This is a genomic window from Allgaiera indica (genome assembly GCF_900106675.1).
GTDB lineage: Bacteria > Pseudomonadota > Alphaproteobacteria > Rhodobacterales > Rhodobacteraceae > Acidimangrovimonas > Acidimangrovimonas indica.
Genome location: NZ_FNOB01000002.1, coordinates 224,032 through 278,354, shown reverse-complemented (window position 1 = coordinate 278,354; position 54,323 = coordinate 224,032). Strand labels below are relative to the sequence as shown.

At 66.9% G+C, this 54,323-nt stretch carries 58 protein-coding genes (2 of these 58 only partly in view); 29 read left to right on the top strand and 29 right to left on the bottom strand.

Annotated elements, in window-relative coordinates; all coding sequences use genetic code 11:
• The 4 genes in view from fliP to fliF are tightly spaced (at most 5 nt apart) and all read right to left on the bottom strand, a layout consistent with a single transcriptional unit that may run on beyond the window.
• Positions 1-622: the 5' portion of a flagellar type III secretion system pore protein FliP gene (gene fliP / locus BLV97_RS03025; RefSeq protein ID WP_244520950.1), read on the bottom strand. The gene continues 251 nt to the left of window position 1, outside the view; 622 of the gene's 873 nt are visible here — the first part of the coding sequence; its start codon is at positions 620-622; the stop codon falls past the left edge of the window.
• Positions 623-627: 5 nt separating this feature from the next.
• A complete protein-coding gene (gene fliN / locus BLV97_RS03020; RefSeq protein WP_035841741.1) occupies positions 628-1,023 on the bottom strand; it encodes a flagellar motor switch protein FliN in 396 nt (131 codons plus the stop codon).
• Positions 1,023-1,724, bottom strand: coding sequence for a FliH/SctL family protein (locus BLV97_RS03015; RefSeq protein ID WP_035841739.1), 702 nt, complete (start codon positions 1,722-1,724; stop codon positions 1,023-1,025). Before BLV97_RS03015 ends, fliN begins: the two co-directional genes overlap by 1 nt.
• Entirely contained in the window at positions 1,721-3,475 is a 1,755-nt protein-coding gene (fliF, locus tag BLV97_RS03010; RefSeq protein ID WP_244520949.1) for a flagellar basal-body MS-ring/collar protein FliF, read from the bottom strand. Before fliF ends, BLV97_RS03015 begins: the two co-directional genes overlap by 4 nt.
• Positions 3,476-3,602: 127 nt before the next feature.
• On the opposite strand from fliF, the gene BLV97_RS03005 reads away from it, so the two are divergent.
• Genes BLV97_RS03005 through BLV97_RS02990 form a run of 4 tightly spaced genes read left to right on the top strand, consistent with a single transcriptional unit; the run spans position 3,603 to position 6,154 of the window.
• Positions 3,603-4,163 carry a flagellar basal body-associated FliL family protein gene (locus BLV97_RS03005; RefSeq protein ID WP_051646024.1) on the top strand — a complete coding sequence of 187 codons (561 nt, stop codon included), beginning with the start codon at positions 3,603-3,605 and terminating at the stop codon, positions 4,161-4,163.
• Positions 4,160-5,104, top strand: coding sequence for a flagellar motor switch protein FliM (locus BLV97_RS03000; protein ID WP_092163940.1), 945 nt, complete (start codon positions 4,160-4,162; stop codon positions 5,102-5,104). The genes BLV97_RS03005 and BLV97_RS03000 overlap by 4 nt, the downstream gene beginning before the upstream one ends.
• Complete coding sequence (locus BLV97_RS02995; protein ID WP_092163939.1) at positions 5,085-5,474, top strand: hypothetical protein; 390 nt, start codon at positions 5,085-5,087, stop codon at positions 5,472-5,474. Before BLV97_RS03000 ends, BLV97_RS02995 begins: the two co-directional genes overlap by 20 nt.
• On the top strand, positions 5,468-6,154 hold the full coding sequence (locus BLV97_RS02990) for a MotE family protein (RefSeq protein ID WP_051646021.1): 687 nt from the start codon (positions 5,468-5,470) through the stop codon (positions 6,152-6,154). Before BLV97_RS02995 ends, BLV97_RS02990 begins: the two co-directional genes overlap by 7 nt.
• Before the next feature lie 46 nt (positions 6,155-6,200).
• Here BLV97_RS02990 and BLV97_RS02985 read toward each other — a convergent pair whose 3' ends face one another.
• The 8 genes from BLV97_RS02985 to BLV97_RS02950 are packed head-to-tail and all read right to left on the bottom strand — an operon-like array spanning position 6,201 to position 12,513.
• Positions 6,201-7,328: an EscU/YscU/HrcU family type III secretion system export apparatus switch protein gene (locus BLV97_RS02985; RefSeq protein ID WP_035841705.1), complete on the bottom strand. Its 1,128-nt coding sequence runs from the start codon at positions 7,326-7,328 to the stop codon at positions 6,201-6,203.
• Between the two features lie 12 nt (positions 7,329-7,340).
• Positions 7,341-8,108 (bottom strand): flagellar biosynthetic protein FliR, encoded by a 768-nt coding sequence (locus BLV97_RS02980; RefSeq protein ID WP_035841704.1) that lies wholly within the window; start codon positions 8,106-8,108, stop codon positions 7,341-7,343.
• 4 nt (positions 8,109-8,112) lie between these two features.
• Complete coding sequence (flhA, locus tag BLV97_RS02975; RefSeq protein WP_035841702.1) at positions 8,113-10,200, bottom strand: flagellar biosynthesis protein FlhA; 2,088 nt, start codon at positions 10,198-10,200, stop codon at positions 8,113-8,115.
• Between the two features lie 4 nt (positions 10,201-10,204).
• Positions 10,205-11,056 (bottom strand): lytic transglycosylase domain-containing protein, encoded by an 852-nt coding sequence (locus BLV97_RS02970; RefSeq protein WP_035841701.1) that lies wholly within the window; start codon positions 11,054-11,056, stop codon positions 10,205-10,207.
• The gene (locus tag BLV97_RS02965; RefSeq protein WP_035841700.1) at positions 11,053-11,322 is read right to left on the bottom strand and encodes a flagellar biosynthetic protein FliQ; all 270 of its coding nucleotides are present in this window, start codon (positions 11,320-11,322) and stop codon (positions 11,053-11,055) included. The genes BLV97_RS02970 and BLV97_RS02965 overlap by 4 nt, the downstream gene beginning before the upstream one ends.
• Positions 11,323-11,331: 9 nt before the next feature.
• Positions 11,332-11,661: a flagellar hook-basal body complex protein FliE gene (gene fliE, locus BLV97_RS02960; RefSeq protein ID WP_035841698.1), complete on the bottom strand. Its 330-nt coding sequence runs from the start codon at positions 11,659-11,661 to the stop codon at positions 11,332-11,334.
• Positions 11,662-11,668: 7 nt separating this feature from the next.
• Positions 11,669-12,082, bottom strand: coding sequence for a flagellar basal body rod protein FlgC (gene flgC / locus BLV97_RS02955; protein ID WP_035841697.1), 414 nt, complete (start codon positions 12,080-12,082; stop codon positions 11,669-11,671).
• A 44-nt stretch (positions 12,083-12,126) separates the two neighbouring features.
• Positions 12,127-12,513 carry a flagellar basal body protein gene (locus tag BLV97_RS02950; RefSeq protein WP_035841696.1) on the bottom strand — a complete coding sequence of 129 codons (387 nt, stop codon included), beginning with the start codon at positions 12,511-12,513 and terminating at the stop codon, positions 12,127-12,129.
• Positions 12,514-12,580: 67 nt separating this feature from the next.
• Here BLV97_RS02950 and fliI point away from each other — a divergent pair, with 67 nt between their 5' ends.
• Positions 12,581-13,978, top strand: a complete 1,398-nt coding sequence (gene fliI / locus BLV97_RS02945) for a flagellar protein export ATPase FliI (protein WP_081825032.1) — start codon at positions 12,581-12,583, stop codon at positions 13,976-13,978.
• Between the two features lie 12 nt (positions 13,979-13,990).
• On the opposite strand, the gene BLV97_RS02940 is transcribed toward fliI, so the two are convergent.
• The 9 genes from BLV97_RS02940 to mazG all read right to left on the bottom strand — a co-directional run bounded on the left by BLV97_RS02940 (position 13,991) and on the right by mazG (position 21,712).
• Positions 13,991-14,386, bottom strand: coding sequence for a VOC family protein (locus BLV97_RS02940; protein WP_035841694.1), 396 nt, complete (start codon positions 14,384-14,386; stop codon positions 13,991-13,993).
• 20 nt (positions 14,387-14,406) lie between these two features.
• Positions 14,407-14,664 (bottom strand): cell division topological specificity factor MinE, encoded by a 258-nt coding sequence (gene minE / locus BLV97_RS02935; RefSeq protein ID WP_035841693.1) that lies wholly within the window; start codon positions 14,662-14,664, stop codon positions 14,407-14,409.
• Positions 14,661-15,509, bottom strand: coding sequence for a septum site-determining protein MinD (gene minD / locus BLV97_RS02930; RefSeq protein ID WP_035841691.1), 849 nt, complete (start codon positions 15,507-15,509; stop codon positions 14,661-14,663). The genes minE and minD overlap by 4 nt, the downstream gene beginning before the upstream one ends.
• Entirely contained in the window at positions 15,506-16,252 is a 747-nt protein-coding gene (gene minC / locus BLV97_RS02925; RefSeq protein WP_035841690.1) for a septum site-determining protein MinC, read from the bottom strand. Before minC ends, minD begins: the two co-directional genes overlap by 4 nt.
• 328 nt (positions 16,253-16,580) lie before the next feature.
• A complete protein-coding gene (locus BLV97_RS02920) occupies positions 16,581-17,342 on the bottom strand; it encodes an SDR family NAD(P)-dependent oxidoreductase (protein WP_035841689.1) in 762 nt (253 codons plus the stop codon).
• 124 nt (positions 17,343-17,466) lie between these two features.
• Positions 17,467-18,186, bottom strand: a complete 720-nt coding sequence (locus BLV97_RS02915; protein WP_035841688.1) for an endonuclease/exonuclease/phosphatase family protein — start codon at positions 18,184-18,186, stop codon at positions 17,467-17,469.
• 3 nt (positions 18,187-18,189) lie between these two features.
• Positions 18,190-19,626: a protein adenylyltransferase SelO gene (locus BLV97_RS02910; RefSeq protein WP_425285083.1), complete on the bottom strand. Its 1,437-nt coding sequence runs from the start codon at positions 19,624-19,626 to the stop codon at positions 18,190-18,192.
• A gap of 194 nt (positions 19,627-19,820) precedes the next feature.
• Positions 19,821-20,759: a nucleoside hydrolase gene (locus BLV97_RS02905; protein WP_035841684.1), complete on the bottom strand. Its 939-nt coding sequence runs from the start codon at positions 20,757-20,759 to the stop codon at positions 19,821-19,823.
• Between the two features lie 125 nt (positions 20,760-20,884).
• On the bottom strand, positions 20,885-21,712 hold the full coding sequence (mazG, locus tag BLV97_RS02900) for a nucleoside triphosphate pyrophosphohydrolase (protein ID WP_092163938.1): 828 nt from the start codon (positions 21,710-21,712) through the stop codon (positions 20,885-20,887).
• Positions 21,713-21,773: 61 nt separating this feature from the next.
• Between mazG and BLV97_RS02895 the strand changes: the two genes are divergently transcribed.
• From BLV97_RS02895 to clpX, 17 genes are all read left to right on the top strand, one after another.
• Complete coding sequence (locus tag BLV97_RS02895) at positions 21,774-22,928, top strand: M20 aminoacylase family protein (protein WP_035841617.1); 1,155 nt, start codon at positions 21,774-21,776, stop codon at positions 22,926-22,928.
• A 313-nt stretch (positions 22,929-23,241) separates the two neighbouring features.
• Entirely contained in the window at positions 23,242-24,438 is a 1,197-nt protein-coding gene (locus BLV97_RS02890; RefSeq protein WP_081825028.1) for an ABC transporter ATP-binding protein, read from the top strand.
• A gap of 55 nt (positions 24,439-24,493) precedes the next feature.
• Positions 24,494-25,750 carry a polyamine ABC transporter substrate-binding protein gene (locus BLV97_RS02885; protein ID WP_051646019.1) on the top strand — a complete coding sequence of 419 codons (1,257 nt, stop codon included), beginning with the start codon at positions 24,494-24,496 and terminating at the stop codon, positions 25,748-25,750.
• Between the two features lie 6 nt (positions 25,751-25,756).
• The gene (locus BLV97_RS02880) at positions 25,757-26,647 is read left to right on the top strand and encodes an ABC transporter permease (RefSeq protein WP_051646018.1); all 891 of its coding nucleotides are present in this window, start codon (positions 25,757-25,759) and stop codon (positions 26,645-26,647) included.
• The gene (locus BLV97_RS02875) at positions 26,644-27,474 is read left to right on the top strand and encodes an ABC transporter permease (protein WP_035841613.1); all 831 of its coding nucleotides are present in this window, start codon (positions 26,644-26,646) and stop codon (positions 27,472-27,474) included. Before BLV97_RS02880 ends, BLV97_RS02875 begins: the two co-directional genes overlap by 4 nt.
• Positions 27,475-27,593: 119 nt before the next feature.
• Positions 27,594-28,172 carry a cache domain-containing protein gene (locus BLV97_RS02870; protein ID WP_035841611.1) on the top strand — a complete coding sequence of 193 codons (579 nt, stop codon included), beginning with the start codon at positions 27,594-27,596 and terminating at the stop codon, positions 28,170-28,172.
• 40 nt (positions 28,173-28,212) lie between these two features.
• The gene (locus BLV97_RS02865; RefSeq protein WP_051646017.1) at positions 28,213-30,846 is read left to right on the top strand and encodes a methyl-accepting chemotaxis protein; all 2,634 of its coding nucleotides are present in this window, start codon (positions 28,213-28,215) and stop codon (positions 30,844-30,846) included.
• 88 nt (positions 30,847-30,934) lie between these two features.
• A complete protein-coding gene (locus tag BLV97_RS02860; protein WP_051646016.1) occupies positions 30,935-31,474 on the top strand; it encodes a chemotaxis protein CheD in 540 nt (179 codons plus the stop codon).
• Between the two features lie 55 nt (positions 31,475-31,529).
• Entirely contained in the window at positions 31,530-31,841 is a 312-nt protein-coding gene (locus tag BLV97_RS02855; protein ID WP_051646015.1) for an STAS domain-containing protein, read from the top strand.
• Positions 31,838-32,218: a response regulator gene (locus BLV97_RS02850; RefSeq protein WP_035841609.1), complete on the top strand. Its 381-nt coding sequence runs from the start codon at positions 31,838-31,840 to the stop codon at positions 32,216-32,218. Before BLV97_RS02855 ends, BLV97_RS02850 begins: the two co-directional genes overlap by 4 nt.
• Positions 32,215-34,440 carry a chemotaxis protein CheA gene (locus BLV97_RS02845; RefSeq protein WP_051646014.1) on the top strand — a complete coding sequence of 742 codons (2,226 nt, stop codon included), beginning with the start codon at positions 32,215-32,217 and terminating at the stop codon, positions 34,438-34,440. Before BLV97_RS02850 ends, BLV97_RS02845 begins: the two co-directional genes overlap by 4 nt.
• Positions 34,441-34,443: 3 nt before the next feature.
• The gene (locus tag BLV97_RS02840; RefSeq protein ID WP_308430842.1) at positions 34,444-34,977 is read left to right on the top strand and encodes a chemotaxis protein CheW; all 534 of its coding nucleotides are present in this window, start codon (positions 34,444-34,446) and stop codon (positions 34,975-34,977) included.
• Complete coding sequence (locus tag BLV97_RS02835) at positions 34,974-35,870, top strand: protein-glutamate O-methyltransferase (RefSeq protein WP_051646013.1); 897 nt, start codon at positions 34,974-34,976, stop codon at positions 35,868-35,870. Before BLV97_RS02840 ends, BLV97_RS02835 begins: the two co-directional genes overlap by 4 nt.
• Positions 35,870-36,256 (top strand): response regulator, encoded by a 387-nt coding sequence (locus tag BLV97_RS02830; protein ID WP_035841607.1) that lies wholly within the window; start codon positions 35,870-35,872, stop codon positions 36,254-36,256. The genes BLV97_RS02835 and BLV97_RS02830 overlap by 1 nt, the downstream gene beginning before the upstream one ends.
• Positions 36,256-36,684, top strand: coding sequence for a hypothetical protein (locus tag BLV97_RS02825; RefSeq protein ID WP_035841606.1), 429 nt, complete (start codon positions 36,256-36,258; stop codon positions 36,682-36,684). Before BLV97_RS02830 ends, BLV97_RS02825 begins: the two co-directional genes overlap by 1 nt.
• A gap of 147 nt (positions 36,685-36,831) precedes the next feature.
• Positions 36,832-37,470: an ATP-dependent Clp protease proteolytic subunit gene (locus tag BLV97_RS02820; RefSeq protein ID WP_035841604.1), complete on the top strand. Its 639-nt coding sequence runs from the start codon at positions 36,832-36,834 to the stop codon at positions 37,468-37,470.
• Positions 37,471-37,647: 177 nt separating this feature from the next.
• On the top strand, positions 37,648-38,919 hold the full coding sequence (gene clpX / locus BLV97_RS02815; protein ID WP_035841602.1) for an ATP-dependent Clp protease ATP-binding subunit ClpX: 1,272 nt from the start codon (positions 37,648-37,650) through the stop codon (positions 38,917-38,919).
• Between the two features lie 187 nt (positions 38,920-39,106).
• Here clpX and purD read toward each other — a convergent pair whose 3' ends face one another.
• Positions 39,107-40,369 carry a phosphoribosylamine--glycine ligase gene (gene purD / locus BLV97_RS02810; protein ID WP_035841600.1) on the bottom strand — a complete coding sequence of 421 codons (1,263 nt, stop codon included), beginning with the start codon at positions 40,367-40,369 and terminating at the stop codon, positions 39,107-39,109.
• Between the two features lie 71 nt (positions 40,370-40,440).
• Here purD and xseA point away from each other — a divergent pair, with 71 nt between their 5' ends.
• On the top strand, positions 40,441-41,928 hold the full coding sequence (gene xseA / locus BLV97_RS02805) for an exodeoxyribonuclease VII large subunit (protein WP_035841598.1): 1,488 nt from the start codon (positions 40,441-40,443) through the stop codon (positions 41,926-41,928).
• Positions 41,929-42,044: 116 nt separating this feature from the next.
• Here xseA and BLV97_RS02800 read toward each other — a convergent pair whose 3' ends face one another.
• The 4 genes from BLV97_RS02800 to ugpB form a co-directional block, all read right to left on the bottom strand.
• Positions 42,045-43,094, bottom strand: a complete 1,050-nt coding sequence (locus BLV97_RS02800) for a sn-glycerol-3-phosphate import ATP-binding protein UgpC (protein ID WP_051646012.1) — start codon at positions 43,092-43,094, stop codon at positions 42,045-42,047.
• A complete protein-coding gene (gene ugpE / locus BLV97_RS02795) occupies positions 43,095-43,943 on the bottom strand; it encodes a sn-glycerol-3-phosphate ABC transporter permease UgpE (protein ID WP_035841596.1) in 849 nt (282 codons plus the stop codon).
• A gap of 10 nt (positions 43,944-43,953) precedes the next feature.
• The gene (ugpA, locus tag BLV97_RS02790) at positions 43,954-44,832 is read right to left on the bottom strand and encodes a sn-glycerol-3-phosphate ABC transporter permease UgpA (RefSeq protein ID WP_035841594.1); all 879 of its coding nucleotides are present in this window, start codon (positions 44,830-44,832) and stop codon (positions 43,954-43,956) included.
• Between the two features lie 69 nt (positions 44,833-44,901).
• On the bottom strand, positions 44,902-46,227 hold the full coding sequence (gene ugpB, locus BLV97_RS02785) for a sn-glycerol-3-phosphate ABC transporter substrate-binding protein UgpB (RefSeq protein ID WP_035841592.1): 1,326 nt from the start codon (positions 46,225-46,227) through the stop codon (positions 44,902-44,904).
• A gap of 295 nt (positions 46,228-46,522) precedes the next feature.
• On the opposite strand from ugpB, the gene BLV97_RS02780 reads away from it, so the two are divergent.
• The 5 genes from BLV97_RS02780 to BLV97_RS02760 all read left to right on the top strand — a co-directional run bounded on the left by BLV97_RS02780 (position 46,523) and on the right by BLV97_RS02760 (position 52,458).
• Positions 46,523-47,284 (top strand): crotonase/enoyl-CoA hydratase family protein, encoded by a 762-nt coding sequence (locus BLV97_RS02780; RefSeq protein ID WP_035841590.1) that lies wholly within the window; start codon positions 46,523-46,525, stop codon positions 47,282-47,284.
• Entirely contained in the window at positions 47,284-47,766 is a 483-nt protein-coding gene (locus BLV97_RS02775) for a MarR family winged helix-turn-helix transcriptional regulator (RefSeq protein ID WP_081825026.1), read from the top strand. Before BLV97_RS02780 ends, BLV97_RS02775 begins: the two co-directional genes overlap by 1 nt.
• The gene (locus BLV97_RS02770; protein ID WP_035841588.1) at positions 47,741-49,534 is read left to right on the top strand and encodes a feruloyl-CoA synthase; all 1,794 of its coding nucleotides are present in this window, start codon (positions 47,741-47,743) and stop codon (positions 49,532-49,534) included. Before BLV97_RS02775 ends, BLV97_RS02770 begins: the two co-directional genes overlap by 26 nt.
• A gap of 12 nt (positions 49,535-49,546) precedes the next feature.
• Positions 49,547-50,419, top strand: a complete 873-nt coding sequence (locus BLV97_RS02765; RefSeq protein WP_035841586.1) for an amidohydrolase family protein — start codon at positions 49,547-49,549, stop codon at positions 50,417-50,419.
• Positions 50,420-50,541: 122 nt separating this feature from the next.
• Positions 50,542-52,458 (top strand): FAD-dependent monooxygenase, encoded by a 1,917-nt coding sequence (locus tag BLV97_RS02760; protein WP_035841584.1) that lies wholly within the window; start codon positions 50,542-50,544, stop codon positions 52,456-52,458.
• Between the two features lie 7 nt (positions 52,459-52,465).
• On the opposite strand, the gene BLV97_RS02755 is transcribed toward BLV97_RS02760, so the two are convergent.
• Positions 52,466-53,002, bottom strand: coding sequence for a flavin reductase family protein (locus tag BLV97_RS02755; RefSeq protein WP_051646011.1), 537 nt, complete (start codon positions 53,000-53,002; stop codon positions 52,466-52,468).
• 212 nt (positions 53,003-53,214) lie between these two features.
• Between BLV97_RS02755 and BLV97_RS02750 the strand changes: the two genes are divergently transcribed.
• Positions 53,215-53,574 carry a YigZ family protein gene (locus BLV97_RS02750; RefSeq protein WP_035841582.1) on the top strand — a complete coding sequence of 120 codons (360 nt, stop codon included), beginning with the start codon at positions 53,215-53,217 and terminating at the stop codon, positions 53,572-53,574.
• A 9-nt stretch (positions 53,575-53,583) separates the two neighbouring features.
• Here BLV97_RS02750 and BLV97_RS02745 read toward each other — a convergent pair whose 3' ends face one another.
• Both BLV97_RS02745 and BLV97_RS02740 read right to left on the bottom strand, forming a co-directional pair.
• Positions 53,584-54,000 carry a RidA family protein gene (locus tag BLV97_RS02745; RefSeq protein WP_035841579.1) on the bottom strand — a complete coding sequence of 139 codons (417 nt, stop codon included), beginning with the start codon at positions 53,998-54,000 and terminating at the stop codon, positions 53,584-53,586.
• Positions 54,001-54,002: 2 nt separating this feature from the next.
• Positions 54,003-54,323, bottom strand: the final stretch of a protein-coding gene (locus tag BLV97_RS02740; protein ID WP_051646010.1) for a flavin-containing monooxygenase. 987 nt of this gene lie beyond the right edge of the window; the window shows 321 of its 1,308 coding nt (coding positions 988-1,308); its start codon lies off the right edge, out of view; the stop codon is at positions 54,003-54,005.

Genomic DNA, 54,323 nt, shown 5'->3' with positions numbered 1-54,323 from the left:
GCCAGCTGGCCTGTTCGGGCGTGGCGGGCACCGGCGGCGCGGGCGCGGCCTTGGCGCCCTGGGCCGGTTGCGGCGCGGTCAGGTCCTGAAACAGTGCGATGTCCTTGGGGCGGGTGTTGACGAACATGAAGGCCTTGAACGGCGCACCGATCAGCGGAAAGGCCTGTTCCTCGGTGATCTTGTTCTGCATCAGGGGTTGCAGCCCCTGGTTCCAGGCGTCGTTGAAGACCGGCTGCATGACGAAGAAGGTCATGAACAGCGCCATCGCCGACAGCACCATGTTCGGTGGTGTCTGGTTCAGCCCCAGTGCCGAGCGTAGCATCGAAAAGACGATCACGAAGCGGGTGAAGGAGGTCATCACCACCAACAGCCCCGGCGCGATCGACAAGGCCGTCATCAGCGCGATCAACTGCAACAGCCGCCCGCTGAGCGAGGCCGTGTTCCCCGCCGTGGCCTGCGGCCCGTTCAGGCCCTGCGCCAGCCCCTTCAGCAGATCGCCCGCGCCGGCGGCAAAGCCCGCATCCCCACCCGCCTGCTGTGCCATGGCGGCGGCGCCCGCCAGCACCAGCGGCAGGGCCAGAAGCAGCGCGCGGCACAGCGCGGGGGAGGGACGGCGCGGCATCGCGATCAGCCGGCCCGCTTGCTGACGTAATCCTTGACGATCTCGGTCAGGGTCACGCCGATGCGGTTCTCGCCCACCTTGACCAGATCGCCGCGCGCCACCAGGCGGTCATTGATCATCACGTCCACCGGTTCGCCGATCTTCTTGTCCAGCTCGATCACCGAACCCCGCGACAGGCTGAGAAGCTGCGAGATCGGCATCCGTGCATGGCCCAGCACGATCTGCACGTTCAGGCCCACGTTCAGCATCGCGTTGATGTTGTGGCCGCCGGCCTCGGCGGTCTGGGCGTTGACCATGGTCTCGATCACCGTCTCGGCCGCGCCGTCGTGGGGCGCGGCGGCGGCAGCGGCGGCGGGATCAGCGCCCGGCGCGGCGGGTTGGGTCGGATCTGTTTCGGACATCAGGTGGCCTTCTTGGACATGGTGGTTTCGGGGGCCGAGGCCGAGGCCGCGCCGCCGACCGCCGGGGCCAGCAGCGCCGCCGCGTCCTTCAGCGCATCCAGGATCGCGTCGCAGACATCGGCGTAGCTGTATTCGGCAAAGCCGTCCTCCCACGAGACATGGGCATTGCCCGGCGCAAGCGAGGGATCGGCGACGATCTCGGTCTGGTCGGCGCCCAGGCGCCCGGCAGTCAGCGCTTCCAGTTCCGGCGCCATCAGGTCGCGGGTGACCGGCGAAAGCCGGATCCGCAGCCGCGGCCGGCCAAGCGCCAGGCCGATCAGGCGGCGGATCTCCTCGGCCGCGGCGGCGGCCGACCGCTGGGCGATGAATTCGGGAAACACGCGCTCGCAGACCGACAGCGCGAAATCCAGAAGCTGCCCTTCCAGCGCCGTGCGATGCGACAGCCGGTCGGCCAGCATCCGGTCGAGCTTGGGCGTCAGTGCCTCCAGCGCGGCGGCACGGCGGGCCTCGATCCGACCCAGCGCCTCGGCCTCGCCCGCGGCATGGCCTTCGGCTAGGCCGCGCTCATGCGCGATGCGGGCGGCGGATTCGGCGGCGGCGGACAGATCGTCCGAGGTGTAGATCGCGGCCCGGGCGCGGGCGGCGGCGCGGGCCTCTTCTTCCAGTTCCGCGTCGAAATCTCGGTGATAGACGGAATTCATTTCGCCGGGACCTCCTCTGCCAGCCAGCCGCGCAGGACCTTCATCGCCTCGGTCGGATCGTCATCGACGAAACGGCGGATTGCGTCGACGCGGCGCTTGAGCTTGTTGCCGTGCACCGCCAGCGCCCCCATGAATTCGTCTTCCTCGGGGTCGAGGCCGGCGAGGTTGGGCATATGCGGCGCGGGCAGGGTGCGCGCGGCGTCGACCGTGGCGTTGGGGGTTGCCGGCACGGGGTGTGCGGCGGCGCCCGCGCCGTCCTTGTGCTGCGCTGGCGCGGCGGCGACGCCGGGCAGGGCGGGGCGGGCATCGGGGGCCGACAAGGCCGCCGCCTGGGCCGGGTCGCCGGCATGGGCGGAGCGTTCCTTCAGTGCGGCCAGCATCGGGCGCACGCCGAAGATCAGCGCCAGCGCCACCACCGCCAGCCCCAGCAGCCAGCGCAGGATCGCCACCGAATTGTTCGAAAGCCGCTGCATCAGGGTCGGGCCGACCGGTTCCCCCACATCCATCGAGTAATCCATGAACCGCAGGCTTTCGACGGAAACGGAATCGCCGCGCTTGGCCTGGTACCCGATCGCCGATTCCACCAGCGTCTTGAGGCGCGCGATCTCTTCGGCCGATCGCGGCTTGTAGGTGACCTTGCCGTCCTTGCCCACGTCGTAGATGCCGTTCACCAGCACCGCGACCGAAACCCGCTGGACTGCCCCCGCCTCGGTCGTCGTCTCGGACCGGGTCGAGCCGATCTCGTAGGTCGTCGATTCGTTTGTCTTCGACGAGGCATTGGTATTGCCGGTGGCGCTTTGCGGTCCCTGCAGCGCCGGCGGCAGATTGGCGCCCACGCCGACCTGGCCGCCGGATTTGCTATCCTGCGCCTTGGCCTGGCTGGTGCTGGTCGAGCGCACCACCTGCTGATCGGGGTTGTAGCTTTGGCTGACCACGACATTGCGCGAATGGTCCAGGCTGACCGAAACCTGCACCCGCGCGTTGCCCGCGCCGACCCGGGCGGACAGGATCTGCTCGATATTGCGCGCCATCCGGTCCTCGATCGCGGATTTCGACCCCTCCAGCGAGGCGGCGTTGTCGCTGCCGCTGTCCTCGGCCAGGATCGTGTCGCCGCGCGCCGACAGCACGGTGACGCGGCCCGGGGACATCTCGGCCACCGCGGCGGCGATCAGGTTGCGGATCGCCAGCGCCTGACGCCGGCTGACGGTATGCCCCGCCGCCGCCCGCACGATCACCGAGGCGCTGGGCTCGGGCGCCGTACGCGCAAAGGCCTGGCGGTCGGGCAGCACCAGATGCACCCGCGCGCTCTGGATCCCGTCGAGCGTCTGGATCGAGCGGGCCAACTCTCCTTCCATCGCGCGCAAGCGGTTGATGTGCTGCATGAAACTGTTCATGCCCAGGCCCGAGGAATTGTCGAAGATCTCCCAGCCTGGCTCGCCGTCCGAGGGCAGCCCCTTTTCGGCCAGCGCCATGCGCGCGCGCGCCACGTCCGGGCGCGGCACCCGCACGCTGGCGCCGTCGGCGCTGACCTGGTTGGTGATCCCCGCCTTGTCGAGCGCATCGACCATCGAGGCCGCCGAGGCCGGCGACAACTGACTGTAAAGCGTGGTGTAATCCGGCGCCGTCAGCAGCGACAGGCCGAACAGCAACGATACCACCCCGGCTAACCCGGCGCCCCCCAGGATCATCAGCCGCCGAGGGCCGAGCGCGCGAAGATTGTCGATGATCTGCTTCACGGTGCCGCCATTCATTGGATCTTCTGCATGAATTCATCATAATCTATCCTTGTAAAGAAAGTAAAGATTAAGTTTATGCTTGCATCGAATTGGCTTTCGGGGGAAATATTGTGGTCAATTGGTAAGGACAGTAAGCAAAGCCATGGTTGATGCCGCCGCCAACGAAGATCAAGAGCCCCAGGGTCGAGACGGCTTTCTCGGCCGCCGCCGGGGGCTGATCCTGCTGGCGCTGGGGCTGAGCGTGGTGGCGCTTGCGGGGGGGGCCTGGCTGGGTCTTGCGGGGCGCGACGCTGCGGCGACGGACCAGGCCGGCCGACCCGGCGCGAAGGTCGCGGCCGATGCGGGCCACGGCGGCGCAGGTGCGGCCGCGGCGGATGAGGCGGTGTCGGGGACGCTGGATTTCAAGGATATCGTGGTGAATGTTTCCGGCAGTTCGGCCAGCGGCCAGCCGACCGAACGGCTGATGAAGATCCGCTTCGACATGACCTATGCCGACCCCAAGAAGAACAACTCGTTGATGGAGAAGAAGAAACCCTATCTGCGCGAGGCAATCCTGTCCTATCTGCGCCAGTTGCATGAGGCCGATCTGCGCGGGTCGGACGGGCTTTTCCTGCTCAAGGCCGAGCTTTTGAAACGCGCGCGCGCCGTGGTCGGCAACGACGCGCCGCAGGAATTCCTGATCGTCGATCTGGTGATGCAATGAGCGACACCGCCCCTTCCACCGCCGAGGCGCATCTTGAGGAAGAGCTGATCCGGCGCGCGACGCTGAACTATGAGTCGCTGCCGATGCTCGAGGTGATCGCCGAGCGGATGGTGCTGTCCTTGACCTCGTCCTTCAAGACGCTGACGGCCTCGGTGGCCGAGGCCAAGATGCGCGATTTCAGATATGCCTCCTACGGTGATGCGATGGCCGCGCTGCCACGGCACGGGATGCTGGCGGTCTGCCAGGCGACGCCCTGGGGCGGGCATGTCCTGGTGTCGATGGACGGCGATTTCGTCTTTTCGGCGCTGGAATTGATGCTGGGCGGGCGGGCCGAGCGCATCACCTCGCGCCCGGTCGAGCGCGGCTTCACCTCGATCGAGCGCCGCATGGGCCAGCGGCTTGCCGAAGTGGTGCTGAAGGATCTGGCCGAGGCGCTGCATCAGGTCGCCGAGGTCGAGCTGAAGGTAGAGCGGATGGAGGTGAACCCGCAATTCGCGATCATCGCCCAGCCCTCCAGCCCGGCGGTGCTGATGCAGATCGACGTGGTGTTCGAGGCCAGCCGCGGCAAGATCGCGCTGGTGCTGCCCTATGGCACGCTGGACCCGGTCAAGCGCAAGCTGACCAAGGTGTTCTATGGCGAGCGCCTGGGCGGCGATGACGCCTGGCGTAGCCATTTCACCGACCGGATCGAACATTCCACAATCAGCCTGACCGCGCAGTTGCACGAACGCAGCTTTCCGATGGCCGAGGTGCTGGGCTGGAAGGTCGGCGACACGATCGACCTGCGGCTGTCGGACGACCAGCCGGTGACGATGCTATGCGCCGGGATCGAGATGTTCCAGGGCGTCATGGGCAAGCGGCAGAACGGGTCGGCCGCGGTGCGGGTAACCGAAGATCTTCATGGACGGGAAGGATTGAACTATGATCTCCTTGGCGACTAACCTCTTGATCCTTGTCCTGCTGGCCGGTGTGATGGGCTATGCGATGCTGTTGTCGCGCCGGGTGGCACGGCTGATGGACGCGTTGCAGGAACTGGGGCCGATGGTGGCTGCGTTTTCCGCGGCGGTGGACAAGTCGGAACAATCGGTGGCCGAGTTGAAGGGCGCCACCGACGAGGCCCTGCGCGGCGCCGCCGAAGCCACCGTCGCCGAAGCCGCGGCGCTGCGTGACGCGGTGGCGCCGGTCTCGTTTTCATCCGTGCGCCGGCGTCCGGTCGCGGGGATGACCCGGCTGACCGGCAAATCCGACCTGGTCAAAAGCTTTTTCGAGCGCAGCCGCACCGCGCGCGGCGAGGCCGCAGGGCAATGGTGACGGTCACGCCCTTCAAGCTGATGATCGGCCTGTTGGCGGTGGCGGGGGCCGCGAAAGCCGCGACCAGCCTGCCCATCGCACGGCAAGACACGGCACCGGCGCGGCTGATCCTGGCCGCGGCCTCGGCCCCTGCTTCGGCCCCCGCCCCGGCTGCTGCGGCGGCCAAGGCGGGGGGGCAGCCAGCCAAGGCAGAGGCCGTGGTTCCCGCCGCGACGGCCGTGGCACCTTCGGCGCCGGCGAAGTGCCAGACGCCCGAGGAGATCTTGCAATCCTTTCAGCAAGAGCGCGCGCTGATCGACCGCCAGAAGGCAGCGCTGGCCGCCCGCGAGGCGAAGCTTTCTCTCGCGCGTCAGGGGGTTGATACCGAGACCCAGCGCCTGAAGGCGCTGAAGGCAGAGGTCGCGGGGCTGCTGAAGAAGGCAACCGCGGCGCATGACGCCGATCTGGAGCGGCTGGTGAAGCTATATCAGACGATGAAGCCGCAAGATGCCGCCGCGATTTTGAACAGTTCGGATCTTGAAGTGACCGTGATGGTCCTGTCGACGATGAACGAACGCAAGGCCGCGCCGATCATGGCCCAGATGGCGCCCGACCGGGTGCGCGCGGTGTCGAAGATCATTCTGGAACGCGCGAAACTGCCGGGAGACCAGAATGTCGTGCGGGTCAAGCTGAACGACTGATCGCACGGCCGCGCGCCGCGCCGGGCCCGTCGTTGACGGTGGGCGGCTATTCCGGCAGCCGCAGCTCCGATCCCTCGGGCGGCTTGCGGCGGATGTTGCGGCGCAGGTCCAGCACATAGCCGATGATCTCGGCCACCGCCTGCCAATGTTCGACCGGCACGGCCTCATCGATCTCGACCTTGGCGTGCAGCAGGCGCGCAAGCGGCTTGTTTTCGATCACCGGCACGTCGTGGGCCCGGGCCAGTTCGCGGATGTGGCGGGCCATCAGATCAGTGCCCTTGGCGACGCAGACAGGGGCCGTGTCGCGGCCCATCTCATAGCGCAATGCCACGGCGAAATGGGTCGGGTTGGTCAGGATCACGCTGGCCGTGGGCACCGCCTGCGCGGCGCGCTGGCGGGCCCGTTTGCGCTGGATCTGCTGGCGCTTTCCCTTGAGCAGCGGATCGCCCTCCTGTTCCTTGTGCTCGTCGCGCAACTCCTTCAGCGTCATGCGCTGCTTCTTCAGCCACGACAGCCGCTTCCAGATGATATCGGCCAGCGCAACGGGCAGCAGGAAGGCGCAGGCGGCGGCCAGCAGAAGTGCCGCGAAATGGCCGATATAGGCGGGCAGGGCCTCGGGCTGCAGGCCGGGGCCTTGCCAGATGTCGGTGACCGCGTCGCGGGTGAACCAGATCGCCAGCATGCCGATCACCAGCACCTTGGCCACGCTCTTGAGGAACTCGACGAAGGCCGTCGGGGCGAAGAGGCGCTTGAACCCGGCAAGGGGAGAGATCTTGTCGGGTTTCGGCTGGATGCGATCGACGGCCACGACCGTCTCGCCCTGGATCAGCACGCCAAACAGCGCCGCCAGCGCGATGCCGCCCAGGATCGGCAGCACCGGGCGCGCCAGCGACAGTGCCAGATCGTGCAGGATGTGGCCCACGTCCGACAGCCCCGCCTGGCCGGTGCCCACCTGCACCTGACCGGCGGCCGCGAAAGCCCCCGACAGCGCGCCGGCCAGCGGCCCCGCGATCTGCGGCAGCGCCAGCACGACGATCAGCAACAGCGCGAAGAACGCCATCAGTGCGCCCGGCTCGCGCGAGGACGGCACATCGCCCTGCTTGCGCGCATCGCGCAGCTTCTTCTCGGTCGGCTGCTCTGTCTTGGAACTCTTGTCGTCGTTTTCGTCGGCCATTCGCGCGCGCCCCTAGAAGACGAAGCTTCCGAACCACTGCGAGAAGCGGTCCATGAAGGTGTGCAGCATCGACGGCACGGCGACGGCAAGGATCAGAAAGCCCGCGCCGATCAGCACCGATCCGGCGACGAAGAACACCGGCAGGTTGGGCATCATCCGGTTCGCCAGCCCCAGGCCCAGGTTCAGGATCATCCCCATCACCAGAAACGGCGCCGCCAGCGTCAGCCCGATGTAAAAGCTCGCCTGCACGGCCTTCACCATCTGGCTGGCCATGTCGCCCAGGATCGGCTGGCCGAAGGGAAACACCTGGTAGGAATACAGCAGCGCCCGGATGATGACGTAATGAGTGTTGGTGGCGAACATCGCCGCCAGCCCGCCGACCAGCAGGAAGGTGGCCACCATCGTGGCGCCCTGGAAGCTGCCCAGGCTGGGCCCGAAGGCATTGGCCAGCCCCGACACCTGGCCGATCTGGGCGCCGGCGAATTCCAGCGCGGTAAAGATCGCCCGCGCCGCCAGCCCGATCCACAGCCCCACCGTCACCTCGGCCGCCATCAACCGCGCCACCATCGCCAGATCGCCCGCCGGGATCGGCGGCACCGGCGTCGCGGGATAAAGCGCCAGGCAGATCACCAGCGCCAGCGCCAGCCGGGCCCGCGCGAAGACATAGCTTTCGCCGAAGCCCGGCATGAAGACCAGCGCGCTGCCCAGCCGCGCGACGACCAGCAGGAAGCCCATCACCTGGCCGCTGACGAAGGCCTCCAGCCCGTAACCCGGCCCCATCGCGTCACTCCCCGATCGTGCCAAGGGTGCGCAGCGCGGCCTTGCGGTGGATCTCGTTGTGGGAAATCACCTGGGTCATCGGGCTGACACGTTCCAGCATCGAGCGCACGAAGTGGCGCACCTCGGGGCTGACCATGATCGCCGGCCATTCGTCGCGTGCCGCGAATTGCTGGATCAGCTTGCGCGCATCCATCACGAATTCCTGCACCCTTTGCGGCGACATCAGAAGGTTGCGCTCGCCGTTGTTGATCCGCACGGCCTCGGTGAATTCGTTTTCCCAGGCCGCCGACATCACCAGCACCGGCACGAAGCCTGCCGGATCCGTCAATGCCTTGCAGATCTGGTTGGCCAGCCGCGCGCGCACGTGATCGGCGATCATCGCCACGTTCTGGCTGCGCGCGCTGACCTCGGCCACCGCCTCGACGATCAGCGGCAGATTGCGGATCGACACGCGCTCGGCCAGAAGCGCCTGCAGCACCTGTTGCAGCAGCACCGCTGGCTGCGGCGTGGTGATTTCGCTGACCAGCTTCTGATAGTCGTGGTCGAGCTTCTTGATCAGATCCTGGGTGGCGCCATAGGTCAGAAGCTCGGGCATGTGCTCCTTGATGACCTCGGTCATATGGGTGGTGACCACGCTTTCGGGGTCGACGACGGTATAGCCCTGACGCTCGGCCTCGCCGGACCGGGCCGGATCGATCCACAGGGCGGACAGCCCGAAGGTGGGTTCCTTGGTTGCCTCGCCGGGGATCTCCAGCGGCTCTCCCGAGGGGTTCAGCACCATCATCGCGGTCGGGCGGACCTCGCCGCTGGCGACCTCGACGCCTTGCACGAGGATCGCGTAGCCGTTGGTCGGCAGGCCCGCGTTGTCCTTGATGCGCACGGCGGGCAGGACAAAGCCGAAATCCTTGATGAACAGGTTGCGCAGGCTTTTCACCTTGCCCGGCAGCGCCGAGTCGATGGACGAGATCAGCGGCACCAGCCCGGCGCCCAGTTCCAGCCGCAGATCGTCCAGATGCAAAAGGTCCTGGGTGGTTTCCTCGCCCTCGGCACTGGCGGCGCGGGCGTCGGCCTCGGCGCGGGCGTCGGCCTCTAAGCGGGCGCGCGCCTGGTTTTGCATCGTGTAGCCCAGACCCCCCATCAGCGCGGCCAGCATCAGGAAGACCAGCGTCGGAAAGCCCGGCAGAAGCCCGATGCCCAAGAGCAGCCCTGCCGCCATGTAAAGCGCCTTGGGAAAGTTCGACAGCTGCCCCAGTACGGCCTCGTTTGCCGCGCCCACGGTGCCGCCCTTGGTCACGATCAGGCCCGCGGCCAGCGACACCACCAGCGCCGGGATCTGGGTGACAAGCCCATCGCCGATGGTCAGCGTGGTGTAGTTGGTCATCGCCTGGCTGATGGTCAGCCCGTGCTGCACCACGCCGATCAGGATGCCGCCGACGATGTTGATGCCGGTAATGATCAGCCCGGCCACCGCATCGCCGCGCACGAATTTCGACGCACCGTCCATCGCGCCGAAGAACCCGCTTTCGTCCTCCAGCTCCTTGCGGCGGCGGCGGGCTTCGGTCTCGTCGATCAGTCCGGCGCCCAGGTCGGCGTCGATGGCCATCTGCTTGCCGGGCATCGCATCCAGCGAGAAGCGCGCCGAGACCTCGGCGATCCGGGTCGAGCCCTTGGTGATGACCACGAAGTTGATCACCACGAGGATCGCGAAGATCACGATCCCGATGACGAAATCGCCCGAGACGATGAAGCGTGAAAATCCCTCGATCACGCCGCCGGCGGCGTCCGGGCCGGTGTGGCCGCGCGACAGGATCAGCCGGGTCGAGGAGATGTTCAGCGACAGCCGCAGCATCGTCACCATCAGCAGGATGGTGGGGAAGGAGTTGAAATCCAAGGGCCGCGGGATCCACAGCGCGACCATCAGGATCAGCACCGACAGCGACAAAGAGATCGCCAGCCCGAAATCCAGCAGGATCGGCGGCAGCGGGACGAACAGCATCCCCAGCACCATGATCACGCCGAAGGCGAAGCCGATGTCGCGGTTCTGCAGGCCCCAGCGGGCCCAGAGGGGTGGGTTGGTGCTCTGGCTGCTCATGGGCTTAGAACTCCTGCCGGAAGTTGGGCAGCACGGGTTGCAGGGCGTGGGTGGAATAGATCGACACGCGTGGCGCGTCGGCGCCGCCGGACAGTGCGGCCCACCAGCCGATGCCGGGTTGGGGCTCGGGCGCGGCAGGTTGCGGCGCGGCGGCGGGCGGCGCGGCGGCCGAAGCGGTCAGGACCCGCGCGCCCAGCCGGTCGGCCAGGCCCGGGGCGCGGGCATTGGCGACCTCGATGTTGCGGCTCAGCGACGCAAGGTAGCGGTTGCGTGCCTTGTCGTTCAGCGAATGGTAGGAACCGGCGGCCTTCAGCCAGTTGCCGGTGCGCGCGTGAAGGTCGCGCAGGAAGCGCGCCGCGTAATCGACATTGGCCGCCGGGTCGAAGGCCTGATCGAGGCTGGTGAAGGCGTCGGGGTGCCAGCGCAGGTTCACCTGCATGCAGCCGACGTCGATCGATGTCACCCCCGCGGCCTGGCGCGCGCGCACCCAGGCCTTGGCGCGGTCCGCGGTGTCGAACATCCGCCCGTCGCCGGCCGCGTTCACCGTCCAGGGCCAGACCGTCAGCCTGCCGCCGCGCTTCAGCCCCGCTTCCTGCAGGCCCACTGCCAGCAGCAGGTTGCCGGGGATGTCATAGCGCGCCTGGGCCGACATGATCGCGGAAAGGCAGGCGTCGGCCGACACCACCGGCCGCGCCCGCCGCCCGGCCGGGGATCCGGGTGCGGCGGAAACCGCGGCGGGCGGGTCGGGCCGTTCGGTCGGCGTGTAGAAGCCGGCCCAGCCGTCGGCGCCCGCCGGCACCGCGGCAAGCGCCGTCAACAGGGATGCGGCAAGCAGCGGGCGAATGGGGCGCTTCATATTCCGCCCGCCGTGATGATGTCGAAGACATGCAGCGCCAGCTTGTCGAGCGTGGCAAAGATGAAGGGAAGCGTCAGGATCAGCCCCAGGAAGATCGCCGCGATCTTCGGCACGAAGGTCAGCGTCATCTCCTGGATCTGGGTCAGCGCCTGGAAGAAGGCGATGCCGAGGCCCACGATCAGCGCCAGCGCCAGGATCGGACCCGAGGCGATCAACACCGCCCAGATCGTCTGGGTCAGGATCGCGTAGACGTCGGTCTGATCCATCCCGCCCCCTCAGATCGGCATCTGCATGATCTGCTGATAGGCCTCGACCAGCTTGTTGCGCACCGCGACCCCCACCTTGACGGTGCTTTCCAGCGACATCGTCGCCTCGACGACGCTTTGCGTATCGACCTTGCCGGCCAGCCCCGCCTGCACCGTGGCCTCGGCCTGGCGGGTGGTCTGGATCGCATCGGTCGCGGCCTTGCCGACCATCTCGGCGAAGGTTTCGCCACCGGCCTTGCCGATCGGTTCCGCCGCGGCGGGTCCGCCTTGCAGGGCGCGTGCGCTGCCATAGGCGCCGCGCGCCAGGGAAGCCGAAAGGACCGGGCCTAAATCGCTCATCACGCACCTATTTCAGCAGATCGACGATCTGCTGTTCCATCTTTCGCCCGCTTTCGAGCATGTTGATATTCGCCTCGTAGCTGCGCGAGGCCTCGCGCATGTTCGACATCTCGAGGATCGGGTTGACGTTGGGCAGCTTGACATAGCCCTGGGCGTTCGCGGCCGGGTTGCCCGGATCGTAGCGGATGCGGAAATTGCCGGGGTCCTGGCCGATGTCTGTCACCTTCACCTCGGCCGCGCCGGTGGCCTGATCGACCATCGTCCCGAAAGAGATCGTCTTGCGCCGGTACGGGTCCGACCCCGGCGTGGTGCCCGTCGATTCCGCGTTGGCGACGTTCTCGGACACGATCTTCAAGCGCTCCGCCTGCGCCCGCAGGCCGCTGGCGGCGATGTTGGCGATGGATTTCAATGCGTCGTCCATGGCGTCCCCTTCCCCCTTAATCCGTCCTGCCCGACCCGACCGTGTCACTTGCCCGTCGCGGCCAGGGACAGAAGCTCATTGGCCTTGCGGTACAGATTGGCCGCCAGGCGGTATTGCACCGCGGTCTCGCCCGCCTTCACGGTCTGCTGTTCCAGCACCACCGTGTTGCCCGACAGATCGCCGCTCCAACTGTCGGGCGCGTCCACGGTGGCCACCGGCACCGCGCTGCCGAAGGGTTCCGCCGCGGCCGCACCGCTGTCGGTCGCCTGTGAAACCGCCTGGACATAGCTTTCGAACGGCGCCACGTCGCGGGCCCGGTAGCCCGGCGTGTCGCCATTGGCGATGTTCTCGGCGATCACCTTCTGGCGCGACGACAACCATTCGAGTCGGTCCGAAGCCAAGCGAAAAAAGGATATTTGGTCCAGATTCATCTTGTTTGGTCCTTGCGTTGCTGTCATGTATATCATGGTTAGCAAGGATTAATAGGGGTCTATTCTTGTGAACACGATCTTTTCCGATCTGACCTGCGCGGTCGACGGGATCGCCGGCGCGCGGCTGGCGGGCCAGGTCCGGGCGATCACCGGGCTGACGCTGACGGTCGCGGGGCTAGAGCGCGCGCTGGGCATCGGGGCGCGCTGCCGGGTGATCGGCGCACGCGGCGCGGTGCTGGCCGAGGTCGTGGGGCTGGGCCCCGACGGCACCCGCGTGCTGCCGTTCGGCAGTTGGGATGGTGTCTCGGTCGGCGACCGGGTCGAGACCTGCGCGCGCGGCGACCTGCTGCGCCCCGACGACAGCTGGATCGGCCGGGTGATCGATGCGCTGGGACGCCCGGCGATGGCCGGTACGCCGCTGCGCCAGGGGCCACGCGCGCGCAGCCTGCGCGACAGCCCGCCGCGCGCGCTGGATCGGCGCCGGGTGGGGGCGAAGCTGGCCACCGGGGTGCGGGTGATGGACATTTTCACCCCGATCTGTCGCGGCCAGCGGATGGGGGTGTTCGCGGGCTCGGGCGTCGGCAAATCCACCCTTATGGCGATGCTGGCGCGCAATACCGATGCCGATGTGGTGGTGATCGGCCTGGTGGGCGAGCGCGGCCGCGAGGTGCAGGATTTCCTGCAAGACGATCTGGGCCCCGCGGGGCTGGCGCGTTCGGTGGTGGTGGCCGCCACCAGCGACGAGCCGCCGCTGATGCGCCGCCAGGCCGCCTGGACGGCGCTGAGTGTGGCCGAGCATTTCCGCGACCAGGGCAGGCAGGTGCTATTGTTGCTGGATTCTGTCACCCGCTTTGCCATGGCCCAGCGTGAAATCGGCCTGGCCAGCGGCGAGCCGCCCACCTCGAAGGGCTACCCGCCCACGGTTTTTGCCGAATTGCCGCATCTGCTGGAACGCGCGGGGCCGGGCACCGAAGCGTCGGGCGACATCACCGGTCTGTTCACCGTGCTGGTCGATGGCGACGACATGAACGAGCCGATCGCCGATGCGGTGCGCGGCATTCTGGACGGGCATATCGTGCTGGACCGGCAGATCGCCGAACAGGGCCGCTATCCGGCGGTGAACCTGCAGCGCAGCATCTCGCGGATGCTGCCCGATTGCCATGGTCCCGGCGAATACGCGGTCTATGCCGCCGCCCGCCGGGCCTTGGGCAAATATGCCGATATGGAGGAATTGATCCGACTGGGCGCCTACCAGCCCGGCGCCGACGCCGAGACCGACACGGCGATCCGGCTGGAGGCGCCGGCGACAGCCTTCCTGACGCAGCGCAAGGGCACCGCGACGCCGCCGGTCGAGGCCTTCGTGCGGCTTGCGCAGCTTCTGGACGAGGCCGGCGTACCCGTCGAGGAGCGCACCGAAGACCGCTTCGAGCCGCCCGACGCAGCGGCCGAGGCAGATATCGGCTGAAGCCGGCCGCGGCTAGAGGTAGCGGCCGCTGCGCTGCAGCACCTCGATCTGGTAGCCGTCGGGATCGGCGATGAAGAAGAAGCGCGCGATCACTTCGCCGCCCGGGGCAAAATCGACGATCTTGCGCGGCGCAAGGCCCGCTTGGGCCAGGCGCGCGTGCTCGGCCTCCAGATCGTCGACCGACACCGCCAGATGGCCATAGCCGTCGCCCAGGTCGTAGGCCTCGGTCCGGTCATGGTTGATCGTCAGCTCCAGCTCGAATTCGCTTTCCGGGTTCGACAGATAGACCAGGGTGAAGCCCTCGAACTTCAGCCGCTGGGCCACCGTCAGCCCAAAGGCCGTGTGGTAGAAGGCCAGCGACCGGGCCTCGTCGAGGACGCGGATCATGCTGTGGATGGCTTTGGCCATGGCGGGCTCCTTGAGGCGTGTCAGGGGCGGGTGTGGGGCAGTTCGATGTTGATCTCGAGGCTCGACAGCTCCTTGCCCTGGTCCATGCGGATGTCGATCGCATCGTCGTCGATCTTCACATGCCGGCGGATCACCTCCAGGATCTCTCGCTGCAGCTGGGGCAGATAGTCGGGCGTGGCGCCCGAACGTTCGTGCGCCAGAAGGATCTGCAGCCGGTCCTTGGCGGTCTGGGCCGAACTGGGCCGGCGCGGCCAGAGGGGAAAACCGAGCCGTTTCATGCCGAGCGTCCGAACAGCCGGCGCAGCAGGCCGGGTTTGCGTTCGCCGTCGACGCGCATCTCGACTTCTTCGCCGATCAGCCGCGCGACGGCATCCTCATAGGCCTGGCTGGCCGCCGAGGGTTCGTCCAGCACCACCGGCACGCCCACGTTCGACGCCTTCAGCACCGCCGGGCTTTCGGGCACGATGCCCAGAAGCGGCACGGCCAGGATCTCCAGCACGTCGTCGACGGTCATCATCTCGCCCTTCTCGATCCGGGCGCGGTCGTAGCGGGTCAGCAGCACCTGGGCCTTGATCGGCTCGGCGCCCTCTTCCGCGGCGCGCTTGGTCTTCGAATTCAACAAGCCCAGCACCCGGTCGCTGTCGCGCACCGAGGAAACCTCGGGGTTGGTCACGACGACCGCCTCGTCGGCGAAATACATCGCCAGCTGGGCTCCGCGCTCGATCCCCGCCGGACTGTCGCAGATGATATAGTCGAATTCCTCGCGCAGCTCGTTCAGCACGGCCTCGACGCCTTCCTGCGTCAGCGCGTCCTTGTCGCGGGTCTGCGAGGTGGGCAGGACATAAAGCGTATCGACCCGCTTGTCGCGGATCAGCGCCTGCTTCAGCTTGGCCTCGCCCTGGATCACGTTGATGAAGTCGTAGACCACCCGGCGCTCGCAGCCCATGATCATGTCAAGGTTGCGCAGGCCGACGTCGAAATCGATGACGACGGTCTTGTGGCCGCGCTTGGCCAGCCCCGCGCCGATCGCGGCGGAAGAGGTGGTCTTGCCCACGCCCCCCTTGCCCGAGGTAATGACGATGACCTTGCTCACGGATTTTTCCTTTTTCAATTGTGATGTCATCCCAGCGCCTCCACGCATAGCTTGTTGCCGTCAAGGAAGGCCTGGACGCCTTGGCCCAGCAGCTCATCCTCTAGGCTGTCGCTGGTGCGATAAAGGCCCGCGACGGCCAGCAGCTCGGCCTCCAGCTTGGCGCAGAAGATGCGGGCGCGGGCGTCGCCATAGGCCCCGGCCATGGCGCGGCCGCGCAGGCGGCCGTAGACGTGGATATTGCCCGCCGCGATCAGTTCGGCGCCCGAACTGACCGGTGCGATGACCACCAGATCGCCCTCGTCGGCGATGATCGTCTGGCCCGAACGCACCGGGGTGCTGATGATCCTGCCGGGCTTCGGCGGCGGCGGTTTCGCGGCGCCCTTCTTTTCGGTGCGCGGCACGCGCAGGGGTGTGTCGTTGCCGGTGGTGATGGCGATCAGCCCGGCTTCTTGCGCGGCGGCCAGCTGCGCGGGGCGGGCATTCTGGACGCCGAAGGCCGACAGATTGCGTTCGCGCAGAAGGTCGACAACGCGGCGCAGATCCTCGCTGCGCGCCAGCGCGGGGGCGGCTTGCAGATCAAGGATCACCGGGGCGTTGTTGAAGAATTGCGGGGTCTTCTGAAGCTGCTCGTCGAGCGCGGCATAGAATCCCGCGTCCGGCACCCCGCCCTCGGGCAGCAGCGTGACCGCGGTGAACAGCTTGCCGCGAAGCTGAAACGACGTGCTTGTCGCGGGGGCCTGTGCGCCCCTTTCGTCTGCATCCTGAATGGGCATGCCTGTCCTGCTTTCCTTCACGGTCTTGGGGGCAGACTCACCCCGGCGCCGTTTTCGCCTCGGTACCGAATGGCGACGCGAAGGTCCACAGGGATCATGGCAAACGAGGGGATTCGGCGAACTCGCGCTGCCCGCGCGCGCAACACGCAGAATTTCGCCGATGTGACCGGCGGGAATGTGCCGTGAGGGGAGGCGTGTCCCCTTGTCGCCCTCGGGGCATGTGCAGGGCGTGCGCCAGCCTGCAGGGACGGGCAAGGCGCTCGCCCTGCGCCTGCGGCGGGTACCGGGCGGAAAAGGGGGGCGCCGGGCTGCGAGGCCGCCCGCGGCCCTAGCGCGGGGCCATGCGGATCGCGCCGTCGAGGCGGATCACCTCGCCGTTGAGATATTGGTTGGTGGCGACGGTGCGCACCAGGTCGGCAAATTCCGACGGATCGCCCAGGCGCGACGGGAAGGGCACCTGCTTGCCCAGCGAGTCCTGCACCTCGTCGGGCAGGCTGGCCAGCAGCGGCGTGCGGAAGATCCCCGGCGCTATGGTCGCGACCCGGATCCCCAGGCTGGCCAGGTCGCGCGCGATCGGCAGGGTCATGCCCACGATCCCGCCTTTCGATGCCGAATAGGCCGACTGGCCGATCTGGCCGTCGAAGGCCGCGACCGAGGCGGTGTTGATGATCACCCCGCGCTCGTCCGCGATCGGCTCCAGCGCCGCGGCGCGGGCGGCGAACTGGGTGATCATGTTGTAGGTGCCGATCAGGTTCACCTTGATGACGGTGGAAAACAGCCCGATCCCGGCCGGCACGTTGTCGCGCCCCACGGTGCGCGCCGCCGGGCCGATGCCCGCGCAATTGACCAGGATGCGCGCCGCGCCCAGCCGTTCGGCCGCCGCGTCTAGCCCGGCGATGACCGAGGCCTCGTCGCTGACATCGACCTTGAAGAAGGCGCCGCCCAACTCGCGTGCCTTGGCCTCGCCGGCCTCGGCGTTCACATCGAAGATCGCCACCTTGGCGCCGCCCGCGGCCAGCATCTCGGCGCTCGCGCCGCCCAGCCCCGAGGCCCCGCCGGTCACCACCGCCACGTTACCCGAAATCTGCATCCGATCCTCCTCGCATCTGCGCCGCGTGCGCGGCCGAAATCGGGCGGACCCTACGGCGATCGCATCGGTTGGGGAACCCGGGATCGACGCCGGCGCGAAAGGACGTCGCGTCGGATCGGGTGCGCTAGGATCCCTTCGGCGTCAGATCCGCCCAGATCGGCAGATGGTCCGAGGCGCGCGTGGCTTCGCCATGGTCGGTCATGCCGGAATGGGCCACCTTCCAGCGCTGGTCATGCGCGATGCGGTCCAGCGGCGCCAGGCGCAGCCGGGCATGATAGCTGGGTCCGGGCGACAGCACATGGAAATCGGGTTTCAGCGGCGCGAATGTGGCCCTGGGTGACCATTCGTTGAAATCGCCCAGGATCAGCGTCGGCAGGGGAGGCTGCTTTTTCAGCCAGTCCGCGATCGCGGCCAGTTGGCGGGCGCGGTCGTTTCCCAGCAGGCCCAGATGCACCCCGACCACCCGGAAGGGCTGGCCCTGGCGCTGCAGTTCGGCGGCCACCGCGCCGCGCGGCTCCAGCGAGGGCAGATCGAGGTGGTGGACCTTGTCCAGCGTGATCCAGGGCTTCACCAGCATCGCATTGCCGTGCCAGCCCAGGCTTACGTCATTGCGCGCCACGGGCAGCGGCACGTAATCGGAATGCTGCGCGATCAGGTTGCGCGGCAGCGCCGTCGGGCGCGGGCCGAGCCGGCGGTCGGCCTCTTGCAGCACGCAGACCTCGGCCCCGGTGTCGCCGATCACCCGCATCACCCGCTCGGGGCTGCGCCGCCGGTCGGTGCCCATGCATTTGCGGATGTTGTAGGAAGCAACCCGAAGGTCGGCCCCGGGACCTTCGCGGCGCATGCGTCAGGTTCCGCAAAAGGTGCGTCGGACGGCTTCATCCGGGGCGGGGGCGGCGCGGAACGGGCTGTCGGGCGGGGTGTCGAACGGGGTGGCAAGGGCGGCATGCAGGGCCTCGAACGGCCCCAGATCGCCCGCCACCGCGGCCTGGATCGCCTGTTCGATGCGGTGGTTGCGCGGGATGATCGCGGGGCTTGCGCGCGCGATCCGGGATTGCGCGTCGTCAAGGTCCTGGCCCTCGCGCGCCAGACGGGCGTGCCAATCCGCCGCCCAGGCGTCGAAGCCGTCGCGGTCGACGAATTCGTCGCGCGCCGTGCCCTCGGCCAGGCCGCGGAAGACACGGGTGAAATCGGCCTCTTCGGCAGCCATCCGGGTCAGCAGTGCCTCGATCAGCGCGCGGTCGCCTTCCTCGGCCGTGGTCAGCCCCAGCTTGGCGCGGAACCGCGCCAGCCATTCGGCGCGGTAGAGCGCCTCGAAGCGGTCGATCGCGGCGGTGGCCTTCTCGATCGCCGCGTTGGTGTCTTCGTCGATCAGCGGCAGCAGGGCCGATGCGAATTGCGCCAGGTTCCACAATGCCGCATGGGGCTGGTTCGCATAGGCGTAGCGGCCCTGCTGGTCGATCGACGAGAACACCCGCTGGGGATGGTAGCCGTCCATGAAGGCGCAGGGGCCGTAATCGATCGTCTCGCCGCCGACATGGGCGTTGTCGGTGTTCATCACGCCGTGGATGAATCCCAGGCTCATCCATTGCGCGAGCAGCGCGGCCTGGGCGGCGGTGACGTGATCGAGCAGGTCGAGCGCATCCCCGGCCTGGGGGTAGTGGCGGGCGACGGCGTGCTGGGTCAGCAATTCGAGCGCGGCGATATCCTCGCGCGCGGCGAAATACTGGAAGGTGCCCACCCGGATATGGCTGGAGGCCACGCGCGTCAGCACCGCGCCGGGGAAGGCCCGCTCTCGCTGGATGCGCTCGCCGGTGGTGACGGCGGCCAGGGCGCGGGTCGTGGGCACGCCAAGCGTGTGCATGGCCTCCGACACCAGATATTCCCGTATCACCGGCCCAAGCCAGGCGCGCCCGTCGCCACGGCGCGAGAACGGCGTCGGGCCCGAGCCCTTGAGCTGGATGTCGCGGCGGCGCCCGTCGCGGTCGATCACCTCGCCCAGCAGGATCGCGCGGCCGTCGCCCAATTGCGGCGACCAGCCACCGAACTGATGCCCCGCATAGGCCTGGGCGATCGGGTCCGCGCCCTCGGGGACCCTGTTGCCGGCCAGCACCGCCAGACCTTCCGGCGTGGTCAGTGCGGCGGGGTCGATGCCCAGCGCTTCGGCCAGCGCGGCATTCACCGCGATCAGGCCGGGGGCGGCGACCGGCGTCGGTTTGAGACGCGCATAGAAGCGGTCGGGCAGGCGGGCGTAGGAATTGTCAAACGGGATGTGCAGCATGATGCCTCTAAGATAACCATCTCGGCGGGGGCGGGAAGGGGGGCTGGAAAACTCTTGTGCGACCGGGGTGGTCGGTGATGGTCGCGGCGGGGCCGGCGCCCCCGCCGCCATTGTCGTTTGGACCCGTGGCGCGGCGCATGGCGGCCCGCCGCAGGATTCGCGCCAGGAAGATGCCGGGTCGCCCGGCGCGGGATGCGTCAGAGCCGGGCGATGCGCTCGGTCAGCAGGCGAAAGAAGCCGTCGGCGTCGACATCGCCGATGAAAAGCGCGTTCGCCGGCCGCCCCGACACGCCCCACCAATCGGCCACGGTCATGCCGGTGGTATAGGTTCCCTTGGTCTCGATCTCGACATTGATGCGCCGGCCCGAGAACAGATCCGGTTGCAGCAGCCAGGCGATCACGCAGGGATCGTGCAGCGGCGCCCCTTCCGAGCCGTATTTGGCGATGTCGAAGCGCTCGAAGAAATCGGTCCATTCCGCGACCATCCGGCCCGGTTCGGTGCCCATGGCGCGGAAGGCCTCGACCCGGGCGCGGGTGGTCAGTGCCTTGTGGGTCACGTCGAGCGGCATCACCGTGATCGGCGCGCCCGAGGCAAACACGATCGCGGCGGCCTCGGGGTCGACATAGATGTTGAATTCGGCCGCCGGGGTGATGTTGCCGACCTCGAAATAGGCGCCGCCCATCAGCACGATCTCCTGCACGCGCGGGATGATGTCGGGGGCGCGGCGAAAGGCGGTGGCGATGTTGGTGAGCGGCCCGATCGGGCACAGGGTGACGCTGCCCGGGGCCTCGGCGCGCAGGGTCTCGATCAGGAAATCGACGGCATGGGCATCCTGCAGGGGCATCTTGGGATCGGGTAGCGCCGGGCCGTCGAGCCCGGTCTTGCCGTGCACATGCTCGGCCGTCACCAGCTTGCGCGAGAGCGGCGCGTCGCAGCCGGCGAAGACCTTGATGTCGGGCCGACCGGCCAGTTCGCAGACGTTGCGCGCGTTGCGCGCGGTCAGGGGCAGCGGCACGTTGCCGGCGACGGCGGTGATTCCCAGCACTTCCAGCTCCGGGCTGGCCAGCGCCAGGAGGATGGCGACCGCGTCGTCCTGGCCGGGGTCGGTGTCGATGATGATCTTGCGCGGGCGCATCGAAGCCTCCTGTTTCGGGGGGGAGCAAAGCGCAAGCGGCGCGGCTTGTCGAGAGGCCGAAAAGGGGGGGCGCTGCCCCCGCTCCTGCGGAGCCCCCCCGGAGTATTTTTGCCAAGATGAAGGGGTCAGGTCTGCTTTTCGGCGGCCTTCGCCGCGTTCCAGAGCGCGTCCATCTCGGCCAGGTCGCTGTCCTCGGGGCGCTTGCCGCGGGCGGCCAGCGCCGTCTCGATCGCGCGGAAGCGGCGGGTGAACTTGGAATTCGCCGCGCGCAGAGCACCTTCCGGGTCGATCTTGAGGTGCCGCGCGAGGTTGGCCATGACGAAAAGCAGATCGCCGAATTCCTCGAACACCTCGGCTTCGGTCATCTGGTCGCGGGCCTCGACCAGTTCGCGCGCCTCCTCGGCGATCTTGTCGATCACCTCGCCGGTCGAGGGCCAGTCGAAGCCGACCCGCGCCGCCCGGTTCTGCAGCTTGATCGCCCGGGTCAGCGCGGGCAGCCCCGCCGCCACGCCGTCGAGCGTGCCGCGCTCGGCCTTGCCCGCCCGCTCGGCCGCCTTGATCCGTTCCCAATCCGCGGTCTGCTGTTCGGCAGATTTCTCGCGGCTCTCATCGCCGAAGACATGCGGGTGACGCGCCACCATCTTGTCCGAGACGGTCTTGACCACATCCTGGAACGCGAAATGCCCGGCCTCGTCGGCCATCTGCGCGTGATAGACCGACTGGAACAGCAGATCGCCCAGTTCGCCCTTCAGCTCGTCCCAGGCCGCGCGCTCGATCGCGTCGGCGACCTCATAGGCCTCTTCGATCGTGTAGGGGGCGATGGAGGCGAAGTCCTGCTCCAGATCCCAGGGGCAGCCGGTTTCAGGATCGCGCAGGCGACGCATGATCTCGACCAGCCGCTCCATCCCGCCGTCGGGATCGTGGATCAGCGCGTCGGGGCGGGGATCGGGCATTGCGGCCTCCGGGGAATTGGGGTTGTCTTCGCTTAACCCAGCCGCAAACGGAGAGTCCACCATGCCTGTCCTGAACTCGATCGCCGACAGCGCCGAGCAGATCGCCACCTGGCGCCGGCATATCCACCAGAACCCCGAGATCGGGTTGCATTGCGTCAAGACCGCCGCCTTCGTGGCCGAACGGCTGCGCGAGATCGGCGCGGATGAGATCCACGAGAGCATCGGCCGCACCGGGATCGTGGCGCTGATCAAGGGGCGCGGCGATGGCCCGGTGCTGGGGCTTCGCGCCGACATGGACGCCCTGCCAATGCCCGAGACCACGGGCAAGGAATATGCCTCGCGGGTCGAGGGCGCGATGCATGCCTGCGGCCATGACGGCCATACCGCGATGCTGCTGGGGGCGGCGAAATACCTGGCCGGGACGCGCAATTTCGCCGGTACCGTGGCGCTGATCTTCCAGCCGGCCGAAGAGACCGGCGAAGGCGCCAAGGCGATGCTGGCCGAGGGGATCATGGACCGCTTCGACATCGAGCGGGTGTTCGGCATCCATACCTCGCCGATGCATGATCTGGGCCAGTTCACGACCCGCACGGGGCCGCTGATGGCGGCGGTGGGGGATTTCGACATCCTGATCAAGGGGCGCGGCGGGCACGGCGCCTATCCGCAGCGCGCGGCCGATCCGGTGGCGGCGGCGCTGGTGATGGGCAACGCGCTGCAGACCATCGTATCGCGCAATGTCGATGCCAGTGACGAGGTGGTGCTGTCGATCACCAACATCCATGCCGGATCGGCCTTCAACGTGATCCCCGCCGAGGCACGGCTGGGCGGCACGATCCGCAGCTTCAGCACCGAGGCGCGGGATCTGGTGCGCCGCCGGATGCGCGAGATCTGCGAAGGCGTGGCCGCGGCGATGGGATGCACGGTCGAGATCCGCTCGACCATCGATATCGATCCGACGGTCAACCACGAGGCCGAGACCGCGCTGGCCATCGAGGTGGCGAAGGCGGTCTCGGGCTGCGAGATCGCACCGCATCCGCATATGGGAGGCGAGGATTTCGGCGCCATGCTGGGCGAGCGGCCGGGCGCCTTCCTGTTCCTCGGTCAGGGCAAGGGTCCGATGGTGCATGAGACGGATTTCGATTTCAACGACGCGGCGGCGCCGATCGGGGCAAGCTTTTTCGCCAAGCTGGTCGAGCGCGCGCTGCCGCTGACCTGACCCGCCCCCGGGGCGGGGGCGCTGTGCAGACTTGCACCGATTTCCGGCGCGGGCGGGCGCCAAGGCGGGGGGGGGGCGATCACATTCGCCTGATCCGCGCGCCGGCGGCTGTCGCGGTGGGGCAGTTTGGGGTCAGGATGCGATGTGCTGCGCGATCCTTTGGCAATCGACCGCATCGGCGCGTGCCGAAGAACGGAAGCGAGAACGGGCGCTTGTGCGATCTTCGCGGTTGTGCTTGCATTCGGCCAGATCAGGCGCGGGGGAGTTCCGCCGGGGCCGCGATTCAACGAACAGGCCCAGGCAGGAGATGTGAATGCCAGACCGACCGGAGACGATCTTGGGAACGCAGACCGCCCCCCGTCCCGGATCTACCCTGGCTTCACGCCCGGACGACCGGCGCGGGCCCGACGGTCAGCGCATGGATGTGCGGCTGGTCAACGTCACCAAAAGCTACGGCTCCGTTACCGCGGTCGATGACCTGTCTTTGGTGATCGAAAGCGGCGAGTTCTTCAGCCTGCTCGGATCTTCCGGCTGCGGCAAGACGACGACGCTGTCGATGATCGGCGGCTTTCAGGAACCGACCTCGGGCCAGATCTACCTGGGCGGCACCGATGTCAGCCGCCTGCCGCCCTACAGGCGTGACGTGAACACGGTGTTCCAGTCCTACGCGCTGTTTCCCCATCTCAGCGTGGCCGAGAACGTGGCCTTCGGGCTGAAGCGCAAGAAGGTGCCGAGATCCGAGATCGCCGGCCGGGTGGCCGAAATCCTGAGGCTTGTGGATCTGAACGGGTTCGAGGACCGCAAGCCTGCGCTTCTGTCGGGCGGCCAGCAGCAGCGCGTGGCGCTGGCCCGCGCGCTGGTGAACCGCCCCAAGCTGTTGTTGCTGGACGAACCCCTGGGCGCGCTGGACCTGAAGCTGCGCAAGCAGATGCAGATCGAGTTGAAGCGCATCCAGTCCGAGGTGGGCATCACCTTCCTTTATGTCACCCACGATCAGGAAGAGGCGATCGTGATGTCCGACCGCCTGGCGGTGATGTCGGCGGGCAAGATCGAACAAGTCGGCCCGCCCGATCAGGTCTATGACCGCCCGGCAACCGAGTTCGTCGCCGGGTTTCTGGGCGCTTCCAACATGATGTGGGGCGAGGTTCACGCGGAGGCCGGCGACATGCTTGCCGCCCGGCTGGAGCACGGCGCCGAGATCGCGGTGCCGAAGGCCGCCGCCGAAGGCCGCGGCAAGCGTCTGCGCCTGGGCGTGCGCCCCGAGAAGATCGCGGTGCTGCCGGCGTCCGAGCCGGTGGGCGCGGGCTGGAACGTCTTGCCGGGCACGATCGCGCTGAGCGTCTATACCGGGGTCGGGCACCAGTACACGGTGCGCGACGCGGCGGGGCATGATTTCGCGGCCTATGTGCAGAACACCCAGGCCGCCCGCGGGCCGGCCCAGGGCGAGGCTGTGCAGATCGCCTGGCGGCCCGAACATACTTTTGTGGTTAAGCCCTCGCAGCAGGGCTGAGCACGGATGACGACCCCGACAGGGGCCCCCAACAGGGAAAGACAGGAGCGTAGAAATGACCGACGACAAGACGCCCAAGAAACACCTCCGGCTGGATGATCCGGCCTTCATCCGCGGGCTGACCCAGCCGCGCCTCTCGCGCCGCGGCGTGCTGGGCGCCGGCGCGCTGGGCATGGCCGCGCTGGCGATGCCGCGCTTTGCCCGCGCAGGCAGCGGCGCCAAGCCGATCCCGCTGGATGCGAAGTGGGAGAAATGGTGGAAGGAACAGAAGCCCACCAAGGATCTGGTCTTCGCCAACTGGCCCTATTACATCGACGTCACCGAAGACGGCAAGAAGCACCCTTCGCTCGACAATTTCACCAAGGCCACCGGGATCAACGTGAAATATCTAGAGGTGATCCAGGGCAACGCGCCGTTCTACGCCAAGATCGCCCCGGTGCTGAAATCCGGCCAGTCGATCGGCAACGACATCATCGTGATGACCAACACCTGGCAGCTGACCGAGCTGATGATGCAGGATTTCCTGGTCCCGCTGTGGCAGGAAAAGCTGCCGAACTTCTTCAAGAACGCCAGCCCCTCGGTCATCAGCCCCGATTACGACAAGGGCAACAAGTACACCGTGACATGGCAGTCGGGCATGACCGGCATCGCCTACAACCCGAAACTGACCGGCCGCGAGATCACCAGCTTCGAGGACCTGTGGGATCCGAAGTTCGCGGGGCATGTCGGCATGATGAGCGACCTGACCGAGCTTGGCTCGGCCGCGTTGCTGAAGCTTGGCATCGACCCCGCGAAATCGACGCCCGCGGATTGGAAGAAGGCCGCCGCGATCCTCGAGGATCAGAAGAAGAAGGGGCTTGTGCGGCAGTATTACGACCAGTCCTACATCACCGCGCTGGAAAACGGCGACACCTGGATCACCCAGGCCTGGTCGGGTGACGTGTTCCAGGCCCATGCCAAGGGCTTCAAGGATCTCAAGTTCATCGTCCCGAAAGAGGGCGTGATGCTGTGGCATGACAACATGATGATCCCCAAGGGCGCCAAGAACCCGCTCTCGGCGCTGGAGTGGATGAATTTCTACTACACGCCCGAGACCGCCGGCCTGATCGAGGATTACGTCAACTACATCTGCCCGGTGCCTTCGGCGCAGGCCTATATCAAGGACGTCATCAAGGACTCGGCGGTGGCCGACAGCCCGCTGGTCTTCCCGACCGACGACATGTACGCCAAGACCCACGATTTCTACACGTTCAAAAGCTTCGACGAGTACCAGACCTGGCAAAGCACCTTCAGCCCCGTCGTCCAGGGCTGACCGGGCATGAGCGCGACCACATCCGGGGCCGCGCGGCTTCGTGGGCTGGGCAGGGGGGCTGCGCCCTACCTGCTCAGCCTGCCGAGCTGGGCCTATCTGACCGCCTTCTTCGTGGTGCCGATGGCGGCAATGCTGTCGATGTCGCTGGCCACCGGCAATCCGATCACCGGCTATGTCTTCGCGTGGAATTTCACCGAGTTCGCAAAGGCGGTGTCGCAGTACGGGACGCAATTGCTGCGGTCCTTCGGCTATGGTGCGCTGTCGACATTCATCACGCTGGTGATCACCTATCCGGTCGCCTACTGGATCGCCTTCTATGGCGGGCGCCACAAGGGGACCTTCCTGTTCCTGATCCTGCTGCCGTTCTTCGTCAGCTTCGTGATCCGCACCTTGGCCTGGCAGTTCATCCTGGCCGACCAGGGCTTCGTGCTGGGCACGCTGAAGCAGATGCACATCCTGCCCGAACGCTTCTACCTGCTGTCCAGCACCACCGCGGTGATCGGCGGCCTGGTCTACAATTCGGTCGCCTATTACATCCTGCCGCTCTACGTGGCGCTGGAAAAGATCGACCGGCGGGTAGTGCGCGCGGCGGGGGATCTTTACGCCTCGCCGGTGGCGACCTTCTGGCGGGTGATCCTGCCGCTTTCGGCGCCGGGGATCTTCGCCGGCTTCCTGCTGGTCTTCGTCACCAATGTGGGTGACTTCGTCAACGCGGCGGTGCTGGGCGGGCCGGGGACCACCATGATCGGCAACATCATCCAGTACAATTTCTTCGACGCGCAGAACTATCCGATGGCGGCGACGCTGTCGTCGATCCTGATGTTCCTGCTGATCGTCTGCATCTATGTCTATGCCCGCGTCTTCGGGGCCGAACAGATCCAGGAATACGCGGCATGAGCGGTGTGCCTTCCTCCATGGACGAGGGCCGCCGCGGGCCGGCGCGCTGGCTGCTGGCGATCTATGCGGCGCTGTTCCTGATCTATACGCTGGTGCCGATCGCGGTGATGATCACCTTCAGCTTCAACCAGGCGCCCAACGGCCGCGTCAGCCTGCGCTGGATCGGCTTCACGCTGGACAGCTACCGCCATGCCTTCGCGATCGCCGATCTGACCACCGCGCTGATCCATTCGCTGGTGGTCGCGCTGGTGGCGATGGTCGCCTCGGTGGTGATCGCGACGCCGCTGGCGCTGGCGCTGGCGCGCTACCGGTTCCGCGGCAAACGCGCGACCGACGTGGTGATCTTCGCCGATATCGCGGCACCCGCGGTGGTGGTGGGGGCGTCGCTTCTGTCGTTGTTCCTGACGCTGAACATGCCGCGCGGCCTGTTCACCATCTTCATCGCCCATATCGCCTTCGACATCGCCTTCGCCGTGGTGGTGATCCGGGCCCGGGTGGCGACGCTGGACCCGGCGCTCGACCGGGCCGCGGCGGATCTGGGGGCGACGCCCTGGGTGGCGTTCTGGACGGTGACCTTCCCGCTGATCCTGCCGGGGGTCATCGGCGCGGGCATGCTGGCCTTCGCGCTGTCGATCGACGACCTGATCATCACCAGCTTCGTCGCAGGCCAAACCCTGACCTTCCCGCTTTGGGTCTACGGTGCGGTGAAGACCGGCATACCGCCGCAGGTCTTCGTGCTGTCAACGCTGATTTTCCTGGGCGGCGCGCTGATCGCGGTGCTGAATTCGGTGCTTGCCCATCGCGCCGGACGCGGGGGTGCGCGCTAGGTCCGCCGCCCGCCCCGCCTTACCACGGATCTGGCCCAGGGCCGGGCCGGGGTTAACCGAACATAAGGACATCGTTCGTAGTCTGCCCCTCAATTCGGAGCAGTCTGAGAGCAAGTGCCATGTTCGTACCTCCCGCCGTCATTGCCGCCATCGTCGCGCTCGGATTCTCCGGCGCCGCCCAGGCAAACGAATTCGCGCCCCAAATGCGCGCAGAACTCGACGCGCGGTTGTCGGCATGGATCTCGGCGCCGGTGATCGTGGAAGCCGTGCGGGTCCAGAACGCCACGACCGCGACCTATGATCAGGCGCGGATCGACGCCCTGGACCGGACCTGGAGATCCGAGGTCGGCGCATCGCAGATGCCCCTGATCGAACCCGTTATCAACAATGACGCTGCGCGGTTCCTGCGCGACAAGATCGCCCAGTCCGATGGCCGGATCGTCGAGGCCTTCGTAATGGATGCCAAGGGGCTGAATGTCGCTGCCTCGGCGCCGACGTCGGATTACTGGCAGGGAGACGAGGCGAAGTTCCGCAACAGCTTTGGCAAGGGCGCCGAGGGCGTCGATCTGGGCGAGGTTGCCTTCGACGAAAGCGCGCAGGCCTATCTGGCGCAAATCTCGGCCCCGGTGATCGACCCTGACACCGGGGCGCCGATCGGTGCGGTCACCATCGGCCTGAACGTCGATGCTCTGCCCTGATAGGCATGGTCCGTTCCTATTCCGACGAGGACTGATCCAGATGAAGAAATTCTCTCCGTTCACTTCCGTCTTCCGCCAAGGCGTGCTCGTGCTGCTGGTCTGCATCGGCGCGGCCACCGCAACCATGGGACTGCTGGCGCGTGACACGGCCGACCAGATCGGCACCCGCGCCCTGAAGCTGCGCGCGATCGAAGTGACCGCGCTGGTCGCGGACCTGGGCGGCGGCGCGATCCGCTTCGGCAAGCGCGAACTGCTGGCCGAGACCTTGCGCGGCGCGATCGAGAAGGCGGAAGGCGAACAGGACGCGGCCCTGGCGGTGAACGCCCGCGGCGAGGTGCTGGCCGAGGTCGGATCGGACAGGACCCGGGTTGCGGCGCTGCGCAGGCTGGCGCAGCAGGCGTTGAAGACCGGAAGGCCGCAGGCCTCTGCGGATGGTTTAATCGTTGCCCAGCCCGTCCACTACGGAAAACCCGACGCCATCGTCGGGGCGGTGGCGACGCATTGGAACGAAACCAAGACCAGCAAGTTGCTGCAGGAAAGTTTCAAGCGCGACATTGCCCTGACGGCGGTGGTTTTCGTGATCGCGCTGCTGGCGGGCGTGATGGCGGTTGGCCGCGGGCTCGCGCGGCCGCTTCACAGGCTCAGCGGCGCCGTGGCCAAGGTGGCGCAGGGCGATTACGCCGCGCGCATCCCCGGCCGGCGCCGGCAAGACGAGGTCGGCGATATCGGCAAGGCCCTAGATTCGTTGCGCTCCCAGCTTGCCGAGGCCGAGGCCGGCACGCTTGAGGCGCGCTACAAGGGCGCGGCTTTCGAGGGCTCTTCGGCGCCAATGATGCTGATCGACGATGGGCTGATCGTGCGTCACGCCAACCCGGCGATGGTGGCGCTGCTTGATCTGTGCGCCCCCGATATCCGCAAGCGCGCCCCCGATTTCTCGTCCGAGGCGCTGGTCGGGGCCTCGATCGAGGGTTTCCATCCCGACGGCGGGCCGATGCGTACCCTGCTGGCAAAATCGAAGCAGGGGCCGGCGCAGGTCGTCATGCGGCTGGGCGAGCGGCGGCTGAAGCTGACCACCGCGGCGGTGCGCAATGAAGCCGATGAGATCCTCGGGTCGATCGTCGAATGGCAGGATGTCACCGCCGAGACGATGAACGCCGCAGTTCTGGAAGCTCTTAACAAGGACCAGAGCCGGGCCGAATTCGATACCGACGGCCGCATGATCCTATGCAACGACCGCTTCGCCGAGGCCCTGGGTGCGTCGCAGGACAGCCTTGTCACCCGCGCGCTCGATGATCTGATTCATCCCGCCTGGCGCGCCAAGCACGAAATCTCGCGCGTGCTCGACAGCCTGTCGCGCGGCCAGCCGCTGCCCGGCAAGATCCGCATGCAACGTCTCGACAGCGGCTGTGCCTGCTTCGACGGCGCCCTCATCTGCGTGCGCGATCCGGCCGGCGTTCCGATCCGTTATCTGTTCCTGGGCCGCGACATCACCAAGGACGAGGCCCGTATCACCGCGGCCGAAGAGGCGCGCCTGAAGCTTGTCGAGGCACAGGGAAAGGTCGTCGACGCGCTGCGCGTCGGCCTGCGCCGGATGCGGGAGGGCAATCTACAGCAGCAGATAGTTGAGGATTTCCCTGAAGAATACAATGAGTTGCGTGGCGATTATAATGCGACGCTCGAAACGCTTGCCGGCGCCCTGGGAGAGATCGCGGCGAACGCATCGAACATCTTCTCGGAAGCGCGGGATATCAGTTCGACCGCCGATTCCCTGTCGCGCCGGACCGAAAGCACCGCCGCGACGCTGGAAGAGACGGCCGCTGCGCTCGATCAGCTGACCACGTCGGTCAAATCCGCCGCCGAGCGCGCCGCCGAGGCCGACGAAGAGGTGGGCGACGCGCGCCGTCGGGCCGAGAAGGGTGGAGATGTGGTCGTCGAGACGGTTGCCGCGATGGATCGGATTTCGACCTCTTCCGACCGGATCGCGTCGATCACCAACGTGATCGAGGATATCGCCTTCCAGACCAACTTGCTGGCGCTGAACGCAGGGGTCGAGGCCGCCCGAGCGGGCGAGGCCGGGCGCGGCTTTGCCGTGGTGGCCTCCGAGGTCCGGGCGCTGGCGCAACGCTGTTCGGAGGCCGCCCGCGAGATCAACGAACTGATCGCCGAAAGCGGCACCCATGTGAAACACGGGGTGGATCTGGTCGGCCAGACCGGCGACGCGCTGCGCGACATCGTCAAGTCGATCACCGGCATCGCCAGCCTGGTCAGCGAGATCGCCGGATCGGCGCGTCAGCAAAGCTCTGGCCTGGCCGAGATCAACACTGCCGTGAATGATCTCGACCAGTCGACCCAGCAGAACGCGGCGCGTCTGGAAGAGACCACCGCCGCGAGCCAGAGCCTGACGAACGACGCGATGTCGATGGTCGAGGCCGTGTCTCATTTCCAGATCGGCGACGGGTCTGCCGCGCAGCTGTCCGAGGCCCGGACATCCGGCTCGGAGCCGACCGAGAGGGTTGTGTCATTCAGTTCGCGCCGCGAGACCCCGCGCGCCCCGGCTCGGCAGGATCCGCCGTCCGAGTCCGCGGCCTCTGAGCCGCGCCGCGCCGTCGCAGGCGGTAGTGCGGGCGGCGCGGAACTGGTCGAGGCCGATCCCGACGGGTGGAGCGAGTATTGAGTGTTGTGCTGCGGCGGGCCGCCGTCTGCCGGCCCGCGATCAGCGCCGATGAAACAGGCCGGGCACGTCCACCGCAGGAGGAAAGTTGATGAACGCTCTGCCATCTGAAACCGGACAGGTCCACCACGTCATACAGGGCAATTTCCTAGTGTCCGGCGAAGCCGGCGATACCTTCACGACGATCCTGGGATCCTGCGTCGCGACTTGTCTTTGCGACCCGGTCGCGGGGGTCGGGGGAATGAACCACTTCCTTTTGCCCGAAGGCGGTGGCGGCCGCGGCGATCTGCTGCGCTACGGCCCGCAGGCGATGGAACTGCTGATCAATGCTCTGCTGAAGGAGGGCGCGCGCAAGAGCCGGCTCGAGGCGAAATTGTTCGGCGGTGCCCAGATGCATGAGGGGTTGCAGGATATCGGCCGGGCCAATGCCGCCTTCGCGCATCAGTTCCTGCAGACCGAGGGCATTGCACTGGTCTCCGAAAGCTTGGGCGGCCGTCAGGGGCGGCGGGTACGATACTGGCCCGCCACGGGACGGGCGCAGATCAAGCTGATGCAAGATTACGCCCGCATCCCGGCAGAGTGTCCCGCCCCCTTCCAGAGTGCGCCGAGCAACGATGTCATCTTCTTTTGAATCGCCACAGTCCCGCCAGACCGACCTTTCCGCCAGATCTGATCGAGAGACCGCCATGACCAAGCGACCCCGCAAGACCGAACCGACCGAGCCGCAACGGATCGCGTTGCCTGCCGTGATCGACCTGCCGCGCGCCTGTACCCTGAAAGCCGAATTCGACGCCGCCCGCGGCGCCCCGATCGTCGTTGCCGCGGCCGCGGTGGAACGGATCGGGGGCCTCGGCCAGCAACTTCTGTTCAGCGCGGCCCAGTCCTGGGCCGCCGACGGTATCGCCTTCGCCATCTCCGATCCGTCGGAGGGTTTCACCGCCTCGGCCATAGCGCTGGGCCTCGATTTCACCCCCTTCGTGGAGGGAGCCAAGCCATGAGCCTGACCGTTCTCGCAATCGACGATTCGCGCACCATCCGTGAGATGCTCAACGCCGCGCTCTCGGAAGCGGGCTTCTTGGTCCATCTGGCCGTGGATGGGCAAGATGGGCTGGACAAGCTGGATGAAGCCGCGCCGGACGTGGTGATCACCGACATCAACATGCCCAAGCTCGACGGCTTCGGTTTCATCGAGGGCGCACGCGCGCGCCAGGATACCCGTGCCGTACCGATCCTCGTGCTGACCACCGAAAGCGCGGCCGACCTGAAAGCGCGGGCGCGCGACGCGGGGGCGACCGGCTGGATCGTCAAGCCGTTCGACGAGATGCGGCTGATCTCGGCCATCCAGCGCGTCGCCGGTCTGCGGGCCGCGGGATGAGCGGCGCCCCCGACATCCGTACGACGTACTTCCAGGAATGCGATGAGCTTCTGGAAGAACTGAACGATGGCCTCGCCTGCGTGCAGGACCAGGCGTCGGGGGCGGATGCCGACCCGGAAGTTCTGCATGCGATCTTTCGGGCGGTGCATTCGATCAAGGGCGGCGCCGGCGCCTTCGGACTGAATGCGCTGGTGCGTTTTGCCCATTCGTTCGAGACCGTACTTGATCACCTGCGTTCCGACCGGTTGGCTGCGACACCCGATCTGGCGGCGTTGCTGTTTCGCGCCGGCGACAAGCTGACGGATTTGGTCGGCGCCGCCCGCGATGGGCAGGACGACCCACAGGATCCGGCCGTGACGGCGCTGATGGCGGAACTGGCGGCGGCCTCGGGCGCGCCGCCGGAACTGGCCGAGGACGAGGCTGCGGGAGATGAGGATTTCGGCTTCGTGCCGATGGGGCTGCCGATCGATCTGCCGGGGGTTGGCCCCTCGCGCTATCACATCGCCTTCAGCCCGTCGTGCCGGCTTTACGCCAATGGTCACGATCCCTTGGTGTTGTTCGAGTCACTGGGAGCGCTCGGTTCGCTCGAGGTCGCCGTCGACACCGGCCGTCTGCCGGATCTGGCTGCGCTCGAACCCGACGAGAACTATCTCGACTGGCGGATGATCCTCGAAACAGATCAGGGCCTTGACGCGATCGAGGAGGTGTTCGAATTCGTCGAGGGGCTGGCCCAGATCGAGATCCGCGCCGAAGACGACGACCTGCCCGGGGACAGGCCCGGCGATGGATCCGATGGCGGATCCGAGGGCGGACAGGACGGCGGTGGCGAGGATCTTTCCTCGAAGGAATCCGATCCCACCTCGGCACCGGCGGCGGCCCCGGCTGCGCCCGCCGCCGCCCCCGCCCCCGCCCGGCCGGCTGCACCGGCTCCGGCCGCGGCGGCGTCTGGTGGGGGTCGGACCGCACCCGCGGCGGCGGCAACGCCCGCCTCTGCCACGATCCGGGTCGATCTGGAACGTGTCGACGGGCTGATCAACGCGGTGGGCGAACTGGTGATCCACCAGGCGATGATCGCCCAGAAGCTGGAGGAGGCCGGGGTTGCGTGGAATTCCGACATCGGCGCGGGGTTCGATGCCTTTCGCAACCTGACCTCGGAGATCCAGGAACGCGTGATGGCGATCCGTGCGCAGCCGATCAAGCCGCTGTTCCAGCGCATGGCGCGCATCGTGCGCGAGGCTGCCGCGATTTCGGGAAAGACCGCCCAGCTGCGCACCGAAGGCGAGGGCACCGAGGTCGACAAGACCGTGATCGAACGCTTGGCAGAGCCGCTGACCCATATCCTGCGCAATGCCGTCGACCACGGCCTTGAAAACGCCCGGACGCGCGAGGTCTCGGGCAAGAAGCCCACCGGGCTGATCTCGCTTTCGGCCACCTACCGGTCGGGACGCGTGGTGATCGAGGTGGCCGACGACGGGGCGGGCATCAATCGCGAACGGGTTCGCTCGATCGCGGTCGAGAAGGGCCTGATCGACCCGGCCGCCGAGCTGAGCGAAGGCGAGATCGACAAATTGCTGTTCATGCCGGGGTTTTCGACCGCCTCCGAGGTTTCGGACCTGTCCGGCCGTGGTGTGGGCATGGATGTGGTCAAGCGGGCGATCCAGCAGATCGGCGGCCGAATCTCGATCCATTCGGTCGCGGGAAAAGGCACGACGCTGTCGATCTCGTTGCCGCTGACGCTGGCGGTTCTGGACGGGATCCTGATCGAGCTGTGCGGTGAAACCATGGTGATACCCATCACCGCGGTCATCGAAACCCTGCGGCCGCAGCCCGGCGATATTCATGCCATCGGTCCCGACCGATGCGTCGTCAAGGTGCGGGACACGGTGGTGCCGGTGGTCGATCTGGGCCAGGTCTTCGGCCTGCGCCGCAAATGCTCGGGCGAGATCCTGCTGCTGGTCGAGACCGAGAACCGCGACCGCTATGCCCTGGCCGTAGACGCGATTCGCGACCAGAGCCAGGTGGTGATCAAAGGGCTTGAAGGGAACTACCGGCATGTCGCCGGGATCTCGGCGGCCACGATCCTTGGCGACGGGCGCATCGCCCTGATCATCGACCCCGAAGAAGCCGTGTCGCAGGCGGTCCCGCCACCCCTTGCAGCCGCGACGGCGGCGGGGGCGGCAGCAGTTTCTCAACCCCAAGCCGCTCTTTCTTCCGCGAGGTAAGCCATGAATGCCACGATCCAGATGGAAAAGACTGACAGCCAGGCCCCGCGCGACATCGACCGCGCCGAGCACGAGGTCCGCGAGGACACGCGCGATGGTGCGCGGCGCGAACTTGTGGCCTTCCGTGCCGCCGCGCAGGATTTCTGTGTCGACATCATGTCGATCCGCGAGATCCGCGGCTTCACCGCCGCCACCGTCGTGCCCCACGCGCCCGACTATGTGCTGGGTGTGATGAACCTGCGCGGCTCGGTCGTGCCGGTTGTGGATCTGTCGCGCAGGCTTGGCCTGGGCGCGACCCAGGGCGATGACCGCCATGTCATCATCATCGCCATGGTCGGGCCGCAGATGACCGGCCTTCTGGTCGAGGCGGTGTCGGATATCCTGTCGATCCCCGAAGATGAGATCCGCCCGACGCCAGAGGTCGCGTCGGAAGCGGCACGCGGCTTCATTTCTGGAGTTATCTGCGAAGGCGAACGCCTGCTGCGACTGGTGGATCTGACGCGCCTGCTGCCGCCCGAGCAAGGGGCGCAGCCATGATCCAGTCGTCCTCTATAGGCGCGCGCGCCGACTCATTGGCGCGCGAGTTCCTCTACACCACGGAGGATTTCAACCGCATCGCGGACCTGTGCTATGAACGCGCGGGCATCCTGTTGCCCCCGGCCAAGCAGGATCACGTCTATTCGCGCCTGTCGCGCCGACTGAGGTCGCTGGGGCTGAAAAGCTTCGATGCCTATCTGAAACAGCTGACCGGGCCGAACGGGGTTGAGGAGCAGCGCCAGATGATTTCGGCGCTGACCACCAACGTGACCCGGTTCTTCCGCGAGCCGCATCATTTCGAGCATCTGCGTACCGAAGTCCTGCCGGAACTGGCGGCCCGGGCAAGGGCTGGCGGCCGGGTGCGGTTGTGGTCGGCGGGCTGTGCCAGCGGCGAAGAGCCCTATTCCCTGGCCTTCACGGTGCTGCGCGCGCTGCCCGATGCGGCCAAGTACGATGTGCGGATCCTGGCCACGGACATCGACCCCGAGGTCCTGGCGGCGGCCAGTTCGGGTATCTATTCGGAAGGCGCCGCGCATGACCTGCCCGACTGGGTGGATCATACAATGGCCAGCCGCGAACCGGATGCGCTGAAGATCGCTCCGTCGGTGCGCAGGCTGGTGGATTTCCGGCCGCTCAATCTGATCCGGCCATTCCCGATGAAGGGCCCGTTCGATGTCATCTTCTGTCGCAACGTGGCGATCTATTTCGACGTGCCGACGCAGGCGGTGGTCTGGAACAGCTTCATCGGCGTCCTGCAACCGGGCAGCCAGATGTACATCGGTCATTCGGAACGCCCGCCGCATGCACTGGTCACCCGCTTTACCCCAAACTGCATTACTGGCTACCGGTTGAACGATCCGGACAGGCCCGCGACCTCTGAAAGGAGAAAATAATGGCCCTGAGGGATTCGATTCGCATCATGGTGGTCGATGACATGTCGACCAGCCGAGGCCTGTTGATGCAGGCGCTGGACGAACTGGGAATCCGCCAGGTCGACTATGCTGCCGACGGGCGCAACGCGCTGACCAAGCTTGCGGCGAACCCGGTGCATCTGGTGATCTCGGACTACAACATGCCGCAGATGGACGGTCTGCACCTGCTCAAGGCCCTGCGCGAGAACCGTACCACCAGCCGGATCGGCTTCATCCTGGTCACCGGTCGGGCCGACCGGGAGATCATTGAAACCGGGCAACGCCTGGGGATGAACAACTTCCTGCGCAAGCCGTTCTCGACCCAGCAGATGCGTGCCTGCATCCAGGCGGTCGTAGGGGCGCTGTGATGACCGGCAACGAGACCGGGGCCGAGCTGGCCCCAATCATCGGTGGACTGGCCAAGGTTCTGCACAGCGCCCATGCCGCAGGCTGCGAGGTCGAGGAATGCTATGGCGATCTGATCCGCGACATCCCCTCCAGCACCCTGTCCGAGGCCGGGCAGGCGGCGCGAACGGCGGGTCATCCGGGCCCGTGTGCGGGCCTGCAGGAATTGGACCGACTGGTGCAGGTGCTCGACAATCTGGCCCGGTTCGTGGCTGCCTTGGCACCCGAGATCCCTGCAGGGTTGCGGGTCGAGACGGCATCGGCGCGGGAGGAGATCCTGCTGCGCGACCTGGCTGCCTGCCTGTTGTCGCCCGCCGCCGCGGAACCGGCGTTCCGCCCCGCCGGACCAGCGCGCGCCGCCGAGGCCGAGGACGGTGTGCATCTGTTCTAGGGCAGGCGGTCCGCCGCCGGTTCCATCGCGCGACCCAGGGTCGCGATCGGGCCAATGCATGCCGCTTGCCCTTGAAGGGGGCGGCGCGCACCTCTAAGACTCGTTTAACGCAGCCGGGCTATCCAAGCCCAAGTTTCGAGGCAGGACATGTTCGACCCCGTCGCCCACTTGACCAATTTCATCATCCCGACCGTCGAGGAGACGAGCGCCCGCGGCTCGATCCGCTACGATATCTTTTCACGATTGCTGAAGGAGCGGATCATCTTCGTCGCCGGTCCCGTTCAGGATGAGATGGCGACGATCATCGTCGCCCAGTTGCTGTTCCTCGAGGCCGAGAACCCCTCGAAGGAGATCGCGATGTATATCAACAGCCCCGGCGGGGTAGTGACCTCGGGCCTGTCGATCTATGACACGATGCAATACATCAAGCCGAAGATCTCGACCGTTTGTATCGGCCAGGCGGCCTCGATGGGGTCGCTCCTGCTGGCGGCGGGCGAGAAGGGCATGCGCTACACCTTGCCCAACAGCCGCATCATGGTGCACCAGCCCTCGGGCGGGTATCAGGGCCAGGCGACGGATATCATGATCCACGCGCAGGAGACGCAGAAGCTGAAGCGTCGCCTGAACGAGATCTACGTGCGTCACACCGGCAAGGATTACGACACCGTCGAGGCCGCGCTGGAGCGCGACAATTTCATGTCCGCCGAACAGGCGAAGGAATGGGGGCTGGTCGACGAGATCATGATCAGCCATGACCGCGCCGCTGACAGCGATGCGAAATCGTGAACCCGGCCGCAGGGCCCGGCTGGCTGGGCGCCGGCTGGGTCAGAAGGGCGCGGGGGGAAATTGGGCATTGTGAAGGTAATGTGGCTGCCCTAGACTTTGCCCGACTGACGCCGACCTGCGGGGATCTCGGCGACGAGGCAACCCCGACGGCCGAACAGGCAGCCGCAGAGGATGAATATGGCGAATAATTCCGGCAGCGACAGTAAGAACACGCTCTACTGCTCTTTCTGTGGCAAAAGCCAGCATGAGGTCCGCAAGCTGATCGCGGGGCCGACGGTGTTCATTTGCGATGAATGTGTCGAGCTGTGCATGGACATCATCCGCGAAGAGACCAAGTCCGCCGGGCTGAAAAGCTCGGATGGCGTGCCGACCCCGCGCGAGATCTGCCAGGTTCTGGACGATTACGTGATCGGCCAGGAACATGCAAAGCGCGTGCTCTCGGTCGCGGTGCACAATCATTACAAGCGGCTCAACCATTCGGCGAAATCGGCCGATATCGAATTGTCGAAATCGAACATCCTGCTGATCGGCCCGACCGGCTGCGGCAAGACGCTGCTGGCGCAGACGCTGGCGCGAATCCTGGATGTGCCTTTCACCATGGCCGACGCGACCACGCTGACCGAGGCGGGGTATGTGGGCGAGGATGTCGAGAACATCATACTGAAGCTCTTGCAGGCCAGCGAGTACAACGTCGAACGGGCGCAACGCGGCATCGTCTATATCGACGAGGTCGACAAGATCACCCGCAAGTCGGACAACCCCTCGATCACCCGCGACGTTTCGGGCGAAGGGGTGCAGCAGGCGCTTCTGAAGATCATGGAAGGCACCGTCGCGTCGGTGCCGCCGCAGGGCGGACGCAAGCATCCGCAGCAGGAATTCCTGCAGGTGGACACGACGAACATCCTGTTCATCTGCGGCGGCGCCTTCGCAGGTCTCGACCGGATCATCGCGCAGCGCAACAAGGGCTCTGCCATGGGGTTCGGCGCCGAGGTGAAGGAGAACGACAGCCGCGGCGTGGGCGAGGTCTTCAAGGATCTCGAGCCCGAGGATCTGCTGAAATTCGGTCTGATCCCGGAATTCGTCGGGCGTCTGCCGGTGATCGCGACGTTGGGTGATCTGGATGAAGAAGCGCTGGTGACGATCCTGACGGTGCCGAAGAATGCGCTGGTGAAGCAGTACCAGCGGCTGTTCGAGATCGAGGATGTGGAACTGACCTTCACCGAAGACGCGCTGAAGGCGATCGCGCTGCGGGCGATCAAGCGCAAGACCGGCGCCCGTGGCCTGCGCTCGATCATGGAGGATATCCTGCTCGACACGATGTTCGAACTGCCGGGCATGGAGGGCGTTGAAGAGGTGGTCGTCAATGAGGAAGCGGTGACCGCGACCGAGGCGAAGCCGCTGCTGATCTACGCCAAGTCGCAAAAGGGCGAGCCCGCGACCGCAGGCTGACCCAGCGGCGCGCGCTGCCGCGCGCAAGGCTTTTCATGCGAAGGGGGGCGCTGCCCCCCTTTGTCATTGGTGCGTGTCGCCCCGACGACACCCCCGGGGGGGATATTTGCCCCAAAGAGAAGTAGGGGTCTTTCTTTTTGGCGGAAATATCGCCGGGGGGCAGGACCCCCGGCTGTCGGCGGTGTTGTCAGAGTGCGCGCCAGCCGATGTCGCGGCGGCAGAAGCCTTGCGGCCAGTCGATGCCGTCGACCATCGCATAGGCGCGGGCCTGGGCCTCTTGCAGGCTGGCGCCGCGGGCTGTGATGTTCAGCACACGTCCGCCGCTGGCCAGGATCCTGCCGTCGGCGGCCGTGGTGCCGGCGTGGAACGCCATGTGGAAGCTGTCTTCGGGAAGCGTGCCCAGGCCCCTGATCTCGCTTCCTTTTTCGTAGCTGCCGGGATAACCCTTGGCGGCCATCACCACCGTCAGGGCGTGGTCGGCGGCCCAGTGGACCTGACGCCCGGCCAGGTCTTCGCGCGCACAGGCCAGCATCAGGTCCAGCGCCTGGGCGCCAAGGCGCATCATCAGAACCTGGGCCTCGGGGTCGCCGAAGCGCACGTTGTATTCGACCAGACGCGCCTGGCCCTCCGCGATCATCAGCCCGGCATAAAGCACCCCCTGATAGGGCGTGCCCCGGCGGGCAAGCTCTGCCACCGTCGGGCGGATGATCCGTTCAAGCACTTGCTGCGCGATCGCGTCGGTCAGCACCGGCGCCGGGGAATAGGCGCCCATTCCGCCGGTGTTGGGGCCGGTATCGCCTTCGCCCACACGCTTGTGGTCCTGGGCGGAGCCGATCGGCAGCACCGTCTCGCCGTCGCACAGCACGAAGAAGCTGGCCTCTTCGCCCGCCATGAATTCCTCGATCACCACCTCGGCGCCGGCGGCACCGAAGCTGCCGTCGAACATCTCGTCCACCGCGGCCAGCGCCTCGGCCTCGTCCATCGCCACGATCACGCCCTTGCCGGCGGCCAGACCATCGGCCTTCACCACGATCGGGGCGCCCTGGGCGCGGATGTACGCCTTCGCCGGGCCGGCCTTGGTGAAGCGGGCATAGCGCGCGGTGGGGGCGCCGCAGGCGTCGCAGATCTCCTTGGTGAAGGCTTTCGAGGCCTCCAGCCGTGCCGCCGCCTGCGACGGGCCGAAGCACAGAAGCCCCGCGGCCCGCAGCGCATCCGCCACGCCGGCGGCCAGCGGCGCCTCGGGCCCGATGATCACGAAATCGACGGCGTTCTCCTCGGCGAAGGTCACCACCGAGGCGCCGTCGAGGATGTCGAGATCGGCGCATTCCGCGATCGCCGCGATACCCGCATTCCCCGGCGCCACGATCAGCCGGTCGCATTTCGGGTTCTGCTTCACCGCCCAGGCCAGCCCGTGTTCGCGCCCGCCGCCGCCCAGGATCAGGATGTTCATCCGCCACTCCGCCTTTTCCTCGCTTCGGCGCCGTTCTAAGGTGCCTGCGCCGTCACCACAAGCGAGCACACATGTCCGACCTGATCGAAGATCCGAACCCCGCCGGCAACGCCCCGGAATTCACCGTCTCCGAACTGTCCGGTGCGGTGAAACGGGTGGTCGAGGGCGAATTCGGTCGCGTCCGGGTGCGCGGCGAGGTGGGGCGGGTGTCCTTCCCGCGCTCGGGCCATGTGTATTTCGATCTCAAGGACGACCGCTCGGTCCTCGCCGCGGTCAGTTGGAAAGGGCAGGCCGCGCGGCTCTCGATCCGCCCCGAGGAAGGGATGGAAGTGATCGCCACGGGGCGGATGACCACCTTTCCGGGGCAGTCGAAATACCAGCTGATCGTTGACGATCTGGTGCCCGCGGGCGCCGGTGCGCTGATGGCGATGCTCGAGAAGCTGCGCCAGAAGCTGGCCGCCGAAGGCCTGTTCGCGGCCGAACGCAAGCGCCCGCTGCCCTATCTGCCCAAGGTGATCGGGGTGGTGACTTCGCCCTCGGGCGCGGTGATCCGCGACATCCTGCGCCGGCTGCGCGACCGCTTTCCGCGCCATGTGCTGATCTGGCCGGTGGCGGTGCAGGGCGACCGCTGCGCCCCCGAGGTCGCCGCCGCGATCCGCGGCTTCAACGCGATCGAACCGGGTGGGCCGGTGCCGCGCCCCGATGTGCTGATCGTGGCGCGCGGCGGCGGCAGCATGGAGGATCTGTGGGGCTTCAACGACGAGGCCGTGGTGCGTGCCGCCGCCGAATCCCGGATCCCGCTGATCTCGGCCGTGGGGCACGAGACCGATACCACGCTGATCGACCACGCCGCCGACCGCCGCGCACCCACGCCCACTGCGGCGGCCGAAATTGCGGTGCCGGTGCGGCTGGATCTGCTGGCCGCGGCCGAAGGCCTGGGCGCGCGGCTGAACCGGGCGGCGGGGCAGGGGATCTTGTCGCGCAACCAGCGGCTGCGCGATCTGGCCCGCGCGCTGCCCCGGCCCGAAACGTTGGTGGGCACGGCCAGCCAACGGCTCGATCTCTGGGCCGGGCGGCTGCCCGCCGCGCTTGGCGCCGCCACCGGCCGCAAACGCGCGGCCTTCAACACCGCGGCCGCGCATATCCGCCCCCGGATGCTGCAATCGGTGATCGAGCGCGGCCGCGAGCGGCTGGCCTACCGCGCCGCCCGCCTCGCGCCCGATACCCTGGCCCGCGACGTCACCCGCAAGTCCGAGGCGCTTCAGGCCCTGACCCGCCGCCTGACGATCGCCGCGAACGCCCAGACCGAGACCTGGCGCACGCGCCTCGACGGGCTAGACCGGATGCGGATGACGCTGGGCTATCACGAGACGCTGAAACGCGGCTTCGCCGTGGTCTACGGCGACGGCCATGTCGTCACCTCGAAGGCCGCCGCCGAGGCCGCCTCGGCGCTGGAGATCGAATTCCACGACGGCCGCCTCACCCCCGGCGGCCCGGCCCCGCGCCCCGCCCCGCGCAAGCCGAAGGAAGAGCCACCCGAACAGGGCAGTCTCTTCTGATCTTCATCTTGGTAAAAATACTCTCGGGGGGTGCGGGGGGCAGACAGCCCCCTGCGATTCCGGGCCCCCGCGATCCTCGGCCCCCGCGATCCCAGGTTCGGCCTCGGGCCTTTCCCTCAGCCCAGCCGTTTGCCTGTTTGCGCGTCGAAGCCATGCGCCGCGCCGGGTTCCGGCACCAGATGCAGCGCCTGGCCCAACGCCGCGTCCGAGGGCAGGGCGCAGGCGAAGTTCTGCCCCTCGACCGTGCCATGCACCAGTTTCTGTGCCCCCAGCTCCTCGACATAGGCGATCTTCAGCACAAAAGCGCCCTCGGTGCCGGCATCGGCCGGGCGCACGTCCTCGGGGCGCAGGCCCAGGGTGACCGGCCCGGTCACCGCGGCCGCCAGCGGCACCCGACCGCCGCCGACATGGGCCACGCCGCCCTCGGCCTTCGCGTTCAGAAGGTTCATCGCAGGAGAGCCGATGAAGGCCGCCACGAAGGTCGACGCCGGCTTGCGGTACACTTCCAGCGGGGTGCCCACCTGCTCGATCTGCCCGCCGTTCAGCACCACCAGCCGGTGCGCCAGCGTCATCGCCTCCAGTTGGTCGTGGGTGACGTAGATCGAGGTGGTCCCCAGACGTGCCTGCAACTGCTTGATCTCGCCGCGCATCTGCACCCGCAGCTTGGCGTCGAGGTTCGACAGCGGCTCGTCGAACAGGAATGCGGCCGGCTCGCGCACGATGGCGCGGCCCATGGCGACGCGCTGGCGCTGACCGCCCGACAGGGCGCGCGGCTTGCGGTCCAGGAAGGCGCCGATCTCCAGGATCTGCGCGGCCTCGTCCACCCGCCGGCTGATTTCCGCCTTCGCCATCTTGCGGTTCTTCAGCCCATAGGCAAGGTTCTGGCGCACCGTCATATGCGGATAAAGCGCATAGTTCTGGAACACCATGGCGATGTCGCGTTCGGCCGGCTCGACCTCGTTCACCATGCGGTCGCCGATCGAGATCTTGCCCTCGGTGACGCTTTCCAGCCCGGCGACCATGCGCAGCAGGGTGGATTTGCCACAGCCCGACGGGCCGACGAGCACCACGAATTCGCCGTCCTGGATGGCAAGGTCGATGGAATGGACGGCCTTCACCCCGCCCGCATAGGTTTTGCCGACCGCCTCTAGCGTGATCGCAGCCATTTATTTCTCCGTCTCGATCAGGCCCTTCACGAAGAGCTTTTGCATGAAGATCACCACAAGCACCGGCGGCAGCATCGCCAGGATCGCGGTGGCCATGATGTAGTTCCACTGCGGCTGGGCGTCGGCCACGTCGGCCATCCGCTTGATCCCCATCACGATGGTGTAGTGCGAGGCATCCGTCGTCACCAGAAGCGGCCACAGATACTGGTTCCAGCCGTAGATAAAGAGGATCACGAACAGCGCCGCGATGTTGTTGCGCGACATCGGAAGCAGGATGTCCCAGAAGAATTTCATCGGCCCGGCGCCGTCGATCCGCGCCGCCTCCATCAGCTCGTCCGGGATGGTCAGGAACACCTGGCGGAACAGGAAGGTCGCCGTGGCCGAGGCAATCAGCGGGATCGTCAGGCCGGCGTAGGTGTCCAGCATCCCCAGATCGGCGACCACCTTGTAGGTCGGCAGGATGCGCACCTCGACCGGCAGCATCAGGGTGATGAAGATCAGCCAGAACGCCAGGCTGCGGAACGGAAAGCGGAAATAGACGATCGCATAGGCCGAGATGATCGAAATTGATATCTTCCCGATGGCGATGGTCAGCGCCATGATCAGGCTGTTGGTCATCTGCAGTGACAGCGGCGGCATCCCCGACGATTGCATCCCCGTGGTCAGCATCGTCATGTAGGTGTGCCAGGTGTCATGGCCCGGCGTCAGCGGGATCAGGCCCGACAGGAAATCGGTGGGCCCGTGGGTCGAGGCGATGAAGGCGACGTAGATCGGGAAGGCCACGATCAGCACACCCAGGATCAGCACCAGATGCGCCAGGATGTTCAGCAGGGGGCGGTTTTCAACCATTCTCGGGCCCTCAATATTCGACGCGCCGCTCGATGAAGCGGAACTGGATCACGGTCAGGGCGATGACGATCGCCAGCAACACCACCGATTGCGCGGCGGAAGAGCCCAGGTTCAGCCCGACAAAGCCGTCCTGATAGACCTTGAACACCAGGATGTTGGTGGCGCCCGCCGGCCCGCCCTGGGTGGTGGCGTCGATCACCGGGAAGGTGGCGAACATCGCATAGACGAAATTCACCACCACCAGGAAGAAGGTGGTCGGCGACAGAAGCGGCAAGGTGATGGTGAAGAACCGCTTCACCGGCCCGGCACCGTCGATCGCCGCGGCCTCGCGCATGGATCCGGGGATCGATTGCAGCCCCGCCACGAAGAACAGGAAATTGTAGCTTACCTGCGGCCAGGCGGCCGAGATGATCACCAGGATCATCGCGTCGTCGCCCTTCAGCGCATGGTTCCAGTGGTAGCCGACCAGCGACAGCAGGTAAGGCATCAGCCCGATCGTCGGGTTGAACAGGAACCACCACAGCACGCCCACCACGGCCGGGGCCACCGCATAGGGCCAGACCAGCAGCGTCGTATAGGCGGGGCCGGCCTTGATGGTGCGGTCCACCGCCAGCGCCAGCAAAAGCGCCACGATCAGCGCCACCGCAGTGACGCCAATGGTGAAGACCACGGTCACCTGCAGCGAGTGAATGTAATCGGGATCCTGGAACAGCGCCCGGTAATTGGCCAGCCCTACCCAGGTGGTATGCAGCCCGAAGGCGTCCTCGCGTTGAAAGCTTTGCAGGACGGCTTCGCCCGCGGGCCAGAGGAAGAAGATGATCGTCACCACCATCTGCGGCGCGATCAGCAGATAGGGCAGGATCTTGTTGCGAAAGAAGATGCGTTTCATCGGGCGCTTCGCTGGAAATGGCAAAGAAGCCCGCGCCGGGGCGCGGGCTTCCAATAAAGGTTCCGGGGCCTACTGGTTGGCCTGCTGGAACTGTTTGATCAGCTTGTTGCCGTCGGTATCGACATTGTCGAGCGCCTGTTGCGCGGTCTCGTTGCCGGCCAGCATCTTCTGGAACTGGGTGTCGATGATGTCACGCACCTGGACGTAGTTGCCAAAGCGCAGACCCTTCGAGTTCGCGGTCGGCGGGTTCAGGGTGATTTCCTTGATGCCCACGTCCGACCCCGGGTTCTTGGCGTAGAAGCCCTGCTCCTGGCCCAGCTTGTAAGCCGCCTGGGTGATCGGCAGGTAACCCGAGAATTGCGACCAGTCCGCCTGCACCTTGGCCGAGGACAGGTAGCTCAGGAAGCTGGCCACGCCCTTGTAATGGGCCTTGTCGTGGCCGCGCAGCACCCACAGGGTGGCGCCACCGATGATGGTGTTCTGCGGCGCGCCCTTCACGTCGGCATAGTAGGGCAGCATGCCGTAGCCGACCTCGAACTTGCCCTTGGTGTTGGCCAGCACGCCGGCCCGCGACGCGGACGAGTTCATGTAGATCGCGCAATCGCCCGAATAGAACATCGGAGGCGCATCGTTGCCACCCACCGGGCCGCCGTACTTGAAGATGCCTTCCTTCTGCCACTCGGCCAGGTTGGCCCAGTGCTTCACCAGCGCCTTGTCCTTGCCGAATTCAAGCCGTGCGCCGAGACCGCCGAAGCCGTTTTCCTCGGTGCCGATCGGCTGGTTGTGCCAGGCCGAGAAGTTTTCCGCCTGGATCCAGCTGATCCAGCCCGAGGTGAAGCCGCATTTGGCCGCGCCGGATTTCATGATCTGCTTCGAATCCGCGACCAGCTCGCCCCAGGTCTTCGGCGGCTTGTTCGGGTCCAGGCCCGCCTTCTTGAAGGCGTCCTTGTTGTAATACATGATCGGGGTCGAGCTGTTGAACGGCATCGACAGCATGTTGCCCTGGGAATCGGTGTAATAACCGACGACGGCCTTCAGGAAGCCGTTCGGATCGAAGGGCTCGCCCATGTCCTTCATCAGCTTGTAGACCGGATAGACGGCGCCCTTGGCGGCCATCATGGTGCCGGTGCCGACCTCGAAGACCTGCACGATATCGGGCTGTTTCTTGGCCCGGAAGGCCGCGATCGCCGCGGTCATGGTCTGCGGGTAGGACCCCTTGTAGGTCGCCACGACCTGATACTTGTCCTGGCTCTTGTTGTAGTCGGCGACGATCTGGTCAAGCTTCTTGCCCAGTTCGCCCCCCATGGCATGCCACCAGGTGATGGTGGTCTTCGCCTGCGCCATGCTGACGGAGGCCGCCAGCGCCATCGCGCCGACAAGTGTGGTACGGATCATGGTTTATCCCCCTAGTTATAATCACGTGGACTGCGCCACGCTTAGTCTTGGCTCATGAAGAGTTTGTGTTCGTTTTGCGTAGGTTTTGCAACGGTTCTTTTTCGTCACCTGCTGAATTTTTGGGCGGTCTCTGTCTCGGTTATGTCGATCGCCGTAAGGCTGCCGCTCGCGCGGATCGAAATGATATTGATGTAGATCTATAATAGTTATATCTCATATCTATATTATTGTGCCGCCGCCGAACCCCGTACGGGCGCGATCCGGGGCAGGGCGGGCTTCACGGGGGGCGATTGCGATGGCGTTGATCAAGGTCGAGGTGGCAGATGAGGTCGCGACGGTCACGATGAACCGCCCCGAGAAGCGCAACGCCATGTCCGATGCCTTCATCGCGGAACTCGGCGCGGTGTTCGAGACGCCGCCCAAGGGGGTGAAGGCGGTGATCCTGACCGGCGCGGGCGGGCATTACTGTGCCGGGCTGGATCTGGCCGAACATGTCGAGCGCAGCGCCGAGGAGGGGATCTATCACTCGCGCGGGTGGCACCGGATCCTCGACCAGATCCAGTTCGGCGGGCTGCCGGTGGTCAGCGCCATGTCCGGTGCGGTGATCGGCGGCGGGCTGGAGATCGCGGCCGCAACCCATGTGCGCATCGCCGAGCCCTCGACCATCTTCCAACTGCCCGAGGGGCGGCGCGGGATCTTCGTGGGCGGCGGCGCGACGGTGCGGGTGGGCCGCATCCTGGGGCCCGACCGGATGACCGAGATGATGCTGACGGGCCGCACATACGGCGCCGAGGAAGGCCTGCGCCTGGGTCTTGCCCATTACGCGGTGGGCACGGGCGAGGCGCTGGCGCTCGCGCGCGAACTGGCGGCCAAGATCGCCTGCAACGCGCCGCTTTCCAACTATTTCATGATCCAGGCGCTTTCGCGGATCGGCGACATGTCGCGCGCCGACGGGCTGTTCACGGAAAGCCTCTGCGCCGCGCTCAGCCAGACCACGCCCGACGCGCAGGAAGGCCTTCGCGCCTTTCTGGAAAAGCGCACGCCGCGGTTCCGCTGATGGATGTGCCCGACGCCACCCTGCGCGCGATGACGGGCTATCGCATCCAGCGCGCCGCAATCCGGGCGCTGGCGCGGGTCAATGCGGCGCTGGCGCCCCTCGGGCTGCGGCGCAGCACGTTTTCCGCGCTGGCGGTGGTGGCGGATTGTCCGGGCCTGCGCCAGGCCCAATTGGCCCGGGCGCTGGCGATCGAGCGGCCCAATCTGGTGCAGATCGTCGACGAACTGGAACGCGCGGGGCTGATGGTGCGCGAACCGGCCGAAGGCGACCGGCGTGCCCATGCCCTGCGGGCGACGGCGGCGGGACGCGATCTTTATGCCCGGGCGCTGGTACGGCTGCGGGTGGTGGAGACCGCGCTGACCCGCGGCCTGGCGCCCGCCGAGATGGCAATGCTGCACCGCGCGCTTCAGGTCGTCGAGGACAACGCGTCCGCGGACGGGGGGGAGGAAACGCAAGATGGGGGCAAGCTATCCGGCGCATAGCGTCCTGCGAGAGGACCGGGCGGACGGCACCGTGATCCTGCGCTCGGGCCTGGCGTTGGGCGAGGTGGTGAACGATACCAATGTCTGGCTGCGCCGCTGGGCCGAGGCCGCGCCCGACCGCGTCTTCCTGGCCGAACGCCGGGGCGCGGGCTGGCGAGAGATGCGCTATGCCGAGATGTGGCAGGCCGCCCGGTCGGTGGCGCAGGGGCTGCGGGATCACGGCATCGGGCCGGGCGACGCGGTGGTGGTGCTGTCGGGGCCGTCGGTCGACCACGGCATCCTGATGCAGGCCTGTCAGATGATCGGCGCCCCGATCGTGCCGCTGGCCGAGCAATATTCGACGATCCCCGCCGCGCATCCGCGGCTGGATTACTGCGTCGGCAAGCTGCGCGCCGCGATGGTCTATGCCGCCAGTGCCGCGGATTTCGGCAAGGCAATGGCGCGGCCGGTGTTCGAGGGCGCGGTGAAGGTCACCTCGGATGCCGCGGCCGAGGGCTGTGTCAGCTTCGACACGTTGCGCGCCGCCACCCCGGGCCGGGCGGTGGACGAGGCCCATGCCCGGATTACCCCCGACACGGTGGCGAAGATCCTTTTCACCTCGGGCTCGACCGCGCATCCCAAGGGCGTGCCCAACACCCAGCGGATGCTGTGCGTGAACCAGGCGCAATATCTGGCGTGCCTGCCGGTGCTGGGCGAACGCCCGCATGTGCTGCTGGACTGGCTGCCGTGGAACCATACCTTCGCGGGCAACGCGAACTTCAACATGATGCTGTCGAACGGCGGCAGCCTCTATCTTGATGACGGCAAGCCGCTGCCCGGCCGCTTCGCGCGCACGCTCGAAAACGCCGCGCGACTGCCGCTGACGCTTAGCTTCAATGTTCCCGTCGCCTATGCGCTGCTGGTCGAGGCGATGCGCGAGAACCCCATGCTGCGGCGCAACTTCTTCCGCGATCTCGATATATTTTTCTACGCCGGCGCCTCGCTGCCCGCCGATACCTGGGCCGCGGTCGAACAGATGGCCCGGGCCGAACGCGACGAGGTGCCGCTGATGATGTCGTCCTGGGGAATGACGGAAACTGCGCCTTCCACCCTGATCGTGCATGAAAAGGGCGGCAGGTCGGGCAATGTCGGCGTGCCGGTGCCCGGGGTGGCGGCCAAGCTGATCCCCGCAGGGACAAACCGGTATCAGTTGCGCGTGACCGGCCCGAACCTGTTCGCGGGCTATCTGGACGACGCGAAGAAGAACGCGGAAGCCTTTGACGATGAAGGGTTCTTCATTTCCGGCGACGCGGTTGGAATGGTCGATCCGGACGATGTGGCGCGCGGGTTGTTCTTCGATGGGCGGATCTCGGAGGATTTCAAGCTGATGACCGGCACCTGGGTTCACGCCGCGACGCTGCGGCTGGACCTGCTGCCGCGGCTGGCGGGGCTGGTGCAGGACATCGTGATCACGGGCGAGGGGCGCCGGGAGGTGGGGCTTTTGCTGTTCGCACCGCCCGGGCGGTGGCGGGACGCGGGCGGCGGCGTGGTCGAGGACCCGGCGCTGGCCGCGCGGATCCGCGCCGTGCTGTCGGATCTGGCGCGTACCGCCACCGGGTCATCCAACCGCATTGCCCGGGCGCTGGTGATGGCCGAGCCGCCGAATGTCGGCGCCGGCGAGATCACCGCCAAGGGCAGCCTGAACGTCCGCGCGATCCTCGACCGCCGCAAGGATCTGGTCGCGCGGCTTTATGACGATGCCGATCCGGCCGTCATCAAACCGGAATAGACGGAGGCTTACATGATCGATCTGGAAAAGATCCGCGCCATCGACATCCACACCCACGCCGAGGAACCCTGCGGCTGCCACGCCGACGACGGCTATGACGAGTTGCAGACCACGATGGCGAAATACTTCCGCGCGCCGTGGCAGCATCCGCCGACGATCCCCGAAACGGCGGCGCATTTCCGCGCCCAGAACATTGCGGCCGTCATCTTCCCCGTCGATGCCGAGCGCGAGACCGGCTACCGGCGCTATTCCAATGACGAGGTGATCGCGCAGGTCCGCGCCAATGACGACGTGCTGATCCCCTTCGCCTCGATCGACCCCTGGAAGGGCAAGATGGGGGTGCGAGAGGCCCGCCGCCTGATCGAGGATCACGGCATCAGGGGCTTCAAGTTCCATCCCACGATGCAGGGCTTCTTCGCCAATGACCGCATGGCCTATCCGCTGTACGAGGTGCTACAGGAACATGGCTGCGTCGCGCTGTTCCACACCGGGCAGACCGGGGTGGGATCGGGCATGCCGGGCGGCAACGGGATGCGGCTGAAATATTCCAACCCGATGTACATGGACGACGTGGCGGTGGATTTCCCCGACCTCAAGATCATCCTCGCGCACCCGTCCTTTCCCTGGCAGGAAGAGGCGCTGGCTGTCGCGCAGCACAAGCCCAACGTCTATATCGACCTTTCGGGCTGGAGCCCGAAGTATTTCCCGGAAATCCTTGTGCGCTATTGCAATTCCATCCTGCGCAAGAAGGTGCTGTTCGGGTCGGACTGGCCGATGATCACGCCCGAACGCTGGCTGGCGGATTTCGATGACATCGCGATCCGCGACGAGATCCGACCCGACATCCTCAAGATGAACGCGGCGCGTCTGCTGGGGCTGGTCTAGGGGCGCCGCGGCCCGTCCGATGATGCGGCAGCCGGGGCTTCGCGGCCCCTCTTGACAGCGACGTCACAGGTATACCAACCATGTCCTGACAGCCCGTCCGGCGCGGTGGGAGGCCGAAGGACATTCAATATCACCTGAACGGAGTGGTCGGCGGGGATCCCGGCATCGCGCCGGCGGCGGCTGGCGCCGCGCCATCCGCTTCGGGGGCGGTGGATGTGGCGATCATCGGCTGCGGCCCGGCCGGTCTGACGCTGGCGGCGCAGCTGGCGCTTATCCCCGGCATCTCGACCCGCATCTTCGAACGCAAGGCCGGCCCGCTGGAACTGGGCCAGGCCGACGGCATCGCCTGCCGCTCGATGGAGATGTTCCGCGCCTTCGGCTTTCACGACCGGGTGCTGCGCGAAGGCTATCAGGTGAACGAGACCGTGTTCTGGCGCCCGGGGCCCGGCGGCGCCGGGCTGCACCGCGCCGACCGCATCCAGGATGTCGAGGACGACCTGTCCGAGATGCCGCACATGATCCTGAACCAGGCGCGGGTGCACCGCTTCTTTCTTGACGTGATGGAACGCGCGCCGGCCCGCCTGACCCCGGATTACAACCGCGACCTGACCATGATCGAGGAAACCGGCGACGGCGGCCACCCGCTGCGCCTTACCTTCGACTGCCTCGACCGGCCCGGCCGGACCGAAACCATCCATGCGCGCTATCTGGTGGGCACTGACGGCGCGCGCAGCACGGTGCGCCGGCATCTGGGGCACCAATTGAGGGGCGCGGCGGCGCGCCAGCTTTGGGGCGTGATGGATGTGCTGGCGGTCACCGATTTCCCCGACATCCGACTGAAGGCCGCGATCCAGTCGGCCGATGCGGGCAGCCTGCTGATCATCCCGCGCGAAGGCGGCTATCTGACCCGGCTCTACATCGAACTCGACGAGCTGCATGGCGACGAGCGCGCAGCCGACCGTGGCGTGACGCCCGAAATGCTGGAAACCCGCGCCCGAGCGATCCTTGCCCCCTATGATTTCGCGGTGAAGGAGGTCGCCTGGTTCTCGGCCTACGAGATCGGCCAGCGCCTTTGCGATGCGTTTGACGACGTGCCCGGGGCCGGGCGCGACCGGCGCGGCCCGCGGATTTTCATCGCGGGGGACGCCTGCCACACCCACAGCCCGAAGGCGGGGCAGGGGATGAACGTGTCGATGGCCGATACGTTCAACCTGGGCTGGAAGCTGGCCGCGGTGCTGCGCGGCGAGGCGAAGCCCGCATTGCTGCACAGCTATTCGGCCGAGCGTCAGGCCAAGGCGCGCGAACTGATCGAGTTCGACCGCGACATGGCGCGGCTGTTCAGCCAGAAGCCCGCGACCGCGGAAGAAGCCGCGCAATTTCAGGCCTATTTCCAGAAGCACGGCCGCTATACGGCGGGGGTCGAGACGACCTATGACGCCTCGGATATCGTCGGCGGGCGGCGGCATCAGGCGCTGGCGGCGGGTCAGGTGGTGGGCAAGCGCTTTCATTCCGCGCCGGTGATCCGGCTGGCCGATGCGAAGCCGATGCAATTGGGCGAGGTGCTGCTGGCCGATGGCCGCTGGCGGCTTTTCGCCTTCGCCGGCGCGGGTGATTGCGGCGCGGCGGGGGGCAAGGTGGCCGGGCTTTGCCAATTCCTGGCCGAGGCGCCGGATTCGCCGCTTCTGCGTCATGGGCCGGCGGGGGCGGATGCGGATGTGCTTCTTGATCTGCGGGCGGTGTTCCAGCAGCCCCACCACGCGCTGCGGATCGAGGCGATGCCGGACCTGCTGCGCCCGAACAAGGGGCGCTATGGCCTGACGGATTACGAGAAGATCTTCTGTCCCGACGTCAAGTCCGGCGCCGACATCTTCGCGATGCGCGGCATCGAACGCGACGAGGGCGCGCTGGTGGTGGTGCGGCCGGATCATTTCGTGGCGCAGGTGCTGCCGCTGACCGCCCATGCCGAACTGGGTGCCTTCTTTGCCCGTTTCCTGGTGGATCGCGGCGCGGCGCCCGCACGGGGGTCGGCCGCGCGCTAGGGCTGGATCAATCGCCTGTCCCGGTGCCGCGGCCGGGGTTGCGGATACGCTGCATCTTGCCGCGGAAGAAGGCCAGGGCGTCGCCGTTCTGTTGCATTTCGGCGCGCAGCACGCGGCCGATCACCAGCAGATGGTCGCCGCCTTCGTGGCTGGCCTCGCGCCGGCATTCGAAACTGGCCAGGCAGCCGTCGATCAGCGGCACGCCCTCGGGGCTTTGGTGATGGGGGACGCCGGTCAGCGCTGTTGCGTCCTTGGCGACCGCGAAACACAGGCTGTCCTGGTCGGCGGCCAGCACATGGATCGCGTAATGTTCGGCCTCCTCGAAATGGCGGAAACGGCGGGCATGGCGGCCCGGCGCCCACATCACCAGCGGCGGGTCGAGCGAGATCGAGGCGAAGCTGTTCGCGGTGATCGCCATCGGCCCGGCCTTCGTCATCGTGGTGACCACCGTCACGCCGGTGGCGAATTGCCCGAAGGCATCGCGCAGCAGACGCGTGTTGTGCGGTCCGGGCTCGAACCGCTTCGATCCGTTCGTCGCCGTCATTGATTGCGGCCCTCCTGTTCGGGCCTTGTCCCGTTCGCATCCCGCCGGGGCAAGATAGGGGCAGGAGGGCGCAGAGGAAAGGGCAGGGCGCGGGGAAGTTGCGGGTAGGGGTGAGGCGGCCGCCGCGGCAAGGGGCATCGCAGGTCGCGCGTTCCACGGGCAGGCGCGCGCCCGGCTTGCGCCGCTGTCGTGCGCAGCCTAGGGTCGCGGCGATGCGGATCCTCGACAATATCCTGACCGATCGCGGCTCCAAATACGCCGTCTCGGGGGCGCCGGCGGCGGATGCGGCGGCTGTGCAGAAGGTGCTCAAGGATCTGAAGAAAAAGAAGAAATTCGCGAAGGCCACGCATAATTCCTGGGGCCTGATCTGCGCCGAGGGACCGTTGAAGAACGACGACGGCGAAAGCGGCGCGGGCATCGTGATCCTGCGGATGCTGGAGCGCGAGGATCTGCGCGATCATGTCGTCATCGTCACCCGCTGGTATGGCAGCAAGCATCTGGGCGGCGACCGCTTCCGCCATGTGCAGGAAGCGGTGCGCGCCTATATCGCCGATCTGCGCGGCACCGGGTAGGGGCGCGCCTCAGTCCGGGATCACCGCCGTCGCGTCGATCTCGACCAGCCATTCGGGACGGGCCAGCGCGGTGACCACCACCCCGGTCGAGACCGGATGCACGCCGCGGATATATTCGCCCATCGTGCGGTAGACGGCCTCTCGGTGGCGCACGTCGGTCAGATAGACCACCACCTTGACCAGATGCTCCATGCCGCCGCCGGCTTCCTCGATCAACTGGCGGATGTTTTGCATCACCTTGTGGGTCTGCTCGGCCGGGTCGCGGCTGGCGATCGACTCGGCGGTATCCAGATCCTGCGGGCACTGGCCGCGCATCCAGACGGTGGCGCCGCCGCGGGTCACCACAGCCTGGGCCAGATCGTTGTCAAGCTTCTGCTCGGGGTAGGTGTCGCGGGTGTTGAAGGGGCGGATGCGGGTATGCGCCATGGTCAGTTTCCTTTCACGGACCCGTCTGGAGGCCCATCTGCGGGCCCATCTGCGGGCCGGTCCTGGCCGGGGCGATAGGCAAGATAGCCGCGCTGCGTGGCGATATGTTCGGCCAGATAAAGCGCGTCCTGCCAGACGCCCCAGATAAAGCTGGATTTGCGCCCCGTAAGCCAGGGCAGGCCCAGGAAATAAAGCCCGGGCACCTGGCCCACGCCGCGGTGATGTAGCGCGCGGCCCCGGGTATCGACGGCGCCGTCGATATCGAGCCAGCCGAAATCCTGGCGATAGCCGGTGGCCCAGATCACCGTGGTCACGCCGGCACC

Excerpts from the sequence above, each read along its gene's own strand:
- BLV97_RS02990 (WP_051646021.1), top strand. The coding sequence starts at position 5,468 with ATGGTGACGGTCACGCCCTTCAAGCTGATGATCGGCCTGTTGGCGGTG.
- BLV97_RS02865 (WP_051646017.1), top strand. The coding sequence starts at position 28,213 with ATGAAGAAATTCTCTCCGTTCACTTCCGTCTTCCGCCAAGGCGTGCTC.
- BLV97_RS02765 (WP_035841586.1), top strand. The coding sequence starts at position 49,547 with ATGATCGATCTGGAAAAGATCCGCGCCATCGACATCCACACCCACGCC.
- flgC (WP_035841697.1), bottom strand. The coding sequence starts at position 12,082 with ATGGACGACGCATTGAAATCCATCGCCAACATCGCCGCCAGCGGCCTG.
- ugpB (WP_035841592.1), bottom strand. The coding sequence starts at position 46,227 with ATGATCCGTACCACACTTGTCGGCGCGATGGCGCTGGCGGCCTCCGTC.
- BLV97_RS02995 (WP_092163939.1), top strand. The coding sequence starts at position 5,085 with ATGATCTCCTTGGCGACTAACCTCTTGATCCTTGTCCTGCTGGCCGGT.
- BLV97_RS02780 (WP_035841590.1), top strand. The coding sequence starts at position 46,523 with ATGGCGTTGATCAAGGTCGAGGTGGCAGATGAGGTCGCGACGGTCACG.
- BLV97_RS02970 (WP_035841701.1), bottom strand. The coding sequence starts at position 11,056 with ATGAAGCGCCCCATTCGCCCGCTGCTTGCCGCATCCCTGTTGACGGCG.
- xseA (WP_035841598.1), top strand. The coding sequence starts at position 40,441 with ATGTCCGACCTGATCGAAGATCCGAACCCCGCCGGCAACGCCCCGGAA.
- BLV97_RS02750 (WP_035841582.1), top strand. The coding sequence starts at position 53,215 with ATGCGGATCCTCGACAATATCCTGACCGATCGCGGCTCCAAATACGCC.
- BLV97_RS02895 (WP_035841617.1), top strand. The coding sequence starts at position 21,774 with ATGCCTGTCCTGAACTCGATCGCCGACAGCGCCGAGCAGATCGCCACC.
- BLV97_RS02870 (WP_035841611.1), top strand. The coding sequence starts at position 27,594 with ATGTTCGTACCTCCCGCCGTCATTGCCGCCATCGTCGCGCTCGGATTC.
- BLV97_RS02880 (WP_051646018.1), top strand. The coding sequence starts at position 25,757 with ATGAGCGCGACCACATCCGGGGCCGCGCGGCTTCGTGGGCTGGGCAGG.
- BLV97_RS02950 (WP_035841696.1), bottom strand. The coding sequence starts at position 12,513 with ATGAATCTGGACCAAATATCCTTTTTTCGCTTGGCTTCGGACCGACTC.
- minC (WP_035841690.1), bottom strand. The coding sequence starts at position 16,252 with ATGCCCATTCAGGATGCAGACGAAAGGGGCGCACAGGCCCCCGCGACA.
- BLV97_RS02855 (WP_051646015.1), top strand. The coding sequence starts at position 31,530 with ATGACCAAGCGACCCCGCAAGACCGAACCGACCGAGCCGCAACGGATC.
- fliE (WP_035841698.1), bottom strand. The coding sequence starts at position 11,661 with ATGAGCGATTTAGGCCCGGTCCTTTCGGCTTCCCTGGCGCGCGGCGCC.
- purD (WP_035841600.1), bottom strand. The coding sequence starts at position 40,369 with ATGAACATCCTGATCCTGGGCGGCGGCGGGCGCGAACACGGGCTGGCC.
- BLV97_RS02850 (WP_035841609.1), top strand. The coding sequence starts at position 31,838 with ATGAGCCTGACCGTTCTCGCAATCGACGATTCGCGCACCATCCGTGAG.
- fliN (WP_035841741.1), bottom strand. The coding sequence starts at position 1,023 with ATGTCCGAAACAGATCCGACCCAACCCGCCGCGCCGGGCGCTGATCCC.
- BLV97_RS02915 (WP_035841688.1), bottom strand. The coding sequence starts at position 18,186 with ATGCGCCGCGAAGGTCCCGGGGCCGACCTTCGGGTTGCTTCCTACAAC.
- BLV97_RS02800 (WP_051646012.1), bottom strand. The coding sequence starts at position 43,094 with ATGGCTGCGATCACGCTAGAGGCGGTCGGCAAAACCTATGCGGGCGGG.
- BLV97_RS02845 (WP_051646014.1), top strand. The coding sequence starts at position 32,215 with ATGAGCGGCGCCCCCGACATCCGTACGACGTACTTCCAGGAATGCGAT.
- BLV97_RS02965 (WP_035841700.1), bottom strand. The coding sequence starts at position 11,322 with ATGGATCAGACCGACGTCTACGCGATCCTGACCCAGACGATCTGGGCG.
- BLV97_RS02820 (WP_035841604.1), top strand. The coding sequence starts at position 36,832 with ATGTTCGACCCCGTCGCCCACTTGACCAATTTCATCATCCCGACCGTC.
- clpX (WP_035841602.1), top strand. The coding sequence starts at position 37,648 with ATGGCGAATAATTCCGGCAGCGACAGTAAGAACACGCTCTACTGCTCT.
- BLV97_RS03005 (WP_051646024.1), top strand. The coding sequence starts at position 3,603 with ATGGTTGATGCCGCCGCCAACGAAGATCAAGAGCCCCAGGGTCGAGAC.
- mazG (WP_092163938.1), bottom strand. The coding sequence starts at position 21,712 with ATGCCCGATCCCCGCCCCGACGCGCTGATCCACGATCCCGACGGCGGG.
- BLV97_RS02905 (WP_035841684.1), bottom strand. The coding sequence starts at position 20,759 with ATGCGCCCGCGCAAGATCATCATCGACACCGACCCCGGCCAGGACGAC.
- flhA (WP_035841702.1), bottom strand. The coding sequence starts at position 10,200 with ATGAGCAGCCAGAGCACCAACCCACCCCTCTGGGCCCGCTGGGGCCTG.
- BLV97_RS02835 (WP_051646013.1), top strand. The coding sequence starts at position 34,974 with ATGATCCAGTCGTCCTCTATAGGCGCGCGCGCCGACTCATTGGCGCGC.
- BLV97_RS02745 (WP_035841579.1), bottom strand. The coding sequence starts at position 54,000 with ATGGCGCATACCCGCATCCGCCCCTTCAACACCCGCGACACCTACCCC.
- BLV97_RS02980 (WP_035841704.1), bottom strand. The coding sequence starts at position 8,108 with ATGGGGCCGGGTTACGGGCTGGAGGCCTTCGTCAGCGGCCAGGTGATG.
- BLV97_RS02830 (WP_035841607.1), top strand. The coding sequence starts at position 35,870 with ATGGCCCTGAGGGATTCGATTCGCATCATGGTGGTCGATGACATGTCG.
- minD (WP_035841691.1), bottom strand. The coding sequence starts at position 15,509 with ATGACATCACAATTGAAAAAGGAAAAATCCGTGAGCAAGGTCATCGTC.
- BLV97_RS02775 (WP_081825026.1), top strand. The coding sequence starts at position 47,284 with ATGGATGTGCCCGACGCCACCCTGCGCGCGATGACGGGCTATCGCATC.
- BLV97_RS02825 (WP_035841606.1), top strand. The coding sequence starts at position 36,256 with ATGACCGGCAACGAGACCGGGGCCGAGCTGGCCCCAATCATCGGTGGA.
- minE (WP_035841693.1), bottom strand. The coding sequence starts at position 14,664 with ATGAAACGGCTCGGTTTTCCCCTCTGGCCGCGCCGGCCCAGTTCGGCC.
- BLV97_RS02885 (WP_051646019.1), top strand. The coding sequence starts at position 24,494 with ATGACCGACGACAAGACGCCCAAGAAACACCTCCGGCTGGATGATCCG.
- BLV97_RS02755 (WP_051646011.1), bottom strand. The coding sequence starts at position 53,002 with ATGACGGCGACGAACGGATCGAAGCGGTTCGAGCCCGGACCGCACAAC.
- BLV97_RS02770 (WP_035841588.1), top strand. The coding sequence starts at position 47,741 with ATGGGGGCAAGCTATCCGGCGCATAGCGTCCTGCGAGAGGACCGGGCG.
- BLV97_RS02860 (WP_051646016.1), top strand. The coding sequence starts at position 30,935 with ATGAACGCTCTGCCATCTGAAACCGGACAGGTCCACCACGTCATACAG.
- BLV97_RS03000 (WP_092163940.1), top strand. The coding sequence starts at position 4,160 with ATGAGCGACACCGCCCCTTCCACCGCCGAGGCGCATCTTGAGGAAGAG.
- fliF (WP_244520949.1), bottom strand. The coding sequence starts at position 3,475 with ATGAATGGCGGCACCGTGAAGCAGATCATCGACAATCTTCGCGCGCTC.
- BLV97_RS02890 (WP_081825028.1), top strand. The coding sequence starts at position 23,242 with ATGCCAGACCGACCGGAGACGATCTTGGGAACGCAGACCGCCCCCCGT.
- BLV97_RS02875 (WP_035841613.1), top strand. The coding sequence starts at position 26,644 with ATGAGCGGTGTGCCTTCCTCCATGGACGAGGGCCGCCGCGGGCCGGCG.
- BLV97_RS02840 (WP_308430842.1), top strand. The coding sequence starts at position 34,444 with ATGAATGCCACGATCCAGATGGAAAAGACTGACAGCCAGGCCCCGCGC.
- BLV97_RS03015 (WP_035841739.1), bottom strand. The coding sequence starts at position 1,724 with ATGAATTCCGTCTATCACCGAGATTTCGACGCGGAACTGGAAGAAGAG.
- BLV97_RS02920 (WP_035841689.1), bottom strand. The coding sequence starts at position 17,342 with ATGCAGATTTCGGGTAACGTGGCGGTGGTGACCGGCGGGGCCTCGGGG.
- ugpE (WP_035841596.1), bottom strand. The coding sequence starts at position 43,943 with ATGGTTGAAAACCGCCCCCTGCTGAACATCCTGGCGCATCTGGTGCTG.
- ugpA (WP_035841594.1), bottom strand. The coding sequence starts at position 44,832 with ATGAAACGCATCTTCTTTCGCAACAAGATCCTGCCCTATCTGCTGATC.
- BLV97_RS02940 (WP_035841694.1), bottom strand. The coding sequence starts at position 14,386 with ATGGCCAAAGCCATCCACAGCATGATCCGCGTCCTCGACGAGGCCCGG.
- BLV97_RS02985 (WP_035841705.1), bottom strand. The coding sequence starts at position 7,328 with ATGGCCGACGAAAACGACGACAAGAGTTCCAAGACAGAGCAGCCGACC.